This is a genomic window from Acinetobacter sp. YH12233, from assembly GCF_013417725.1.
Classification (GTDB): Bacteria; Pseudomonadota; Gammaproteobacteria; order Pseudomonadales; family Moraxellaceae; genus Acinetobacter.
Window position 1 is genome coordinate 1 of record NZ_VPDK01000024.1, and the last position, 44,709, is coordinate 44,709.

Genomic DNA, 44,709 nt, shown 5'->3' on the forward strand with positions numbered 1-44,709 from the left:
TACTTCATGTACAACCATCATTTTAAAGGCGAAGCTATAATCACGTTGTGTGCGTTTAACTCGTTGTTCTTGTGCATGTTCCATAAAATAAGTCTCTTAAGGTGTAAACTTATTTCAGGACGGGACACTTTGGGGTTTAAAAAAGGCGATCTCAGGTCGCCTTTTTTAATATTCTAAATCTGCTGCTGCCCGCGATAAGACAAGGCTTCCGATAAGTGCCCAGTCTGAATATCTGGACTTTGGTTAAGATCGGCAATGGTTCGGGCAACACGCAAAATCCGATGATAGCCTCGTGCTGACAAATTCAGTTTCTGCTGAGCCAGTTCAATCATTTTCTGAGCTGGTGGATCGAGAGGGGCGTATTGTTCTAGTTGCTTTGGACTAAGACTCATGTTCAAGGCATTTTGCCGTTCGATCTGAATATTATAGGCGGTGATCACGCGCTGTCTGACCGTTTCAGAGTTTTCGACAGGTTTATTGTCCTGTAATTCCTGTGCCTGTAAAGGTGGTACGTCAATATGCAGGTCAATCCGATCCAGTAATGGGCCAGAAATCCGGTTCTGATAACGCTTGATGCTTTCAGGTGAACATTGACAGCGGCTGTCCTGATTAAATGCATAACCGCATGGACAAGGATTCATGGCTGCCACCAGTTGAAAATTGGCTGGAAAAGTAATTTGCCGGGAAGCACGTGAGATTACAATTTCTTTGGACTCAAGCGGCTGACGTAATACTTCTAAAACCTTGCGGTCAAACTCAGGCAGTTCGTCTAGAAATAAAACGCCCAAATGTGCCAGTGTGATCTCTCCAGGTTTAGGATGTGAGCCACCGCCGACCAGTGCAATGGCAGACGCAGTATGATGCGGTGCCCGAAATGGCCGCTGGCCAAAGGGATGATTGGCATTGGCAATTGAATAGATACTAGCAACTTCCAGATTTTCCTGAGTATTTAAGGGAGGTAAAATACTGGCGAGGCGCGATGCTAATAAGGTTTTACCTGTACCAGGTGGGCCGCGGAACAGCAGGGAATGGCCACCTGCAGCTGCAATTTCCAAGGCACGTCGTGGTCGCAATTGTCCTTTCACATCCGCAAGATCAAATTTATAAAAAGAGTGCTGATCTAATGGACTGGTCTTAAACGGGGGCAAGGTTTCTGCTTGAGCCAGATGTGCACAGACTTCCTGTAAATGATTGGCAGCAAATACCTGAAAATCCGGAAGCTGAGAGGCTTCCTGAGCATTCGGACTAGGCAAGATCAGTTGATGCTGTGCCTGCTGGCAGGCGATTGCAATACTCAGGATTCCTGTTACAGGCCGCAATTGACCATCTAGGGCCAGTTCACCAATAAATTCAAGGTCATCTGTGCAATTTTCTGGAAGCTGCCCTGAGGCCACTAAAATTCCTAGCGCAATCGGCAAGTCCAAACGTGAGCCATCTTTAGGTAGATCGGCAGGTGCCAGATTAATGGTCAGGCGTTTGGTCGGAAACTGAAAGCCGCTATTCAGAATAGCTGATCGAACCCGATCCTTACTTTCCCTGACTGCGGCTTCAGGAAGCCCCACAATGGTGAGGGAAGGCATGCCAGAACTGACATGAACTTCGACTTCAATTAAAGGTGCATGCAGGCCTAACAGGCCTCGCGTATAAATTTTGGCAAAAGACATATTGTTGTTCCAATATAGTGCATTATTTTTATTGTTCTCGTGTCTTTTGTGCACTGTAGTTGTGCTTATTTTTTAATCGAGACTTTTTCTTCTAGCTCTTCGACTTGTTTTAGTAAAACATTTAAACGCTGATTGGCATTATTTAGGGCAGTGCGTTGACGTTCGAGCTCTTCTTTAGACACTAAATCCATTTTACTGACGGCTTCATTGAGCAGGGCACGCAGATTGTGCTCCAGGTCCTTTTTAGGCTGTTCAACTTGCTGCAAAATTGCTTGTAACAGGGTTTCAATCATAATCCGATCCATCGCCATATAAATGCGCGGACAGTGTAGCATTGCTGCAAGAGTGACTGACAGTATTTCAGATAAAATATAGGCTGCTTCGATTAGTAATATTGTAAAAATCCACATAAAAAATATCCAATTTATGCAGATTCCAATACGTTATAAGTATAAAATAAAAGAGCAAGAAACATCGTGCCGGGCTTTCTAATTTCCCCCGACCTTAGGAATCTTGGCATGAAATTTGAACATAAAACCTTACTGGTGAAATAAGCCGAAGGAAAACAAACATGAAGCTCGTAACTGCAATTGTAAAACCTTTCAAATTGGATGATGTGCGTGAAGCATTATCTGAAATTGGTGTTCAAGGCATCACTGTGACTGAAGTCAAAGGCTTTGGTCGTCAAAAAGGCCATACTGAACTTTATCGTGGTGCTGAATACGTTGTAGATTTCCTACCGAAAGTCAAAATCGAAATCGCAATCAGCGATGAAATGGTTGATTCGGTAATTGAATCAATTACTCGTGTTGCAAGCACTGGCAAAATCGGTGACGGAAAAATTTTCGTAACTAACTTAGAACAAGTCATCCGTATTCGTACCGGTGAAACAGGTGCAGACGCTGTTTAATTTGGCACGAAGTTTGCTGAGTACCTAATAACTCACAAAAAACATGGTTGGGGGATACGAATGAAAAAAATGCTAATGGCGTTCGGCTTGTCCAGCGCTCTTTTAGGTGGTTCTGTTGCGTGGGCTGAAGAGGCCGTAACAGCACCAACACCTACTGAAGAAGTCGCACTCGTTGCAGAGACTGGTGATACTTCACTTACAACAACAGACACAACTACAGCAGAGATTGCTGAAGTGGCGCCAGCTGAACCAGCAGCGCCTGCAGAAGAAGAAGCTACTCTCGATACTGGCGATACAGCCTGGATTCTCACTTCAACAGCCCTTGTATTACTGATGACCATTCCAGGTTTAGCCCTGTTCTATGGCGGTATGGTCCGTAAGAAAAATGTGCTGGCAACAATGGCACACAGCTTTGTTGCCGCAGCCGTAGTCAGTATTGCCTGGGTCGTGATTGGCTATACATTGGCCTTTGGTGAAGGAAATGCCTTTATCGGCAGTCTGGACAAGCTCATGCTGGCTGGAATAACCACCGATGCGCTTTCAGGCACAATTCCTGAAATCCTGTTCGTGATCTTCCAAATGACGTTTGCCATCATTACGGTTGCCATCATCAGCGGTTCGATTGCTGAGCGTATGAAGTTTGGTGCTTTTGTGGCATTCATTGCACTCTGGGTGATTCTGGTGTATGCACCAATTACTCACTGGGTCTGGGGCGGCGGCTGGTTAGGTAACGACGGTGCGCTTGACTTTGCTGGTGGTACAGTCGTTCACATCAACTCAGGTGTAGCGGGTCTGGTTGCAGCCTACATGCTTGGTAAACGTATGGGTCTTGGCCGTGAATCAATGGCGCCACATAACCTGACTTTAACTGTAGTCGGTGCAAGCTTACTTTGGGTAGGCTGGTTCGGCTTCAACGGTGGTTCAGCATTGGGTGCAAATGGTTCTGCAGGTTATGCGCTGATCGTAACTCAAGTTGCAGCAGCGGCAGCAGCGATCTCTTGGTTAATTACTGAAAAAGTAGTACGTGGTAAAGCATCTGTATTAGGTGGGGCTTCTGGTGCGGTAGCAGGTCTGGTAGTGATTACTCCAGCAGCTGGTTTCGTGACTGTCGGTGGTGCGCTGGCAATGGGTCTGATCGGTGGTGTGGTATGTTTCTGGGGTATTACTGCTCTGAAACGCGCACTAAAAGCCGACGATTCTCTAGATGCCTTTGGTTTGCACGGTGTGGGTGGTATCGTTGGTGCGATTCTGACAGCATTCTTCGCAAGCGAATTCATCATGGGTGATGCTGCTCCAGCAAATGTAATGAGCCAACTTTGGGTTCAAGTTGAAGGTGTACTGGCAACCATCGCTTACTCTGCAGTATTAACTTTCGTGATTCTTAAAGTAATTGATCTGATCATCGGTATCCGTGTTTCTTCTGATGATGAACGCATGGGTCTGGACTTAAGTCAACATGGCGAACGCGTAGAATAATCTGCTAAAACAATAATCAATATATTGTGTAAAACAGCCCATCTGGGCTGTTTTTTTTCTATATGTTGCGTAAAACTCTACAAAGTTTGGAATTTTTGCTACACTCGGAAATCATCAGGATTTGTTCAATTAAACCGCTATGCATTGCCCATTTTGCAATACACCAGACAGTAAAGTGATTGATTCACGCCTGGCCGCTGAAGGTTGCCAGATTCGCCGCCGTCGTGAATGCGTCAGTTGTAATGAACGTTTTACCACCTTCGAAAGTTATGAAGTAGTGATGCCGCGTGTCATCAAATCCGATGGCAAGAATGAACCCTTTGATGAAGCCAAATTACGCCGTTCCCTGATGCATGCCTTGCAGAAACGTCCTGTGACGCAAGAACAGATTGAAACGGTGCTCAGTGATATCCAGTTGCAGATTCGCCGTCTGGGTGAGCGTGATGTCAAATCACGTACCATTGGTGAAATTGTCATGCAATCTCTATTTGCACTTGATCATGTCGCTTATGTCCGTTTTGCTTCGGTCTATCAGGATTTCCAGGATGTCGAAGCCTTTCGTCGTCAGATTGAACAGATGCAGCAACGCGGTGAGTTTCAAGAATAAGCATGACTGAACTCACTCAAGATCAAATCTGGATGCGTCGTGCCATTGAGCTGGCACGTCAGGGACAGTACTCTACTAAACCCAACCCGAATGTCGGCTGTGTCATTGTCAAAGATGGCGTAGTCGTGGGTGAAGGTTTCCATCCTAAAGCCGGTCAGCCTCATGCGGAAGTCTTTGCCATGCGTCAGGCGGGAGAGCAGGCATGCGGTGCAACTGCGTATGTGACGCTGGAACCTTGTGCGCATTATGGTCGTACACCGCCATGTGCCAAAGGATTGGTTGAAGCAGGTGTGGCTAAAGTGATTGTTGCCTGTCCTGATCCAAATCCACTGGTTGCTGGTAAAGGTGTGCAGATTCTGAAAGATGCTGGTATCAACGTTGAAGTGGGTATTTGTGAAGATGAAGCGCATCTGCTGAATGATGGCTTTCTGAAAGCCATGGCAACCGGTATGCCTTATGTGCGTCTCAAAATTGCATCAAGCTTAGATGGCCGTACGGCTATGGCATCCGGTGAATCGAAATGGATTACCGGTCCTGAAGCCCGTCAGGATGTCCAGCACTGGCGTGCCATTTCTGGCGCAGTGATTACCGGGATTGAAACTGTATTGGCTGATGACTGTCAGCTCAATGTCCGTAGCCTGAAAGGTATGAATGACATCAGCACGGTAGTTCAGCCCAAACGGATTATTCTGGATCGCCAGGGGCGTTTACCCCTCACTACCAAGATTTTGGAGACTCCAGAAACGGTGATGGTGATGGGGCCTTATCGTCAGGAGCTGGCTGATCTGGGTGTGATCCAATTCGAAATTCAGCCTTTAAAAGAATTATTACAGCAACTGGTTCAGCAGCATCAGATATATGATGTGCTGGTTGAAGCAGGTGCGACTTTATCTACTGCATTTTTACAGGCAGGGCTGGTGGATGAACTCATCAGTTATGTTGCACCGACTTTATTGGGGCAAACTGCGCGTAGTATGTTCAATGCAGAATTCAGCCGAATGGCAGAACAACTTCGATTCAAGTTGCAGGACGTGACCCGTTTGGGTGATGACGTGCGCTTCAGGTTAATTCCCTCTCAAGAGACACTATGAATTCAGAGTCTACGGTTTACCACAAACGTCGCCATGCGGCACGTACCACAGATGAATATCTTTTCCATCAGCTGGTTCCTTATCTGGGGAACAAACGCCGTTTACTACACTTAATTCTGGAAGCACTTGAGAGCACGGGAACCCTAAAACGTGAAGATGGCCGTGCGCCGATTTTTGCCGATTTTTTTGCAGGTTCCGGGGTGGTTTCACGTCTGGCCCGTCAGAATGGCTATCGGGTGATTGCCAATGACTGGGAACCCTATAGTCATGCACTCAATCATGCAGTTTTAGCTTGTACTGAAGCACCTGCCTTTAAAGAGCTCGGTGGCTATCAGAAAGCGATTGATTATCTGAACCGTTTGCCTGAAGTTAAAGGCTGGGTGACACATAACCTGTGTCCGCGTAATGATGAGATTTATGATCCGACCCGAGACCGTTTGTTCTTCAAACGCCGTAACGGCATGCGTATCGATGCCATCCGTCAGCAGATTGCCACCTGGCAGGCCCAAGGTGCGATTGATGACGTGGAAATGAGTGCTTTGCTGGCACCGCTGCTCTATTCAGCCAGTTTTGTCAGCAATACCTCAGGTGTATTTAAAAGTTTCCATCATGGTTGGGGCGGTAAAACCCAGACTGCACTAGAACGCATTGAATCACTACTTTGGTTAACGCCAAGCCGTTTCTGTGAGGATAACAAGCATAAAGGTCCTGCAGCTGAAATGTGGTGTGTCGATGCCCAGCATCTGGCGAATCAGATGAGTGGTTTTGAAGTCGATGTGGCTTATCTGGATCCACCGTATAACCAGCATGCCTATAGTAGTAACTATCATGTACTCAATGCTTTAACGCTGTGGGATCAGGTGGATTTACCGACTCCAGACACTAAAGGCTTCAAGAGCGGGATTGACCGTGCATGGCGTAAAGAACGTCCAAGTCAGTACAACTCATCCAAGCATGCCAAAGAAGCCTATGAAACTTTGTTGGCGACCATTAATGCGCGTTTTATCCTGACCAGTTATTCAACCGATGGTAATATCAGTGCCACAGATTTGCTGCAGGCCAACCTGAAACGTGGCCGTGTAACCTTGCTCACTCAGGATGTGCCACGTTATCGTGTCAGTAAGCAGCGCCAGTCTGAACGTGCACGCGTATTGGAATTTATTGTAATTACCGACACGCATGCCAAGTCAGGTCCACCAATTCGTCAGTTACTGAGCCAGTTGCATCACTATGCCGAGCTGGGCGGTGTGGATACGACCGGTGTGAGTACCCAATTGGCCTTGTGGTAAGCGCAGAGAAAAAGGAAATAAAGATGTTTACAGGTATTATTGAAAGTCTGGGCAAGGTCGAGAGCTTGCAAAGCGTTGGCGGTGATGTACGCTTACGCATCCAGACGGATCTGGATATGTCCGATGTACATCTGGGTGACTCGATTGCCACCAATGGCATCTGTCTGACCGTAATTGACTGGGGTGAGAACTGGTATGCTGCAGACGTATCACGTGAAAGCCTGGACCGGACTACACTGGCTAACTGGAAAGTCGGCCAACCTGTAAATGTCGAAAAGGCAATGCTGCCAACTACACGCTTTGGCGGACATATTGTCTCTGGTCATGTCGATGCGGTTGGTGAAATTACAGTAGTACGTTCCGATGCCCGTTCCATTTATTTTGAAGTGACTGCACCAAAAGAAATTGCCAAATATTTGGCAGAGAAGGGCTCTATAACAGTAGATGGTATCAGCCTGACCATTAACCACTTGCGTGGTAACATCCTTAGTCTGAATCTGATTCCACATACAGCCGAACGTACCAATATTAGTACCTGGAAGTTAGGCACTAAAGTCAATCTGGAAGTGGATGTACTGGCGCGTTATATCGAGCGTTTATTGCTTGGTGACAAGGCCGCAGAAACTACAGAACAGTCTAAAATCAGCATGGAATTCTTAGCCGAAAATGGCTTTTTGAAATAAATCCGCTGAGCAATTACCAGACAGTCTAATTGAAAAATTAGACTGTTTTTTTATTTTTCGGGATAATACGTAGCTCAACTCGCGATTTTAGCCCCAGTGGACAGGTCGAATGCTCGATTTTTTACTTCATCTTGAACAGTCTTTACCTCTATTGCTGGAGCAGTATGGGGTGTGGATCTATGCAATTTTGTTCCTGGTGATTTTTGCGGAAACAGGTTCGCCATTTTTTTTCTTTTTGCCCGGTGACAGTCTGTTGATTGCCGTCGGTGCGCTGTGTTCCAGCTCCGATCTGATTACCTTACACTCCATGGGTTTATTGCTGCTGATTGCTTCGATTCTGGGTTATACCGTGAATTATTATTCAGGCAGGGTGCTCGGATTAAAATATTTCAATGAGCATTCACGGTTTTTCAAACCTGAATATATGGTCAAAACCAATCATTATTTTATGAAACATGGCGGCAAGACGATCTTAATTGCGCGTTTTATTCCCTTTGTACGTTCCTTCGGTCCTTTTGCGGCAGGTTCTGGCCATATGAGCTTTGCAACTTTCAGTTTTTATAATGTGACTGGGGGAATTCTCTGGATTAGCACTCTGCTAGGGGCGGGCTATCTGCTTGGCAATACCGCATTTTTACTGGCTGACTTGTTTTAATTTTAAAGCAGATTTTATAGTTTGATGGAATAAACTAACCAAGACAGGGGATGGATTAGGCTGAAAAATAAAAAGAATCTTTTCAGCCAACTGACTATCAACTTTACTCAGCCAGATCAGAATTTTTCAGAATATAGTCAATTTCTTCTTTGGCTGCAGCGCGTAATTTCTCACGCAGTGCATTGACGGTTTGTTCAATCACAGTTTCTGCTTCGAGTTCCAGACGTAACCGTAAGCTTTCCAGCTCAGATAAAATCTGGGTATCGTCGATATTTAGGCGACCTTTGGCAAAGTCGAGCACCTGATCCGGATTTTTCTGATAACGTGCGGCATAATCCTGAACCTCAGTATCTAGCATATGACGCATTTCAGCCAGCTTCCGGGTCTGCTCGGCAAATTTTCGCTCTTCATCACGGCGTAGCTGTTCGGCATAGGCTTGCTCTTCAGCACGTTTTTCGGCTAAGGCTTTTTCGAGTGCCCGTTGTCTGCGAATACGTGCTTCTTCAATCAGTTCGGCCTTGCGCTGTGCATACGCTGCTTCAATTTTACGCTCAGACTCTTTCTGTAACTGCTGGTCGCGAACGAGCCATTCTTCTACAGCAGTTTCAGGCTTAAGTACTTCACAGATGCGCGAGAGGTCATCGATAAAGGTCTGACGTACAGCCTCAGGCGTGTTTAACCAGCGCTGTTTAAAATCTGGACCTACATTTAATGCCACTTGCATCTCCTTGTTCACGTGATTACTTAGAGCTTAAAGGTATTTGGCTGAATGCCAAAGCGACGATATTGTCTATATTTCTCACGTCCCAGCTGTTTAGCCGGTTCATTGTTTTCAATAATCTCAATAATGTGACTAAATTTCGCATCAGGTTCAAGTGCTTCCGGATTAAAATTAAAAATAATCCAGCCAGGCTGCTCTGGTAATTGAGCCGATATACAAACGGTCGCATCTGGCTGATCGATTCCATGCGGAATAAAGCTGGCAGGATCAAAGTTCCATAGCTTTTCATCCAGTTCCTGCTGTAAGGCAGGATCGGCACACAGCAGCCAGATACGCTCTGGCTGACGCAAAATTTTACGGCATAAACGACAAGTGCTGTCCACTTGTCGTTCAGGGCTTTTTTCAAATAAATAAAAGCTGACCTTAGGCATGCTTTTGAACGCGATTAGCCAGGAATTGCATTAATAGAGGTACTGGACGGCCAGTTGCGCCTTTATTTGGACCTGAATTCCATGCAGTACCTGCAATATCCAAGTGAGCCCAGCGATATTCACGCGTAAAACGTTGCAGGAAGCATGCAGCTGTTACAGAACCGGCTTTAGGGCCACCAATATTGGCAATATCAGCAAATGGTGAATCCAGTTGTTCCTGATAGTCGTCCAGTACTGGCATGCGCCATACACGGTCAAATGCATTTTGGCCGGCGGTTTCAAGCTCTGCAGCCAGCTCATTGTCTGGCGTAAACATACCGGTCAAGACTGAACCTAAGGCCACTACACAAGCACCGGTTAGAGTTGCAATATCAATCACCAGGGCAGGGTTGAAGCGTTTCACATAAGTTAGCGCATCACAGAGTACCAGACGGCCTTCAGCATCAGTATTTAAAATTTCAACAGTTTGACCACTCATGGTGGTTACGATGTCACCTGGACGGGTGGCTTTGCCCGATGGCATATTTTCCGCTGCAGCAATCGCACCTACCACATGAATTGGTAAACGAGATTCGCATAGTGCACGAAGCGTGCCCAGAACTGAAGCTGCACCGCACATATCGTATTTCATTTCATCCATGCCAGCGCCTGGTTTTAATGAAATACCGCCGGTATCAAAAGTAATGCCTTTACCCAGTAATACCACTGGTGCTTCTTCACGATGAGCCAGATATTCAATTGTAATAATACGGCCTGGACGGTCTGAACCTTTGCTAACTGCAAGGAAGGCACCCATACCAAGGTCAGCCATTTGCTGTTCATTAAGTACAGTTACTTTAAGCAGGTCCGGATATTGAGCCGCCAGCGCTTGCGCCTGTTCTGCCAGATATTCTGGGAAACAAATATTGCCAGGACGATTACCCAGATCACGCGCCAGATTCTGACCAGTCTGAACGGCCTGAATCAATTGCAACTGTTCAGCTGTTAGCGGAGTTTCGGCAGCGATGAAATCAATCTGCTGCAGAATAAATTCGTTCTTTTTTGACTTGTATTCGTCATAGCCGTAGCTGGCTTGAGTTAAAGCCAATGCAAACAGATAGTGCAATTCTTGTGGAAGTTGTGTCAGATCAACAGAAATCTGTTTGAATTTTTTTTGAGAGCCTTTAATAATGGCTTGGGCAATTTTCGCCAGTTTTCCCGCTTGTAATTCGGCAGTCTTGCCGAGGCCGATCAGGGCCGCATGCTGAGACTGGCTGACCTGTCCAATCAGGCTTAAACTTTCTGCCAGACCAGCCTTGAATTGAGATGCTTCAATTAATGTATCTAGGCTGTTGATTTGGTATGTTGATGCAGCGCTCTGAATCTGTTCTGAGTCGACTAAAATCAACAAAGATTGACTTGATCCATTCTCTGGGAATGACGTATTAATTGTAAGGTTCATATCTTGTTTTCACGCCTGTTTAGATTTGCAAATCATTCAAGCATTGAAACATTTATCCGAATAGATTTTCAATGGGCAGAGCCACCTAGGTTTTATATTTTTGCTATTCGGGTAAACTAGCACTCGTTTTATGGAGCTCATTTTGGAAGAACTAATTTGATTATTCGGCGTTATCTGGTCAAGCAAGTGGTATCGACCTCCTTGGTGGTGATTGCCTTACTGACCCTTATCATGATGGGCGGTCGTTTGATCAAGTATTTTGGTGTGGCCGCACAGGGGCGTCTGGATGCTGGAATCCTGTTCAGCATCATTGGTTATCGTCTGCCTGAATTCCTGACCTTGATTCTTCCACTTGGGTTCTTTATTGGCTTAATGCTGGTCTTTGGTCGTCTCTATGTTGATCATGAGATGGCGGTCTTAAATGGTAGCGGAATTAGCCGGCATCAGCTGGCACGTCTTTTGATTCCGATGACTTTGGTCTATCTCCTTGCACAAGGCTTTCTCATGTTGTGGGCTTCACCGTGGGGGATTCGACAGTTCGAAGCCTTGACCAGTGAGCAGGCAGTACGAACCGGCTTTGATCTGGTTCGGCCCAAAGAATTTATCTCTTCCGGACCTTATACCATTTATGCCGGAGATCTATCCGAAGATCGCAAAAACCTGAAAGATATCTTCTTCTATCAGCGTGCGGAAAAAGAAGGCAAGCCAGATGTGATGATTCTGGCGCAGGAAGCGACCCGAATTGAAATGCCGAATGATGCGGCCAATGTGGTCGATCTCGTCAATGGCCGCCGCTATGAAATTTATCCAGGCACGCCGCAATATACCCAGGCTGAATTTGAAAGCTATCGTTTACGGATCGAAAGTGATAAAGAAGCAGAACTGGCCAGTGATGAAGTCGAGGCCTTGCCGACCGGACAGCTTTGGAAAAACCGTCAGGATCCGGTGGTAGCCAGTGAGCTTGGCTGGCGTGTCTTTGTACCATTTGCCATTGTAATTGCCCTGATTTTGTCTGTAGCCCTGTCTGAAGTGAGTCCACGTCAAGGTCGCTATCTCAAATTATTCCCGGCACTGATGATCTTTGCCAGCCTGATCGTCGCCCTGATGGCGATCAAAACCCGGGTCAGCAAGGCGGAAATGGGCATTTGGGCTTATCCATTGGTCCTGATCATATATGCCATAGCCGGTGCATTGTTCTCACGTAAACAGAATTTGGCGCCAAAAATTAAAAAACGGATTCAGCGAGTGAGGTCTTAACAATGTTAGCACGTCGTATAGTTGCCAAACATGTGACCGGAACCACCGCGCTAGCGATGCTTGGGGCAACCGCTGTTCTTTCAGGTCTGCAGGTCTTATTTACGTATTTAGGTGAATTGGGTTCCCTGAAAGAAGGCTATGGTGCCTGGGATGCCTTGAAATATGTACTCTGGGGGGCACCGAATTATCTTTATGAAATCCTGCCAATTTCGGCACTGATTGGCGCGGTACTCGGTTTAGGTACATTGGCTTCCAATAGTGAACTGATCATAATGCGTTCAGTCGGAGTCAGTCTGTGGCGGATTGTCGGCTGGGTGATCCGTTCAGCATTGCTATTGGTCGTATTATCGTTTGCCCTGAGCGAGTGGGTGATTCCATATACCAATGAACAGGCCAAAGCAGTCAAAAGCTATAACAAGCCAGTCAAAATTGGTGAAGTGAAAGGTTACTGGACGCGTGAGGGTAATCGCTTTATCTATATTGATTATGCCAACGCCAAGGGCCAGTTGAAAAATGTACAGATGCTGGACTTTGATGACAATTACCGACTGCGGGGTACTCTGGATGCCAAGCAGGGTGAATTCGTCAAAGATGGGGCTTGGAAACTAGATAGCACAGAACAGTTTGATATTTTACAAAACGGCAATGCGACACTGGTACAGCATGATGAGCAACCACTGGCTTTGGCCTTGCAGCCGAAATATGTGCATATGGTGACGATTGATCCGGAAGATTTATCGCCAAGCCAGCTGGTGAGCTTTATGAGCTATATGCATGAATATAGTCAGGTACCTAAAACCTATCAGCTGGCTTTCTGGCAGAAAGTCGGTTCGCCATTTGCCCTGATTGCGCTGGTAGTGATTGCCTGTTCATTTATCTTTGGGCCATTGCGTCAGCAATCGATGGGCTTCCGTTTGGTGATTGCGTTATTCGCAGGGTTAGGCTTCTTCTATCTGCAGGATTTTCTCGGTTATGCCAGTCTGGTCTATGCGCCGTCACCGGCATGGTTTGTATTTATTCCTATTTTGCTGATGTTTGCTATTGGCAGCTACTTGCTCCATCGGGCTCGCTAAACTACAGGAAAATAGAAGAAATCAATCGCAACAAGAGGCTTAAACCATCGTCTGGTCATGGCCTCTTTTTGCAAAATTCGGTAAACTAGAGCGATTAATTCGTAGACGAAAAGAGTATTTCATTATGACGGATGCAACTGCTGGCAAAATCCCTCACGTTTTGGTGATTATGGATGGTGTGGGTCATCGCGAAGCGGTCGAAGACAATGCGTTTTTAGCGGCTAAACGACCAAATTTAACTGCTATGCAGGAAAAGCATCCGCATGGTTTGATCTCAGGTTCAGGTGAAGATGTCGGCCTGCCTGATGGTCAGATGGGGAACTCTGAAGTCGGTCATATGAATCTTGGTGCTGGCCGTGTGCTGTATCAGGACTTTACCCGTATTACCAAAGATATCCGTACTGGGGCTTTCTTCGAACATGAAGTGCTGGTAGATGCGGTTGAGAAAGCCAAAGCAGCAAATGGCGCAGTCCACATTATGGGTCTGTTGTCTGAAGGCGGTGTGCACTCACACGAAGATCATATCGTGGCGATGGCTGAACTGGCTTTAAAACGCGGTGCTCAGGTTTATCTGCATGCGTTTCTCGATGGCCGTGATACACCACCAAAAAGTGCGCAACCCTCTTTAGAAAAACTGGATGCATTATTTGCTCAATATCCGGGCCAGGGTCGTATTGTCAGCATGATCGGTCGTTATTTTGCCATGGATCGTGACAACCGTTGGGATCGTGTAGAGCAAGCATATCGTCTGCTGACTGAAGGTGAAGCAGTGCGTACTGCAGCTACTGCAGTTGAAGGTCTGGAACAGGCTTATGCTGCAGAGGAATCAGACGAATTCGTAAAAGCGACTCGCATTGGCGATACTGTGAAGATTCAGAATGGCGACAGCGTCGTATTCATGAACTTCCGTGCTGACCGTGCCCGTGAATTGACTCGTGCCTTTGTTGAAAAAGATTTTACCGGTTTTGAACGTAAAGTAGTGCCAAACCTGTCAAAATTCGTGATGCTGACCCGTTATCAGGCAACCATTGATGCGCCAGTAGCCTATATGCCAGAAGCGCTGGTAAATTCTTTAGGTGAGTATCTGTCGAACCTGGGTAAAACTCAGCTACGTATTGCAGAAACTGAGAAATATGCGCATGTAACCTTCTTCTTTAGCGGTGGCCGTGAAGATGAATATCCAGGTGAAAAACGTATCCTGATCCCATCTCCAAATGTTGCGACTTATGACCTGAAACCGGAAATGAGTGCCTATGAAGTAACAGATGAACTGGTGGCAGCGATCAATTCAGGCGAGTTTGACCTACTGGTTGTGAACTATGCCAATGGTGATATGGTCGGCCATACTGGTGTATTTGATGCAGCAGTGAAAGCCGTTGAAGCCGTGGATACTTGCTTAGGCCGAGTTTATGAAGCTGTGATGGCGAAAAAAGGTCATATGATTATTACTGCAGACCATGGTAATGTGGAGCAGATGCAGGATTATCAGAGCGGTCAAGTGCATACCCAGCATACCACTGAACTGGTTCCATTTATCTATGTGGGTCCAAGCTCTGCAACAATCGCAGAAGGTGGCGTACTGGCTGATGTTGCACCAACCCTGCTGAACTTGATGCAAATTCCGGTACCAGCTGAAATGCAGGGTCGCAATCTTATTGAGCTGCATGCTTAATCTTTTATAAAACAGGTCTAAGAATGATAAAAACACATGGCAAGTCTGTAGTCTTATCCTGCTTACTGATGTGTTTGAGTCATTCCGCCTGGAGTGCTGTTTCGACCGAGATGGCACTCGATGAACTGGAAATGGATGAACAGGTCTATAATGAAATTCCTGTTACATCCATCCAGGAATTTGTTCAGATTTATGGCATCGTCAAAGATAATTATATTCAAGACAAAAATGACGATGTGCTTTTCCAGCAAGCCATTCAAGGTCTGGTGAGTGGCCTGGACCGCTATTCCCGCTATTTATCTCCTGAAGACTATAAACAGCTGCGTGAATATACTGAAGGTGATCTGGCCAGTATTGATTTTGATCTGCATTTTAATCCACAGCTAAAACAATGGATGGTACAAGGCTTAAGTCTGGATGCTGATTCTGCCAAACAAGGCCTTCGCAATGGTGTCACAGTTTACAAGATTGATGATCAGGTCTTGAGTGCGCTGAAACGTGAGCAAGTGCGAGATTTATTAACCGGTGCCATTGGCTCTACTTTAACGCTTCAGCTTTCTGCGCAAAGTGTACCGATTACACTGGTCCGCAATACCAAAGTGGATACCGAGATTAAATCGACCTTACACAGCAATCAGGTTCTAGTACTGCAAGTAAAAGTCTTCCAGCAGGATACTGCTAATGAAATCAAGCGAATTATTGAAAGTTATTCAACCAATCGCCTGAAAGCAGTGCTGTTTGACTTACGTAATAATCCGGGTGGTTTATTGTCTGCGGCTGTTGAATCAGCAGATTTGTTCCTGAATCAGGGCATTATTGTTTCGACCAAGAGCCGTTCTGAAGGTAATCAGCAATTTCAGGCACTTCCAGGAATTGAATTTCAAAATCTGAAAGTCGGGATTCTAATCAATAACCGTTCGGCTTCCGCTGCAGAAGTATTTACTGCTGCTCTGAAAGAACATAATCGTGCCTGGGTGGTAGGGGAAAAGAGCTATGGCAAAGGGGTGGTGCAGAAACTGTTTCCTTTGAGCAATGGCTCTGCTTTGCAGATGACTGTATCGCAATACTTTAGCCCGAGCGGCAATATGATTGAAGGACAGGGGATTCAGCCACATTTCACCTATCCTCTCGGTCAGGATGCGCGTGAGGAGAGCTATCTGGATCACGTCACAGACTTGCTGCTCCTGCAGAAATAATTATTCCTCTTCTTCGGTATCCAGTCCGAATTTTTTCAGACGATAACGTAAAGAGCGAAACGACATACCAAGTTTTTTGGCGGCCAATGTACGATTCCAATGCGTCAGATTCAAAGCATTCAGCAGAATTTCTTTTTCGATCTTTTCTAAATACAGTTCCAGACCTTCTTCGGGGAGTTTCTTGGGAATAATGATCTGATCCGTAGATGAGGTCGGCTCTGCCAGATTTGCCGTTTCTGATTGGACGGATACCGTATGACGCAGTGGAGCAGTTTGCAGATGCTGAAGATCAATCTTGTCTTCATCACTCAAAGTAATGGCACGTTCAATGATATTGCGCAGTTCACGCACATTGCCCGGATAATATTGCTCCAGTAAAAATTCTTTACTCCGTTCCGTTAGCTTTTTCGCAGGAATCTCCCATTCCTGACAGATCTTTTGAATAAAATGCTCAGCGAGGAGCAGAATATCCTGACCACGCTCACGCAGTGGTGGTAAGACCAGATCCATCACATGAATACGGAAAAACAAATCCTGACGGAATTTGCCTTGTTGTACCAGCGCATCGAGATCCTGGTGGCTGGCACTAATGACACGGAAATCGACATCAATTTCAGTATCGGAACCGACGGGACGAATGCGTTTTTCCTGGACGGCACGTAACAGTTTAACCTGCATAGATAGCGGTAATTCGGCGATTTCATCTAAGAACAAACTACCTCCATGGGCAGACTGAATTAGTCCTTGTTTGTCCTGAGTCGCGCCAGTAAAGCTGCCTTTCTTGTGGCCAAACAGTTCACTTTCCATTAATTCAGTCGGGATTGCACCGCAGTTAATCGCGATAAAAGGTCCTTCATTGCGGTTACTAAGACGATGGACCAGATTGGCCACCACTTCTTTCCCGGTCCCTGATTCACCAGTAATAAATACCGGAGCTTGAGAACGGGCAATTTTTTTCAAGGTGACCCGCAATTGCTGAATAGGCAGAGATTGTCCAATCAGCAATTTATGTTCTAATGAATCATTGGAATTATTCTGATAATAGTCTACTGGTTTATTCAGTGCTTTTTGCAGCAGTTGTTCCAGATGCTTTTGATTGATCGGTTTGCTAACAAAGTCAAATGCACCTGCCTTGAGTGCAGCAATAGCAATATCCATATTGCCATAAGCCGTTAGAACAGCTACCGGAAGGTGAGGGGAATGCTGGTTAATCCAGTCCAGTAATTGCAGACCATTGCCATCAGGAAGATTTAGATCTGTCAGACAGGCATCATATTGATGATCCCTAAGACATTTTTTTGCATCTTCCAGACGATGAGCAATATGCGTACGGATTCCCATGCGCATCAATGACATTTGCATGAGGGTACACAGATCTTCCTCATCATCCACCAATAAAACCAGTGGTTGTTGTTCCACAATATTTCCCCTTATTCCTTTTATGCTGTCACACGTTGACAGCTAATCCGAAAGCATGCGCCCTGTTCTTGTGAAATGTAGTTGAGTTGTGCCTGATTGGCTTCACAAAAACTGTGTGATAAATATAGTCCGAGTCCCGTTCCATGGATAGACGTGCTGAAAAAAGGTTTAAATAATAATTCCTGATCATGGGTGGCAACACCAGAGCCAAAATCCCGGACATCTATCCATACCTTATGTTCATATGGGTGAATATTCAATTGAATATGGGACGAATCCGGTGAATTATGCCGGATGGCATTACGAATCAGGTTAATTAGAATCTGACGTAACTGGGCTTCATCGAACTGAATTGCCAGTGGTACATCAATATTAAATTGAATCTGGTCCGCCACATCTGCTAAATCTTCCTGAATAAACAGTGGTATAAATTCATTCAGCTGAATTACGACTGGATGGGTTTCTTTATTCTTCACCATATTCAGGGTGTCCTGAATAATCCGGTCAATCCGGGTGGCCTGTCGGCTAATCATCTGATGCAGAACTTGTTGCTGTTCAGGTTCAGAATCGAGATAAAGATCATTGGCCTGTACAATGGCAGCCAGAGGATTGCGAATTTCATGGGCAATACTGGCGGAAAGCTGGCCTAGAGCAGCAAGCTTTAACTGTTGCACCTGCTGATTAAGTTTACGGGCATCTTGCAGCACGAGGAGAGTCAGAGTCTGGTGCGGCACAATCAGCTTTTGTACCTGCACGTGAATATTATAACGACTCTGCTGGGATTCAAATTGAAACCGCTCGCCATTTTCCAGATTTTCAAAACGGATCAGTTCAAACAGGTCATTTTGAGATTGGTATAACGAAAATCTTTCATGGGCATACATTGGCTCAATGCCGAGCAGATGACAGGCAGCCGGATTACTGAGCACCACATGGTAATTCTCATCTAAAACCAGATAGCCGGTTTCAATCTGTTCCAGAATATAGCGGTTAATATTCTGTAAGCGATATAGTTCCAGCGATTGAGAAAAATTCAGGTTTTCCAGAATCTGAAAGCGCCGTACCGCAATTTGTCCTGAGCCATAGACGACAAAAAACAAAAAGGCCAGCAGGGCACTATTCCCGATATTGGTAAGCGAGGAAAAGGCAAAAATACTGCCGATAAAATGCTGGTAGATGATACTAATCACCGCAATCAGGGTGATGATCAGGGCCTTCTTGGCATCGAGCAATAATGAGGCTGAAAAAATGGTAATAACAAAAATCAGTCCGAGATGCACGTTTGGACCCTGACTGGCCAAGGTCAATAAACTGAGAAAAAAGACATCGCTGGCAAAAATCAGAATGAACTGCGGCTGAATCAGGCGCTTTACCCATCTCAGCGTAAACAGCTGCACAGTATTGACGGCGACGCTAATCATTAAGGCATAGTGATAGAGTTTAGGATACTGATAATCTGTAGTCATATCAGGATAAGTCAGCAGAAAAATCAGCAACAGACCCGTGCTGATAATCAGGCGGTAGGCGCTATACCATAGGCCCAGATGATATTGATTCAGTTCAGAATAACTGGATGTTTGCGCCATAGGAACCGCATTAAGCAGAGGGTTAAATTAAGGTTTAATCAGGCCATAGCGCATTGCAAGATGGGTTAGTTTAACATCACTATCGATATTCAGTTTTTCGAAGATCCGGTAACGGTAAGTATTAACTGTTTTAACACTTACAAACAGCTTGTCGGCAATTTCCTGCGCGCTGATACAGTTCACTACCATCATGGCTACCTGCATTTCACGTTCAGACAGTGCGTCAAAAGGAGATTGCTGGGTATCGGACAGGTAAGAACTCGCCAGCTGTTCAGCAATGTCGGCACTGAAATATTTACCGCCCTGCATGACTTTATTGATGGCACGGACCATCTCTGATACAGGTGCACCTTTGGTGATATAACCTTTGGCACCTGCTTTCAATAATAGTGAAGGATAAGGTTCTTCAGCCAGGCCACTGACCGCAAGAACTTTGGTTTCAGGAGCAGTCTGTAGCAAACGGCGTGTGGTTTCTACACCACCGATACCTGGCATGTTGACATCTAACAGAACCACATTGGGATGATGCTGACGGACGAGGGTAATTGCTTCTTCACCAGATTCAGCCTGTCCAATCACCTGAACATCCGCATGGTCTTCCAGCATTCTGCAAATTCCAGTACGAACTAATTCATGGTCGTCGACAACTAAAACTGTGATCACCTAGACTCTCCCTCATTAAAAAATCATTTTTTTGTTACATAAAGCAAAATAAGCTTGCAATGAAACTACAAAATTAGCAATCCTATTCGCAGATTAAATCTGAAACTTATCACATAGTGTCAAGAACAAAAAATGTTCGGCATTGTGTTTAAATGTAAGGCATATTAGAGGTAATACGCAAATCAATCTTACCTCTGTTAGTTGAGTGAAGGAATAGTGAAGAAAATAAACAAGTCTTTAAGGCATCTACTCGGCCTGTCCGTGTTAATCAGCATGAGCACGACAAGTTTTGCTGAAATCATTATGAATTCTGGCACAACAGAGGGCGGATCCAGCATCAGCTGGTCTTCTGATGAAGTCAATCAGCTCATGAATGATAATTTGAGCGTATCTGCTGCAGAACCTTCACCACCAGGTTCAGCAACTGTTACGACGACGATTCGTCAGGGCGGCGCACCAGTACCAGTACCGACAAAACCTGTGCAGATTATTGATAATAGTCATTTTATTAATCAACCTGCTGTAAGTGCGCGTGCAGCTCTGGTGATGGATTCACAGACAGGTGAAGTGTTATTCAGTAAAAATACCAATAATGCTTACCCGATTGCGTCGATTACCAAATTGATGACTGCAGTAGTGATTTCAGATGCGCGTTTGAATATGTCTGAAAAAATTACCCTGCAACAGGCTGATTTTTCCTGTGCAGGCTGTAAGAGCTCAAGTTCTACCTTAAGAGCCGGGGACAGCATGAATCGTGCTGAAGCCTTATTATTTGCTTTGATGAAGTCTGAGAACCCGGCTGCAGCTGCATTGGCGCGTACTTATCCAGGCGGTCGTGCAGCCTTCATTGCGAAGATGAATGCCAAAGCTAAAGAGCTGGGCATGAATTCAACCCACTATATGGAATCTACTGGCCTGCATCCTGGCAATGTGTCTTCTGCACGTGATTTGGGGATTCTGGTCAATACCGCTTCACAGTATGGCCTGATCCGTCAATTCTCTACCACTGCCAGCTATGATTTCAACCTGGGTTACCGTGTATTGAAATCCAACAACACCAATTCACTGGTGCGTAATGGTGGTTGGAATATCAATCTGTCTAAAACCGGTTATATTAATGAAGCAGGACGTTGTGTCGTCATGCACACCACCTTGAATAACCGTCCTGTGGTGGTCGTGGTATTAGGTGCGGATTCAACTGCTGCACGTACCAATGATGCGACTCGTCTGATGACTTGGGTATCTAGCCTGCCTAAACAACGTGTTTAATCTTTTTTAAGCGCATATAAAAAGCCCTGCAATTGCAGGGCCTTTTATTTCAATCTAAATTACATATTAGAAAGAATTGATTCACGAACCTGTTCTAAAGTTGCGTCAATTGAAAGCATTACGGCATCAGAACATTGTTTGATCGCAGTATCCGGATCTTTCAGACCGTTACCAGTTACAGTACACACGATCACAGAACCTTCAGCAATTTTACCTGCTTTAATGTCACGGATTGCGCCACCGATTGAAGCTGCAGATGCAGGTTCTACGAATACGCCTTCATACATAGAAAGAAGACGTTGCGCTTCCAGAATCTCGGCATCAGTCAGTTCATCGAACCAGCCTTTAGAATCACGAACAACCGCTTTCGCATGGTTCCAGCTTTGTGGATTACCGATACGGATTGCAGTTGCAACAGTCTCAGGATTTTCAACAGGTGCACCACGAAGGAAAGGTGCAGCACCAGAAGCCTGGTAACCTACCATTGTTGGCAGACCTTCAGGTTTAGGACCAGTGAAGGCATCAGTAGCAGCGTCGTAAACCACTTGCTCAAACTCGCCAGCAGGCTGATTTGCAACCGCTTCGGTATAACCCATCCAGTGCGCAGTAATGTTACCCGCATTACCTACAGGCAGGCAGTGGTAATCTGGTGCACGGCCCAATTCATCCACGATTTCGTAAGCAATGGTTTTTTGACCTTGCAGACGGTATGGGTTGATTGAGTTCACGATAGTGACAGGTGCTTTGTCAGCGATTTCTTTTACCAGACGCATACCGTCATCGAAGTTACCGCGGATTTGCATGGTGATCGCACCATACATCATCGCTTGCGCCATTTTACCCATCGCAATTTTGCCTTCTGGGATTAAAACAAACGCCTTGATACCTGCACGCGCTGCATAAGCTGCTGCAGCTGCTGACGTATTACCTGTAGAAGCACAGATAATCGCTTTAGAGCCTTCTTCAACCGCTTTTGTTACCGCCATGGTCATACCACGGTCTTTAAATGAACCAGTCGGGTTTAAGCCCTCGTACTTCACATAAATTTCAACATTTTTGCCAATAATGCGCGGAATATTCGCAAGCTTAATCAGTGGCGTGTTACCTTCACCCAGAGAAACGGCTTTAGTAGTTGCAGACACTGGTAAACGGTCGCGATAGCGGTCAACTAAACCAGTATAACGATTGGCATTCGACATGATGATGTTCCAATTGTGTGTAGAGCTTGGCAAGGGGAGAGTGTCCCCTCGACCCGATTAATTATCAAGCGATTCTAAACGAATTCGTACAATTTCGCCATGAATGACAGGAAGAGCTTGAATTTGTTTTAACGCTTCATCCATTTTCGCTTCCTTGACTGGATCAGTCAGGATCACGATAGGAATAAGATCTTTCAGACGTGACTGCTGCAGAATTGCATCAATACTGATGCCTTCGCGGCTTAGAATAGAGGTTACTTCAGCCAGTACTCCGGTTTGATCTTCAGCATTGATCCGGATGTAGTATCCAGTCGTCATTTCTTCACGTGGCAGGATTGGCAGGTCACTTAAGCTTTCAAAAGCCAGTTGCGGAATTGTACCAGCACCATCTTCAGTATAAGAAATATCACGTACGATATCCACGACATCTGCGACTACTGCAGAAGCTGTAGGACCTGCACCCGCACCTGCACCGTAATACAGTGTAGGACCAACCGCATTGGCCTGAACCAGAACTGCATTTTTCACACCATTCACATTAGCGATCAATTGCTCTTCAGGAATCAGGGTAGGGTGTACACGGAGTTCAATACCGGTTTCAGCACGACGCGCAATACCGAGGTGTTTGATACGGAAGCCTAAGTCTTCAGCATATTTCACGTCTTGTGCAGTAATTTTGCTAATGCCTTCAGTAAAGACTTTATCAAACTGCAACGGAATACCAAAAGCAATAGAGGCCAGTAATGTCAGTTTGTGTGCTGCATCGATGCCTTCTACATCGAAGGTTGGATCTGCTTCTGCATAACCCAGTTCTTGCGCTTCTTTCAGTACATCAGCAAAGGCACGGCCTTTATCTCGCATTTCAGTCAGGATAAAATTGCCTGTACCGTTGATGATGCCAGCCAGCCAGTCAATCTTGTTGGCTGCCAGACCTTCACGCATCACTTTAATAATTGGAATGCCGCCAGCTACCGCTGCCTCGTAAGCAATTTGCACAGCGTTGTCATCGGCAAGTTTGAACAGTTCATTTCCATGTTCAGCCAATAGGGCCTTGTTGGCAGTTACGACCTGTTTGCCATGCAGAATGGCTTCTTTAATCACTTCATAAGCAGGGTGAATACCGCCCATGACTTCAACCACCACATCTACATCAGGTTGACGTACGATATCGAGCAGATCTGCACTTTGTTTGACTGATTCAGGTAGATCCAGATCAGGACGCGGACGACGCGTACCAACATAGGTAATTTGAATTTCACGACCGGTGCGACGTTTAATCTCAGCAGCATTTTCTTTTAATAGTTTAAGGGCACCACCACCCACAGTACCAAGACCGAGGATTGCCAGACGAACTGGTTTCACGTCACACTCCAAATATAAACAGTTTTTTACGAGAGCCTAGATCATAGCTAAAAAAGCGGCCTGACTCTAGGGTCATTTCAGAATATCTTCATCTATAAAATAAAGTTAAATAACTAATTAAAATGAGTTATTTAAGTCGATCCAATAATTCTGATGTGCTCATATAGCCACCGAGATAAAGTCCTTCAGAACTGTATACGCCCGGGGTACCATTAACACCAATATTAAGACCCATTTGATATTGATCTTTCACAGGATTTTTACAAGTGGTCGGCGTGATAGATCCACCGGCAATGGCCTGATCGAAGGCTGCACGACGATCGGAATTACACCAGATGGCTTCCATGGCAGGCATATGCTGCTCGCCACGTGGCCAGGCAATATAGCGTACTTCGATGCCTTTGCTGTTCATTTCATCCATCTGTTCATGGAATTTGTGACAATACGGACAGCTGACATCGGTAAAGACATAGATCACATGCTTGGTTTTGCCTTTGGCTGGATAAATCAGCAGGTCTTCCGCTTTAAGGTTTGCAAAGATTTTCTTGTTGACGTCAGATTGCAAAGTTTCACTGACATTGTGCAGCTCTTTATCTCCAAGGCGAATGACATCGCCCTGAATCAGATATTTGCCATCATTTGTCACATAGACGGGTGCCATACCTTCCAGGCTGACCCATGACATGTTGGGTACTTCAGTGGTTTTAATACCCGTGATTTTTGCGTTAATTCCCGCTTTTTTGAAATGACCTTCGAGCGTTGAAATCAGGCGTTGCTGTGCATTACGTTCGCTAAGGTTAGAGGCTTCACCCGTCGCCGGTGCACTTGCTGTAAGCGTATCTTGCTTTTTATCTGAATTATTGGAATTGGAACATGCGCTCAGTCCCAGACCGGTAGCAAGCAGACAAGCGATAAAAATTTTGGTGCGGGCAAATGTCATAATAACCCTTTTTTTTCTTGGACTAAAAACAGAGCATTAGCATAGCAAAAAAAGATAGAGCTACGTCAAACTTCTCAGTTTATTCTATTCAAATCAGCTCTTAAGCCCGTGGATGATGGGTTGCATGCAGTTGCTGCATTCTAACTTGTGCCACATGGGTATAGATCTGTGTGGTGGATAAATCACTATGACCTAGCAACATTTGTACTACCCGTAAGTCAGCGCCATGATTAAGTAAATGCGTGGCGAAGGCATGACGCAAAGTATGTGGAGACAGTTCAGCCTGAATTCCGGCTTGTAGTGCATAGCGTTTAATGGCATACCAGAAATTCTGCCGGCTCATGATGCCGCCATGCTGGGTGAGGAACAGATAATCAGTCGCTGTCTTATACAATTGCGGGCGTGCTTCCTGCAGGTATTTTTCCACCCATTCACAGGCCATCTGTCCCATCGGCACCAGACGTTCTTTATTGCCTTTACCGACAATACGCAAATAGCCCTGTTTTAAATTAATCAGATCCAGACGCAGATTAATCAGTTCTGTCACCCGTAAACCGCACGCATAAAGCACTTCAAACATAGCACGATCACGTAAACCGAGGGCAGTATTAATATCGGGTGCATGAATCAGTGCTTCGACATCAGCTTCAGACAGGTCTTTGGGCAGGGCACGGCCCAGCTTCGGTGTTTTATGAGCAGCAACCGGATTGTCACTCCGCAGTTTTTGTTCCCGCAGGAATTTATAAAAAGAACGTAAGGCGGACAAACATCGTGCAATTGAACGTGGACTTTTTTGCTGTTTGGTCAGTTCAATCAGTACATCGGAAATATCGTCATGGTTCCATTCTGGTAAAGGTTTAACCAGACATTCGGCACACTGGATCAGATCAGACAAATAGGCATTTCGGGTATGAGGGCTCACTGTCTGGGCAATCAGATAATCGCGAAAACCCTGTAAGTAACTGAAAGCTTCAGGAATCTGAACTGGACTAGGAATGCGAGGTTTTTTATTCAGCATGATGTTTAATGAAGATAATTTTAAAAGCGAGAAGCCTGATTGCTCATCTCCACTCTAGTTTAATTTTACGAACATGTCGATGTGCTATACAGCTAAGAAGAAATGTAATTAATACTTATTTGTTAATTATTCTCATTTGTTTGTATACTGTACAAAAGTCTTAGGAATTTTCACGGTGCGTTTGTCTGATTTGAAAGCAAAACAAACTGCCATCATTCGAAAAGTTAATCGAACTACTGATGGTAAAGGCGCTTCCCACGATGTTGTGGCCAGTCGCTTGGAAACTTTAGGTTTTGTACCAGGGACTCAGGTACAAGTCATTACCAAAGGTATTTTTGGTGGGGATCCGATTCTTATTCAGGTGGGGTTTACGCGTTTTGCTTTACGAAAATCGGAAGCGGCCAAGATTGAAATTGAACAGGGAGCGGCGGCATGAGTGATACCTTACGTATTGCCCTTGTCGGTAACCCAAACTGCGGTAAAACTTCTTTATTCAACCATTTAACCGGATCTCGTCAAAAGGTCGGCAACTATGCCGGGGTTACGGTTGAACGTAAAGTCGGGAATTTTACACTTCCTTCAGGCAAACCGGTGCGCGTACTGGATCTGCCAGGAACTTATAGTCTGGATGCGACCAGCCCGGACGAAGAAATTACCCGTAATGTGGTTCAGGGTAAAATTGCAGAAGAAGGCCAGCAGGATACTTTCCTGTGCGTTGTAGATGCAACCAACCTAAAACTGCATCTGGGACTGGTACTGGAAATGATTCAGCTAGGTCGTCCAATGCTGGTGGTGCTAAACATGATGGATGAAGCGCGCCGTCGCGGCATGCAGATTAATACCCAGAAACTGTCTGAACGTCTGGGTGTGCCAGTGGTTGAGACCGTTGCCGTGCGTACTTCAGGCATTGAAAACCTGAAAAATGCACTGGATAAAAACAAATTTTCTGCCCCGCAAACTGAACTCAGCGGTTTGAGTGGCGATCACCATCATCAGATTGCCAGCATTCTGAAAGATGTGGTGAATTATGCCGATCAGGAAGATAAACGTACTGATTTTCTGGACAAGATATTCCTGCATCCGGTATTGGGCCTGCTTAGCTTAGCCATTATGATGTTTGTGGTGTTTCAGGCGGTCTTTGCTTGGGCTGCGCCATTCATGGATGGGATTGAAACTTTCTTCGGCTGGTTGGGCGAGTACATGGGTGGACTGATCGCTCATCCTTTATTAAACAGCTTGGTGGTTGACGGGATTATTGCCGGCGCGGGTGGGGTAGTGGTCTTTCTGCCGCAGATTCTGATTCTGTTCTTCTTTATTCTGGTACTAGAAGAGTCCGGCTATTTACCACGTGCCGCCTTCCTGCTGGATAAATTGATGTTTAAGGCAGGTCTTTCGGGCCGAGCCTTTATTCCATTATTGTCCAGCTTTGCCTGTGCCGTACCGGGAATTATGGCTTCAAGAACGATTAGTGACCCACGTGACCGTCTGACCACGATTTTTGTGGCGCCACTGATGACCTGTTCGGCACGTCTGCCAGTATATGCTTTGCTGATTGCAGCCTTCATTCCTGAGCAAACCGTGTGGGGCTTCATGAATCTGCAAGGTTTGGTGTTATTTGGTCTGTATATGGCCGGTATTCTAAGTGCACTGATTGTTTCCTTTATCCTGAAATTTTTCCATAAAGACAAGTCACAGCATATGCTGTTGATGGAGCTGCCAAGTTACCGTTTCCCGGATGTGAAAAACGTCTGGATTGGTTTGCTTGATCGCGGCAAAATCTTCTTGAAGCGTGTCGGTGGCATCATCTTTGCGCTATCCATTCTGCTTTGGTTCCTGTGTACGTTCCCGCAACCACCAGAAGGTGCAACTTTACCGGATATCGATTATTCCTTTGCCGGGATGCTGGGCCATGTGATGCAACCTATTTTTGCACCATTAGGCTTTAACTGGCAGATCTGTATTGCACTGATTCCGGCGATGGCAGCGCGTGAAGTTGTCGTGGCAGCACTAGGTACGGTTTATGCCTTGTCTGCAGTCGATGAAGATGCCATGTCTGAGGGTCTGGCGGCACTGATTAGTGGCGGCGGTGATTTGGGCTGGTCGATCGCGACCGGCTTGTCTCTACTGGTATGGTTTATTTATGCACCACATTGTCTGGCGACCTTAGCCACTGTGAAGCGTGAAACCGGTTCATGGAAAACGGTCAGCTTTATGACCTTCTACCTGTTTGGTTTGGCATATTTCATGTCATTCCTGACTTATCAAATTGCATCACATTATTTGGGTTAAACTGGCTGAAGGGAAACCTTGGCTCGATCTGAATGATCATGTGAATGGGAGATTGAGATGATTGAAATTCTGATTGTAGCGGTACTGGTTGTCTGGAGTGCGCTCGTGGTATTTAAAAAGGTATTTCCGAATACCTCACGCTCAGTCTTCCAGAAGCTGTCTGATACCTGTGCAGCCAAAGGCTGGCATACGCTGGCGAAATGGTTAAAACCGGCTATGGCCAGTGGCTGTGGTGGTAACTGTGCCTGTCCGGCATCGGAACAAAGCTCAAGTACAAAACCTAAAGCTCAGGCAGTGAAATGGAAGTAAACTTTCATTCTGTTTAAGAATAAAAACTGAGCATGCAAATGAGTAGGGAGCTTAGAAATAAGCTCCCTAATTTTTTATTTTTTAAAAACTTATTAATTTATCTAGGTGAAAAGAATCCACTATTTTTCTATATTATGAATGGAAGCGTTATCTGATTTTCCTTTCAAGTTATGGATAGCATAGTCTTAACTTTTATTCCCATGATGGCTCCAATAAAAATTTATTAATTATTAAACCGATTAAAGATGAAGATTTAACGATATTTTTTTACGCCCTGACACAAAAAATGCCAGAGAAAGTCAAAACAGAAAAAGCATTCAAAACAGCAAAGTGCTACCATTTCGTCAGTTTTAAAATAGACCAGAAAATGGGGCGAAAATGTTAATACAACGTGGTGGATTAAAAGTCGTTGCAGGACTCGGGATTTCAGGTGTTGCAGCGGTCAACTTCTTACATGACCAGGGCTACCGCGTTGCAGTAACGGACTCAAGAGCTACCCCACCAGGACATGACCAGATTCCTGCGGAAGTACAGACTAGTTTTGGCAAGTTTGACCAGAATCTGTTGCTCTCTGCCGAAGAAATTATCATCAGCCCGGGACTCGATCCAAAACTGCCTGAAATCCAGGCAGCACTGGCTCAAGGTATTCCTGTGGTAAGTGAAATCCAGATTTTACGTCGTGCGACTGATAAGCCGATTGTGGCGATTACCGGTTCCAATGCCAAAAGTACCGTAACTACTTTAATCGGTCTGATGGCAGCGAATGCGGGTAAAAAAGTGGCGGTTGGGGGGAATCTTGGTCGTCCAGCACTGGATCTGACCAAAGATGATCCTGAACTGTATATTTTGGAGTTGTCGAGCTTCCAGTTAGAAACCACATCAAACTTGCAGGCTGAAGTGGCTGTTGTTCTGAATATGAGTGAAGACCATCTGGATCGTCATGGCGACATGATGGGTTATCACACCGCCAAACACCGTATTTTCCAAGGCGTGAAAAAAGTGGTGTTTAACCGTGATGATTCACTGACCCGTCCACTGGTTCCAGATGCAACACCGATGCAGAGCTTTGGTTTGAATGCACCGGACATCAACCAGTACGGTATTCTCAAAGATAAGGATGGCACAATCTGGCTGGCACGTGGTCGTGAACGTCTGCTCAAAAGTTCTGACATGTACATTCAAGGTACCCATAATGTGGCGAATGCCTTGGCTTGCTTAGCTTTAGGTGAAGCAATTGGCCTGCCAATGGACGTTATGCTGGATACGTTAAAAACCTTCAAAGGTTTGGAACATCGCTGCGAATTTGTTAAAGAATTCAATGGGGTACGTTATTATAATGACTCCAAAGGAACCAATATCGGAGCAACGCTCGCAGCACTTGATGGTCTAGGCATGGCGATCGAAGCTCAAAGCGGTAAGGTTGCCATTATTCTTGGTGGTCAGGGTAAAGGTCAGGATTTTACTGCTTTACGTGACTCATTATCTAAGTATGCAAAAATCGCCGTATTGATTGGCGTGGACCGCCCAATTATTGAAGAAGCGATTGCAGGTACGACTGAATTGATTCATGCGGAAAGCCTGCAGGAAGCAGTAGAAATTTGTCAGAAGCGCACTCAGGCACATGATGTCGTGTTATTGTCTCCTGCATGTGCAAGTTTTGACATGTTCTCCGGTTATCCGGAACGTGGTCGCAAGTTTGTGGCCTATGTGAATGAACTCAATTAAGAATAACAAGGATTCGTGATATGGCTGAGTTTGCTCAGACTGCGATCAATAAAATTAATCAATTTTATCAGCAGTGGGTACCTAAGTTACCCGCTGAAGTTAATCCGCGTAATGTGCTGATTTTTTGTGTGCTGGCTTTGCTGTGCATCGGTTCGATCATGGTGGCATCGGCTTCGATGCCTTATGCGGAACGGATGCATGAGAATGCTTTCCATTATGTGACCCGACATGCGATCTCGATTCTGGTTGCGGCGGGTGCAGCCTTTTTAGCCTATAAAGTTCCATTAAAAGTCTGGTTCAATAACACTTTCTTTTTATGGATTATTACCATTGTTTTGCTGGTCGCCGTACTCTTTGTCGGGACTGAAGTAAACGGCTCCAAGCGCTGGATTCGGGTAGCCGGTTTTACCTTGCAGGCTTCCGAAGTCGCTAAGGTCATGATGGCGATTTTTACCGCTGACTATGTAGTCCGTCGTGCTGAAGAGGTTCGTAATAATATCAAAGGCTTGGTACGATTAAGTGCCATCATGGGTGCAACCGTTGGCCTGATTATTCTTGAGCCTGACTTAGGGGCAACAGTGGTAATCACCCTGACCATGCTCGGTGTATTCTTCCTGGCTGGTGCACCCTGGATTCAGTTCGGTGTCGCTTTTATTACTTTATTGGGTGCATTTGCTGCTGCGATTGCTCTGGAACCTTATCGTTTACAACGTTTATTGTCTTTCTCGAATCCTTGGGAAGATCCGCTCGGTACCGGTTATCAGCTTTCTAATGCCTTGATGGCGTTTGGTCGTGGTGAATGGACCGGAGTAGGGCTAGGCCATAGTATCCAGAAAATGTCATATCTGCCGGAAGCGCATACTGACTTTATGTTGGCGATCTTAGGGGAAGAATTTGGTTTCTTGGGTATTTCTACCATTCTGATTCTGTCCTTTACCGTGATGGTCTGCTGTATCCGGATTGGACATCGTGCCTTGCAGCATCAATACTTGCGCGCAGGTTATCTGGCTTATGGGATCAGTATCATTTTCCTGTTACAGATTCTGGTAAACGCCGGGATGAATATGGGTCTATTGCCAACCAAAGGTTTGACCCTGCCATTTATTAGTTATGGTGGTTCATCACTCATTGTCTGTGCAGTGATGATCAGTTTGATTCTGAAAATTGACTCAACGACTCAACAAGTTAATCCAAGTCGGGAAGAATCAAGCTTCTAGATTAGACGGACGCTGTGGATCAGGCTGAGCATGGTTAAGCACTGTGCTCGGCATGACAGTTCCACAGTTCAGGCAACGCACAAAAGTACTTTTCGCCTTGGAAAGTGGAATCAGCGGAATAAAAAATAAAGAAAAATAATTACGCTGCTGTTTGAGTTCATACCCAGAACGGGTTCGGCAGACTGGACAAAGAAACTGACTTTTCTCAATGACTTTGGTTTTCGGTCCTACACCAAAAATAAAAAACATTTTTATGACCCTCACTCGCCTGTGTTATTGCTTTTAGCTTAAGTGAAAACCTGTTTTTATAAATAGTGACCTTGTAGCTCAGTTGTATGCGGGATTCGGGAGATATCCCATTGTGCGACGGCTTGTTCGAGCATACGAGCAGGGCGATCCAGTTCTACGGGCGCCTGACAGAGGGCTTGAAGTGCTTTTTGCAAGAGCAGGGGAGCTTGATCAAGATCCAGTGCTTGCGCCAGATTTTGCTTGGACAGTTTTTGGCCCTGATCATTCATTGCCAGTGGTAAATGCATATAGCTTAAACGCGGATAACCTAGTAATTGACCTAGGTAAATCTGACGTTCAGTGTTGTCCAAAAGGTCTGCACCACGGACTACATGGGTCATGCCTTGCAGATAGTCATCGACCACAACTGCCAACTGATAATTGATGATGCCATCACGGCGTTTTAAGACAAAATCGCCCAAGTCCTTTTTCAGTTGTGAGCAGTGTCGGCCTTGCAGACGGTCTTCAAAACAGATTTCAACATCTTCAACCTTGACCCGAATTGCCTGATGTTCAAAAGACAAACCTAAGTCACGACAGGTGTCCTGATAAATATGATTGGAACCCAGCATTTTGCGGGTACATTGGCAGGCATAGACCAGACCCTGCTGACGCAGTTGTTGGATCACATTTTCGTAAATATCCAGACGGTCTTTCTGGTAAATGATTTCTCCATCTGGCTCGAATTCAAAAGCATCCAAGGCACGCAAAATATGTTCTTCGCTGCCGGGATAAATTCGCGGGATGTCGGTATCTTCAATGCGGACTAGCCAGCGCCCCTGATGGGCTTTGGCATCACAGTAGCTAGCGACTGCGGTAATGAGTGAACCAAAATGCAAAGGGCCGGTTGGCGATGGCGCGAACCGGCCCACGTAATTCTCTTCAGCTTTCCCTTCCTTTGATAAAGGGAGGGTCAGGGAGGGATTACTTAAAGACATGCTTAACCGTTATTTTGCTTCTCTTTGATCTCTGCCAAAGTCTTGCAGTCGATACATAACGTTGCAGTTGGACGTGCTTCTAGACGGCGCAGACCAATTTCGATACCACAAGTTTCACAGAAACCGTAGTCATCGTTTTTAATCGCTTCGATAGATTGCTCGATTTTGCGGATCAATTTACGTTCACGGTCACGAGTACGAAGTTCGATGGCAAATTCTTCTTCCTGAGTCGCACGGTCGTTTACATCAGGGAGTGCAGTGTTTTCGTCTTGCATCGTATTTAAAGTACGATCAACTTCTGACATCAGTTCAGCTTTCCATGCCATCAAGATTTGGCGGAAGTGTTCAAGCTGCCCTTCAGACATGTATTCTTCATTTTTTTTAGGTTGATAAGGTTCAATACCAAATAAGCTAGCAGTAGAACCACCCTCAGTCGTTTTCGGCTTAGATTTGCGCACACGTTTTGTAGGTTTTTCCTCTACAACATCAGTTTGTTCGTCTAAGACTTGATTTTGGTTGTCATTCGCCATTTAGGGCATTCCTCATCATATGCGTATGTTAATACGCAAAAAATATGGTGATATGCAATTTTTATCCACCCTGTAGAAAGATTATCCTCCTACGGGGGTCGTCATCATATAGACTTTTTATGCTTTTTGATAGTCTTTGATGTCTGGATTATAGATATCACATTTCCTTTGGTTGCAATAAAGTAATTCAAAAAAAATAAAATGCAAAGTTAATAACCTGAAATTTCGGTATTAATATTTTGCTGGCTTAAGGTCACACGTTCGATATGTGTATCGAACTCCCCATTTTGTTTCAAATGTAATACACGATAGCCAGGTGCCGCCTGGTCTAGCGCGAATTCATCACTCTTGGGTTTGAACTGTACGCTGGTCGATGGCGTCGATAAAAACTGGATACCGTGCCATTCATTGCAGGAATCCTGATGCACATGACCAAACAGAACCAGCTTCACATTCTGGTGCCGGGCCAGTACATCTTTTAGATCTTCGGCATTCTTTAGCCGGTGCTGGTCAATCCAGTGCGACTTCATCGCAAAAGGATGATGATGGCAAGCCACAACCACATGCTGATTACGATATTCAAGCAATAATTGGTCTAGCTGTTCCAGTTGAGCCTGCTCTACCCAACCATCTATCCGATCCTGGACTGCACTATTTAGTAAAATCAGGGTCCAGTTGCCAAAATGAATCGCATGAGCCTGATCTCGATCCTGATAAAAAGGAAAGACCTTGATGTCATCATGATTGCCCGGAATCTGGTAATAGGGCACTTGACAGGACTGGATATATTTTAAATAACGCGTATAGGTTTCTGCGATCGGCACCTGTGCCAGATCACCGGTATGTACGAGTGCATCCATTTCTGGAAAATTGTGCTGAATATGCTGCATGACTTCATGGAAGCTCTGCTCGGGATTCATATTCGCGAATTCCAGATTGGGCTGATCCATCAAATGGGTGTCAGAAATCTGGATAATGGTCCATTCTTGTGTCGATGCAGGATTGAATTTTTCCGATGTCATGTCTGCCCCCTTAAACCTGACGGGACAGCCTGTTGATGCTGTTGTAGCCATTGTAAGGCCATAATCACAGGTGCATTTCTAAGGCGACCATTACTCAGCAAGGTCGGAATATCGGCATAATCCAGAATGTGCAGCTGGATATTTTCCCCTTCATCCGGCATACCAAAAATACCGCCTTTTTCAGGCAGTTCAGTCTGGGCGACATAAAGATGAAACAGTTCCGAGCAGGCACCGGCAGAAGGGTAGAAACTGAAAAGATGCTGTAAGGAATCAACAGTGCAGCCTGACTCTTCGAAAGCTTCGCGGCGAATACAGGTCTCAGGCGTTTCATCGCCATCCAGTACACCGGCAATGACTTCTAGTTGCCATGGCGTATCCTGATCATCCAGCCCGCCAATACGGAACTGTTCAATCAAGCCGAATTTTTGCTGTTGATCGTTATACAGCAGTACCCCAGCGGCTTCAGGACGATGGATGAGCTCACGCTGCAATGCAGGTGTATAAGATTCCTGATGGAAGACACGATGACGTAACGTGACTTTTTCCACCTGAATAAATCCCCGATATAAAAACTCACGGGCCTCTATCCTAAAATCTTTTTTATTATAAGAGGCTTGTTTAATAATATTCATAACTCAGAAAAGGATGAAATAACTTATTTTTTTCATCCTATCTGAGATTTTTATGAAAACAACTGTTTTTTTTACGGTTTTACACCTTGTGGTACAATTTTTGACCAGAGCTGTGGAAATCGTTTTTCATCTGCTTAAGGCCGGCTTCAATCTCTGCCTGCGTTACAGCCGGGGTTTCATCAGCAGATAACTGGCTGGCATAATCCCGCACATTTTGCGTGATTTTCATTGAACAGAACTTTGGTCCGCACATTGAGCAGAAGTGAGCCGATTTATGCGCCGCTTTTGGCATGGTTTCATCATGCATACTGCGTGCTGTGTCCGGATCCAGGCTCAGGTTAAACTGGTCTTCCCAACGGAACTCAAAACGGGCTTTAGACAGAGCATTATCACGTGCTTGAGCCCCTGGATGGCCTTTGGCCAGATCAGCAGCATGTGCAGCAATCTTGTAGGTAATGATGCCATCTTTGACATCTTTCTTGTTCGGCAAGCCTAAATGTTCTTTCGGTGTCACGTAGCAAAGCATTGCCGTACCGTACCAGCCAATCATCGCGGCACCTATCGCCGAAGTAATGTGGTCATAACCCGGTGCGATATCTGTGGTTAACGGCCCAAGAGTATAAAAAGGCGCTTCCTTACAGACTTCCAGCTGCAGATCCATATTTTCCTTAATCATATGCATCGGTACATGGCCAGGACCTTCGATCATCACCTGTACATCATGTTCCCAGGCACGATGCGTTAGTTCACCTAAAGTCCGTAGCTCGGCAAATTGCGCTTCGTCATTGGCATCCTGAATACAGCCCGGACGTAAGCCATCCCCAAGGCTGAAAGACACATCATAGGCTTTCATGATTTCACAAATTTCATCGAAATGAGTATAGAGGAAGTTTTCCTGATGATGTGCCAGACACCACTGTGCCATGATCGAACCACCACGTGACACAATACCAGTCAGACGATTCGCGGTCAGTGGTACATAACGCAATAACACACCGGCATGAATCGTGAAGTAATCCACGCCCTGTTCAGCCTGTTCAATCAAGGTATCTTTAAAGATTTCCCAGGTCAGGTCTTCAGCTACACCGTTGACTTTTTCTAGTGCCTGATAAATTGGTACGGTACCGATTGGCACTGGAGAGTTACGGATAATCCATTCACGGGTTTCATGAATATTCTGACCAGTCGACAGATCCATAATAGTGTCGGCACCCCAGCGGGTGGCCCAGGTCATTTTTGACACTTCTTCTTCAATACTTGAACCTAGTGCGGAGTTCCCGATATTGGCATTGATTTTCACCAGGAAATTGCGCCCGATGATCATTGGTTCCAGTTCAGGGTGATTGATATTGGCAGGAATAATGGCACGGCCTGCAGCGACTTCCTGACGGACAAATTCAGGGGTGATTTCCTGTAAATTTTTGGCACCAAAATTCTGTCCCGGATGCTGGCGCATATCGGTACCTTCCAGCTGACGCAGGTTTTCCCGAATCGCAATATATTCCATTTCCGGCGTAATAATGCCCTGTTTGGCATAGTGCATCTGGGTCACATTCTGGCCAAGTTTAGCCCGGCGTGGTTTCTGGATATGGGCAAAGCGGATATTGGCAGTACGGATATCGCGCAGACGTTGGCGACCAAACTCAGAACTTAAATCATCTAGCATTTCTGTGTCATTACGCTGTTCAATCCAGCCTTCACGCAGATTTGGCAGGCCTTTATTCAGATCAATTTCAACGTTTGGATCGGTATAAACCCCTGAAGTGTCATAGACCATCAACGGTGCATTATATTCACCGCCCAGACCAGTCGGGGTTTCGCTGAGAGAAATTTCTCGCATCGGCACCTGAATATCAGGACGTGAGCCTTGTAGATAGACTTTACGCGAAGCAGGCAGAATGCGGGTCAGATCACGCGCTTCCTGTTCGTGTGGAGTAAGGGGAGTTTCAGAAGAAAGATTCGTTAACTGGCTCATTGCAATGATCCTTATGAATGACATCAACGAATCAAGCACGACCAAAAACGTGGACAGAATTATCTGGGAGTAGATAAAACAAGGGTAGTCGTTTTTAGATGGCTTGATTCCTACGCAGGTATTAACCTGATCAGGTTCAACGGTACTCACTATCAAATGGCCGAAAAGGCTGATTTAAGTGATCTCAGCGAGTTATTACTCGCGCTCCGTCAAGCGAGGCTAAATCTTAGCTTAGTTGGTATTTAAAAAGTAGCTTTAAATTGGGAGGAGTTGCTGATTTTCGGCTATCTCATCGATTTTTAAGAAAAGATTGTTTTAAAGACAGATGGCATCTTTAAAGCAGTCTTTACCATAGTTCTGTGAGGGTGGGGTGACTTGAGCATAATATAAAATCTGTTCAGTGCTGGAACGGTCACGATATTCCGCAGCTAAGGCACGCTGACGCTGTTCAGGATTCATGTCCAGAAACTCTAAAAATAATTGCGCCTGTGTCGATAACTTGGATTTCTGACCACGCGCTAGACCAATAATAGTTTCCAGATGGCTGGTTTCTACTGAATAACGGTCACGATAATCCTCAGAGATTGGCGATTGCTCGCTGCCTCTGAACAGGAAATAAGTATATTGTTTCAGCAGATATTCGGCATCGCGCTGATAGCTACTTTTCGGATAAGTTTGCAGATAATCTTCCCAGAATAAAGCGCGAGCGGCAATATTGGCAGCTTCAAGCTGTAAGCGTTTTTCGACCAAGACCGGTTCCATATTCTGCTCAGCCAGATTTTCAATAAATACCTTTTCGGCAGCTGGTAAATACGGCGCAAAGATACGTACCAGATATTCCGGACTACGACGATATTGTAGCGTGCCATTGCCCTGATCTAAGAGTTCTACATAGGCCTGACCTTTATGCTTCAATAAATACTGGTCGCGTGTGGTCAACTGTTCAAAGTGGCTTTGCTGAATAGTAGGATGCTGAGCCATATCCAGAGCATATTGCTCGAAAGCACGTTGTTGGAATTCGGTACGTTCCACATGCAGGAAGCGTTGATACATTTCTGTGGAACGCTGCATCAGGTGTTTCTGCTCGGCCAGTTCCATGAGCGGCAGACACACTTTAAGGTCCTGATTAATCTGTTCCAGGGCAAAAGTGGTGCGCTGTTCATTAATCTGGGACATGTTTTTTTCAATATTTTCACACATGAGAGTGAAATCGTTCGCGGGAGATTGAACGGTTTTAACCTCGGCCTGTTCCATTTCAACTTGCGGTTCTGAGGATTGCTGGCATCCGCCTACGAACAGCAAACTGCTGAAAACAAAACAAACTTTGAATATCGAATGAATTCGCGTTAACACTATGCTTCAGGACTCTATATAGATGAAATCAGAAATAACTGCCTTACTGGGAGCTATATTGTATAGATCTAATTCAAATTCTATGTGTAGTATTGTGAATGGCTTTGTTAAGCTAGGATGCAGGAAGAGGAAAATAGGAGGAATATTGAATAAAATCGTGGATCTATAAGAGAAAATTAATAAAAGTCATACGTAAAAAATCAAAAGAAATCTTTAGTATTGCTGGGTTTAAAGCGCCTTAATCTGATGATTGAAATGGCTGTAGGGGTGAAAACTATAAAATGAAATTAAAACTCATCGTCAGTGCCTGTTTATTGGGTGTCAGTCCGACACTGTTTGCGCTGGATCTGCTTGAAGCTTATCAGCGTGCCCAGCAGAATGATCCGAACTGGCAGGCGAATCTGTTGCAATACCAGTCGGACCAGCTCAATCTGGGCATTGCCAGCGGAAATTTATTGCCGACTGTGACTTTATCTGGAAATGTGACCCGTAAAAACCAGTCTGCTGATAATTCATCGATAGAAGGTTTGCCTGCCGAATTTGGGGAACTACAAGGTTCGAGTACGACCACACGGCAGATTGCAGTCACTGCACGTCAGCCTTTATTCCGCTGGGATGCCTGGCAGGGTTATAAGCAGGTTAAAACCTCGGTAGAACTCAGCGAAGTTAATCTGCGCCTGCAAAAGCAGCAGCATATTTTGCAGGTGGCAGAAGCCTATTTTAATGTTTTACGTCAGCAGTCTTTAACTACGGCTTATTTACAGGAAGAGCAGGCTTTATCAGAACAGTTAAGGATGATGAATGCCAAACTTCGAGAAGGGCTCGTGGCGAGAAGTGATGTCAGTGAAGCCAATGCCCAATACCAAAGTGCACAAGCTAACCGGATTTCTACACAGGTACAACTGGTGCTGGCACAGGAACAATTGGCTCAGTTGATTGGACCCTATCAGGAAAATCTGGCGGTTCTGCGTGAGGATTTCCAGTTTCAGAAACCTGTTCCGAGTAATATCGGTTCCTGGACCGAACTGGCACAAAACCAGAATCTGGAAATTCTACAGGCCCGTTTGCAGAAACGCTATTCGGAAGATGCCAAGCGGGTAGAGCAGGCGGCTCTCTATCCTCAGGTTGAAGCCGTCGGAACCTATGGCTATTTAAAGCAGACTCCTGAAACAGTGTTATCAACCAATGGGGATTTTGACCAGATTGGTGTCGAAGTTAACTGGAACCTGTTTACCGGGGGCCGAACCCAAAAAAGTATTCGTCAGGCCGGCGTAAATGTGCAGCGAAGTGAAGCCCAACTGGATGCCGCAATCCGCAAAGCCAACACTGATGTCAAACAGTCTTATCTGCAGGTAGAAACGGATGAGGCCAAGCTGAATGCACGTAAAGCAGCGATGCAGTCTTCAGATATCGTTTCTCAAGCCTCCAGAGCTCAATATCAGGAAGGTTTAAAAACCATGGTGGATGTATTACTGGCGCAGCGTAATGCCTTCTCTGCCAAGACCGATTATCTGAATGCCAAATATGATTATTTGCTGCATGTACTACAATTACAGGCTTCGGTAGGACAATTGACAGAAAAGGAACTGGCAGAGATGAATGCCTGGCTCATTGAATATGACCGCTCTTAAAAAAGGCTAACAAGTTGTCATCAAACTTTCATGATGGTCATGCTTTAATGATATTTCATGATGTGTTCTTGCCTTTTCCTGTTCAGGAGTAGATTTCCTTGAGTCCCAATAATCCTGTACTTAGTCATCACATTTCTTCGCAATTTAATGAAGAATTGCAGGACGTAAATACCAAGTTCATGACCATGGGCGGCATGGTAGAACAGCAGGTCGCCAATGCCATTCATGCGCTGCTGGATACAGATGCTGCAATGGCGGTTGAGGTGCAGTTTCAGGACAATACTGTGAACCGCCTGGAAAGTGAAATTGATGAAGCACTCACCCTGATTTTGGCTCGCCGTCATCCCGCTGCTATTGATCTGCGCATGGTGCTTGCCATGTCCAAGGCCAATACCGATCTGGAACGGATTGGAGATGAAGCATCGAAAATTGCCCGTATTGCCCAGACTTTGTGTGAAGAGGGTGGTTCACCACGCGGTTATATGGAAACCCGACATATTGGTAACCAAGTTCGAGTGATGATTCATGATGCACTGGATGCTTTTGCGCGTCTGGATGTAGACCAAGCGCTGCGCGTGATGCAGGCCGATGCCGACATTGACCGGGAATATCAGTCCGCTACCCGTACTTTAATGACCTATATGATTGAAGATCCACGGCATATTAGTCGGGTGATTAATGTACTTTGGGTACTACGTTCGCTGGAACGCATTGGAGATCATGCACGTAATATTTCGGAACAGGTCATTTATATGGTCAAGGGCCTGGATGTACGGCATAGCAGTGTCGAAGAAATTGAACAGAGAGTGCAGCGTTAAATCGCCCCAATTCAAATAAAAAAAACCTCCGTACTGGAGGTTTTTTGATGAGGATAGAAAAGCTAGCTATGGGTTTCTTCTTCTGCATCATCTTCAAAAGTCTTGGCAATTTTTTCAATATTCAGACTTTTGGCCATCGCATCAAAAATTTCCTTATACACGCCATCCTGATGATAAAGTGCATCATGTTCACCATGTTCACCATGTTCACCATGTTCACCATGTTCACCATGTTCACCATGTTCAGCAATACAACCTTCTTTCATGACGTAGGTATAGTCCGCATCAATAATTTGCGACAGGCTATGTGAAATGATGATTACGGTACGACCTTGCTTGATCTGGTCCAGACTCTGTTTGATCTGTTCTGTCGCAATGGCATCCAGACTCGCCGTCGGCTCGTCCAGAAAAATAATCGGCGGGTTTTTCAGGAACATCCGTGCGATGGCAATTCGCTGTTGCTGACCGCCGGACAGTTGCAGGGCATCGGAATCATAACCATCCGGTAGCTGTAAAATCTGTTCATGAATTGAGGCTTTTTGAGCAGCTGCAATCACCTCATCCATACTGGCATTGGTTTTGCCATAACGGATATTGTCAAAAATTGTGCCCTGGAAAATATGATTTTTCTGTAATACTAATCCGATATGATCACGCAGATATTGAGTGTCATAATCTTTTAAGTCGATCCCATCCAGCTTGATCTGGCCTTCCTGTGGTTCATAAAATTTATCGAGCAGACTGATCAAGGTTGATTTACCAGCACCAGATAACCCTACCAGTGCGGTAATGGTATTGGGACGAATCTCCATATTGATATCTTTTAAAGCATGATGCCCATTTGGATAATAAAAATTCACGCCACTTAGCTCAAATCGGCCTTTAACTGGCGGTTTTTGCTGTCCGCTTTGCTCAATTTCAGCATCCGCTTCCAGAATATTAAAGAAGCTTTCTGAATAGATCATGGCATCATTCACTTCATCATAAATCCGGTGCAGCGAGCGAATCGGGGCAGAGACGTTATTAAAGAGCAGCACATGGTACATGATCATGCCGATACTCATCTGGCCATCGAGTACAAAATAGGAGGTCAGAATAATAATCAGGACTATACCGATCTGTTCAATAAAGGTTTTCAGACCATCAAATAGGAAGCTGGTCTGCCGGGTTTTCATCTGGTTATCGGTCAGTTCACGCTGCAAGCTCAGCTGCTTGTCTGATTCAATCGATTCCCGGTTAAAGGATTTGATGACCGTAATTGAATTGATGATGCTGAGAATGCCTTGACTCTTTTTTTCCCGGCCATCTCTCAGACTACGGCGCCATCCACCAAGTTTTTGTGCCTGTTTATAGGTGAGCCAGAAGTAGATCGGTACAATCGCTGTGGCGACCAGCCCGACATAAAAATTGGCATAGTACATCAATCCGAGCGCGACAATTGCACTGGTAAATAGAGGAAAAATATCAATGAAAAAGATCTGGACCAGTCGGGTGAGGGAGCCAATTCCGCGGTCGATCCGGGTCTGCAATTTTCCGGCCTGATTATTATCCTGATTAAAAAATGCCAGCCGATACTTTAAAAACTTTTCAATAATGCCTTGAGCCAGATCTTGGGAAATAAAAATCCGCAGCTTTTCTCCATAAAACTTCTGTCCAAACTGTACCAGTGCATTCACCACTTCCTTACCGAGTAAAATGGCAGAGATAGTGATCAGGATATGCCAGCCTTCATCTAGCCCTTGTCCTTGTTCCAGCAAAGCATTGATACTGTCGACTGCATATTGCAGGGCCAGTGCATTGACCTGAGCAGTAAAGGAACCGATCAGGGTCAGAATGAGGGTCGCAATCACCAGGAGCCGATAAGGGCTGACAAAGGGACGAAGTTTTAAAAACAGCTGCCATAAATTCATAAGCAATTATTTTTATTGTCAAAGTTGAATTTAGTCTAGGCAGGAATAGAGGTACTCACAAGAGTAAATGTTGTATTTATTTGTGAAATTGGATTGTAATTTTTCCAGTCAAGTCTCAATCTTTTCAGCAAGATATCGTAAATTTTAGACTAATTTTAAATGACTTTGGACCTGTTTGCCCCAGAACCCCAAGTGAATTTATTACCTTTTGATGGGGTGGTAGAGGATTATGGGCAGATTTTAAATGAGCAGCAGAGCCAGCAATATTTACAGGATTTTTTAGCTCATCTGGCCTGGCAAGCGGATGAAGTCACTTTATTTGGCAAGCATTATATTACGGGACGAAAAGTGGTGTGGTATGGCGATGAACATTATCAGTATCACTACTCTGGAAGTTTCAAGCAGGCTCAGATCTGGACACCGGGTCTGTTCCGGTTAAAACAGCATATTGAAAAGCTGGTCGGTCATTCGTTTAATTCCTGTCTGGCCAATTTATATGAAGATGGTTCGCAAGGTCTGGGCTGGCATAGTGATGATGAAGCGGCTTTATATCAGGGAACGTCACAGGAAAATGTGATTGCATCCCTCAGTTTGGGGGCAACCCGCAAGATGAGCTTTAAACACAAAACAGAGAATGAAACAGTAGATCTGCTTTTACAAAGTGGTCAGTTGATTGTGATGCGAGGACAGACCCAACACTACTGGAAACATTGTATCCGGAAAACGACTCGGGTTTTAGAACCTAGAATTAACCTAACCTTTCGTTATTTTTTTCCTTAGTTAAATCTCTTCATAAAATAAAAAATATTAGTCCATTCGTATTTAAAGTTCTTTCTCTCAGGGAGAAATTAGGATAAGGGAGTTTCTTTGCTCATTGTTGAATAATTAAAAAATGATTGATGAAGGCACTCTATTGTTTTTAGATTAAAAGTATCCCAATGAACTAAAAAAGAGATTCTTCAATTCAAAAAAAATAGCATCTCGAAAGATGCTATTGCTTATATTTAAAAGAAATTTAGGGTTGCAGTCCAGCCGGATGCCTATACCAGCTTTCAATCAAGAGGGCAGCAGCAATACTGTCCGCAGACAATTTTTTGCCGCGACCTTGTGCCTGATAATGATCCAGTTCATCCCGTGCTTCACGAGTGGTCAGGCGTTCATCCACCATCAAGGTTTCAATATTGGTCTGATGACGTAAACGGCGGGCAAATTTACGTGCCCGTGTCGACAGTTCAGATTCACTATCATCCATATTCAGTGGAAGTCCCACTAAAAATAGGCTTGGCTGATGGTTTTTTACAATTTTCAGTAATTCGTCCCAGTTCGGAATCCCGTCTTTCATGGGAAATAAAGGGAGGGGATTGGCACTTTCAATCAGGGATTGGCCGACTGCCATTCCCATTTTCTGTGTACCAAAATCAAACGCCATAATGGTGTTTGGCGCGTTTACATCAGGCATGTCCAATCTCGGAAGATAACCAGGTTCGGTCTACGCCCATTTTTTTATAGGCAGCATCCCAGCGGTCGTTATAAGGTAAGTTAAAAATCAGGTCCATATCGGATTCACAGATCAGCCAGTCACCCCGGGCAATCTCTTCTTCAAGCTGATGTTTGCCCCAGCTCGCATAACCCAAGGCGATCTGATAGCGGCCTACGCCTTCATTATGCGCAATCGCATCCAGAATATCTTTAGATGTGGTAATACAAACATTTTCACCCACAGCAATAGAAGAATGCCAGGTCGGCTGACCGGTATGCAGGACAAAACCGGCCTCAGGTCGCAAAGGTCCACCTTGCAACACTTCATGGGGATTGACATTATCCGCCTCAATATCCAGATCATTCAGCAATTCTTTAATTTGAATACCAGCAGGGCGGTTAATAATGATCCCTTGAGCACCATCTTCATCATGACGGGCCAAATAAATGACCGTATGCGCAAAAAAATCGTCACTTGCATGGGGTGGCGCAATCAGACAACGATGAGTCAGATATTGTTTAGTCACCTGAGCGGCTCTCCAAAAGTCTATATCGTTTGTGATCGTGGTAGATGATTTATCAGGGCAAAAGACTGGATTTTCAATTTGCAAATTGTCTATTCCTTTATTTACTTATCCCACAAAAATGTATCACTGACAACTTAGCTTTGTAGATACTGGGTATAAAAAAACTACAAATAGGTATTTTTTTTATTTTTTCAATAAATCAATAAAATTAGTTTTATTTTATTGAATGGTAAATTCTCGGGCTTATTTATTATCGACTAAGAATATAAAATAAATTTAAGAAGGAATAAGTTTATATATTTTTAATTGTTTAATAAGGCGGATTCAAGCGGCAAGTGCAACAGTATAAAAACCAGCCATAACTTCACTCGGTGTATACCAACCTAGTGTTTTTCTAGGACGATGGTTGAGTGCAAATTCTATCTGCTCTATTTGTTCGTTTGA

At 45.0% G+C, this 44,709-nt stretch carries 42 protein-coding genes, 1 pseudogene and 1 riboswitch; of the genes and pseudogenes, 20 read left to right on the forward strand and 23 right to left on the reverse strand.

Annotation, left to right across the window (positions count from 1 at the left end; all coding sequences use genetic code 11):
* Nucleotides 1-173: 173 nt before the first annotated feature.
* Nucleotides 174-1,664, reverse strand: a complete 1,491-nt coding sequence (locus FTV12_RS11095) for a YifB family Mg chelatase-like AAA ATPase (RefSeq protein ID WP_180034050.1) — start codon at nucleotides 1,662-1,664, stop codon at nucleotides 174-176.
* A 65-nt stretch (nucleotides 1,665-1,729) separates the two neighbouring features.
* Nucleotides 1,730-1,957: an accessory factor UbiK family protein gene (locus FTV12_RS11100; RefSeq protein WP_180025476.1), complete on the reverse strand. Its 228-nt coding sequence runs from the start codon at nucleotides 1,955-1,957 to the stop codon at nucleotides 1,730-1,732.
* A gap of 278 nt (nucleotides 1,958-2,235) precedes the next feature.
* Here FTV12_RS11100 and glnK point away from each other — a divergent pair, with 278 nt between their 5' ends.
* From glnK to FTV12_RS11135, 7 genes are all read left to right on the forward strand, one after another.
* Nucleotides 2,236-2,574, forward strand: a complete 339-nt coding sequence (gene glnK / locus FTV12_RS11105; protein ID WP_004650081.1) for a P-II family nitrogen regulator — start codon at nucleotides 2,236-2,238, stop codon at nucleotides 2,572-2,574.
* A gap of 60 nt (nucleotides 2,575-2,634) precedes the next feature.
* Complete coding sequence (locus FTV12_RS11110) at nucleotides 2,635-4,050, forward strand: ammonium transporter (protein ID WP_166136495.1); 1,416 nt, start codon at nucleotides 2,635-2,637, stop codon at nucleotides 4,048-4,050.
* A 139-nt stretch (nucleotides 4,051-4,189) separates the two neighbouring features.
* Nucleotides 4,190-4,657: a transcriptional regulator NrdR gene (nrdR, locus tag FTV12_RS11115; RefSeq protein WP_004787309.1), complete on the forward strand. Its 468-nt coding sequence runs from the start codon at nucleotides 4,190-4,192 to the stop codon at nucleotides 4,655-4,657.
* Nucleotides 4,658-4,659: 2 nt separating this feature from the next.
* Complete coding sequence (gene ribD / locus FTV12_RS11120) at nucleotides 4,660-5,748, forward strand: bifunctional diaminohydroxyphosphoribosylaminopyrimidine deaminase/5-amino-6-(5-phosphoribosylamino)uracil reductase RibD (RefSeq protein ID WP_180034051.1); 1,089 nt, start codon at nucleotides 4,660-4,662, stop codon at nucleotides 5,746-5,748.
* Complete coding sequence (locus tag FTV12_RS11125; RefSeq protein ID WP_180034052.1) at nucleotides 5,745-7,037, forward strand: DNA adenine methylase; 1,293 nt, start codon at nucleotides 5,745-5,747, stop codon at nucleotides 7,035-7,037. Before ribD ends, FTV12_RS11125 begins: the two co-directional genes overlap by 4 nt.
* Nucleotides 7,038-7,060: 23 nt before the next feature.
* Nucleotides 7,061-7,720, forward strand: a complete 660-nt coding sequence (locus FTV12_RS11130; RefSeq protein WP_166136489.1) for a riboflavin synthase — start codon at nucleotides 7,061-7,063, stop codon at nucleotides 7,718-7,720.
* A 109-nt stretch (nucleotides 7,721-7,829) separates the two neighbouring features.
* Nucleotides 7,830-8,375: a VTT domain-containing protein gene (locus FTV12_RS11135; RefSeq protein ID WP_004787301.1), complete on the forward strand. Its 546-nt coding sequence runs from the start codon at nucleotides 7,830-7,832 to the stop codon at nucleotides 8,373-8,375.
* A gap of 103 nt (nucleotides 8,376-8,478) precedes the next feature.
* On the opposite strand, the gene FTV12_RS11140 is transcribed toward FTV12_RS11135, so the two are convergent.
* From FTV12_RS11140 to FTV12_RS11150, 3 genes are read right to left on the reverse strand one after another with little or no spacing between them, the layout of a single operon-like run.
* Nucleotides 8,479-9,093 (reverse strand): hypothetical protein, encoded by a 615-nt coding sequence (locus FTV12_RS11140; RefSeq protein WP_159123955.1) that lies wholly within the window; start codon nucleotides 9,091-9,093, stop codon nucleotides 8,479-8,481.
* A 26-nt stretch (nucleotides 9,094-9,119) separates the two neighbouring features.
* The gene (locus tag FTV12_RS11145; RefSeq protein WP_180034053.1) at nucleotides 9,120-9,527 is read right to left on the reverse strand and encodes a DNA polymerase III subunit chi; all 408 of its coding nucleotides are present in this window, start codon (nucleotides 9,525-9,527) and stop codon (nucleotides 9,120-9,122) included.
* Nucleotides 9,520-10,968 carry a leucyl aminopeptidase gene (locus FTV12_RS11150; protein ID WP_180034054.1) on the reverse strand — a complete coding sequence of 483 codons (1,449 nt, stop codon included), beginning with the start codon at nucleotides 10,966-10,968 and terminating at the stop codon, nucleotides 9,520-9,522. The genes FTV12_RS11145 and FTV12_RS11150 overlap by 8 nt, the downstream gene beginning before the upstream one ends.
* Before the next feature lie 156 nt (nucleotides 10,969-11,124).
* Here FTV12_RS11150 and lptF point away from each other — a divergent pair, with 156 nt between their 5' ends.
* The 4 genes from lptF to FTV12_RS11170 all read left to right on the forward strand — a co-directional run bounded on the left by lptF (nucleotide 11,125) and on the right by FTV12_RS11170 (nucleotide 16,166).
* Nucleotides 11,125-12,225 (forward strand): LPS export ABC transporter permease LptF, encoded by a 1,101-nt coding sequence (lptF, locus tag FTV12_RS11155; RefSeq protein ID WP_034703425.1) that lies wholly within the window; start codon nucleotides 11,125-11,127, stop codon nucleotides 12,223-12,225.
* Between the two features lie 2 nt (nucleotides 12,226-12,227).
* Nucleotides 12,228-13,298 (forward strand): LPS export ABC transporter permease LptG, encoded by a 1,071-nt coding sequence (gene lptG, locus FTV12_RS11160; protein WP_180034055.1) that lies wholly within the window; start codon nucleotides 12,228-12,230, stop codon nucleotides 13,296-13,298.
* A 124-nt stretch (nucleotides 13,299-13,422) separates the two neighbouring features.
* Nucleotides 13,423-14,970, forward strand: coding sequence for a 2,3-bisphosphoglycerate-independent phosphoglycerate mutase (gpmI, locus tag FTV12_RS11165; RefSeq protein ID WP_180034056.1), 1,548 nt, complete (start codon nucleotides 13,423-13,425; stop codon nucleotides 14,968-14,970).
* A gap of 23 nt (nucleotides 14,971-14,993) precedes the next feature.
* Complete coding sequence (locus FTV12_RS11170; RefSeq protein WP_179992208.1) at nucleotides 14,994-16,166, forward strand: S41 family peptidase; 1,173 nt, start codon at nucleotides 14,994-14,996, stop codon at nucleotides 16,164-16,166.
* Here the strand turns inward: FTV12_RS11170 and FTV12_RS11175 are convergent, their stop codons facing one another.
* Genes FTV12_RS11175 through FTV12_RS11185 form a run of 3 tightly spaced genes read right to left on the reverse strand, consistent with a single transcriptional unit; the run spans nucleotide 16,167 to nucleotide 19,834 of the window.
* Complete coding sequence (locus FTV12_RS11175; RefSeq protein ID WP_180025475.1) at nucleotides 16,167-17,588, reverse strand: sigma-54 dependent transcriptional regulator; 1,422 nt, start codon at nucleotides 17,586-17,588, stop codon at nucleotides 16,167-16,169. It lies immediately after the preceding gene.
* A gap of 17 nt (nucleotides 17,589-17,605) precedes the next feature.
* Complete coding sequence (locus FTV12_RS11180; RefSeq protein WP_180011332.1) at nucleotides 17,606-19,171, reverse strand: PAS domain-containing sensor histidine kinase; 1,566 nt, start codon at nucleotides 19,169-19,171, stop codon at nucleotides 17,606-17,608.
* A gap of 27 nt (nucleotides 19,172-19,198) precedes the next feature.
* Nucleotides 19,199-19,834 carry a response regulator gene (locus tag FTV12_RS11185; protein ID WP_005233474.1) on the reverse strand — a complete coding sequence of 212 codons (636 nt, stop codon included), beginning with the start codon at nucleotides 19,832-19,834 and terminating at the stop codon, nucleotides 19,199-19,201.
* A gap of 216 nt (nucleotides 19,835-20,050) precedes the next feature.
* Here FTV12_RS11185 and FTV12_RS11190 point away from each other — a divergent pair, with 216 nt between their 5' ends.
* A complete protein-coding gene (locus FTV12_RS11190; protein WP_180034057.1) occupies nucleotides 20,051-21,103 on the forward strand; it encodes a serine hydrolase in 1,053 nt (350 codons plus the stop codon).
* A 59-nt stretch (nucleotides 21,104-21,162) separates the two neighbouring features.
* On the opposite strand, the gene thrC is transcribed toward FTV12_RS11190, so the two are convergent.
* The 4 genes from thrC to xerD all read right to left on the reverse strand — a co-directional run bounded on the left by thrC (nucleotide 21,163) and on the right by xerD (nucleotide 25,622).
* Nucleotides 21,163-22,302, reverse strand: coding sequence for a threonine synthase (thrC, locus tag FTV12_RS11195; protein WP_104426956.1), 1,140 nt, complete (start codon nucleotides 22,300-22,302; stop codon nucleotides 21,163-21,165).
* Between the two features lie 57 nt (nucleotides 22,303-22,359).
* Complete coding sequence (locus FTV12_RS11200; RefSeq protein WP_180034058.1) at nucleotides 22,360-23,664, reverse strand: homoserine dehydrogenase; 1,305 nt, start codon at nucleotides 23,662-23,664, stop codon at nucleotides 22,360-22,362.
* 127 nt (nucleotides 23,665-23,791) lie between these two features.
* Nucleotides 23,792-24,604, reverse strand: coding sequence for a DsbC family protein (locus FTV12_RS11205; protein WP_034703409.1), 813 nt, complete (start codon nucleotides 24,602-24,604; stop codon nucleotides 23,792-23,794).
* Between the two features lie 100 nt (nucleotides 24,605-24,704).
* Entirely contained in the window at nucleotides 24,705-25,622 is a 918-nt protein-coding gene (gene xerD / locus FTV12_RS11210) for a site-specific tyrosine recombinase XerD (protein ID WP_159124366.1), read from the reverse strand.
* 175 nt (nucleotides 25,623-25,797) lie between these two features.
* Here xerD and FTV12_RS11215 point away from each other — a divergent pair, with 175 nt between their 5' ends.
* The 5 genes from FTV12_RS11215 to ftsW all read left to right on the forward strand — a co-directional run bounded on the left by FTV12_RS11215 (nucleotide 25,798) and on the right by ftsW (nucleotide 31,162).
* Entirely contained in the window at nucleotides 25,798-26,058 is a 261-nt protein-coding gene (locus tag FTV12_RS11215; protein WP_004787267.1) for a FeoA family protein, read from the forward strand.
* Nucleotides 26,055-27,911, forward strand: coding sequence for a ferrous iron transporter B (locus tag FTV12_RS11220; RefSeq protein ID WP_004787264.1), 1,857 nt, complete (start codon nucleotides 26,055-26,057; stop codon nucleotides 27,909-27,911). Before FTV12_RS11215 ends, FTV12_RS11220 begins: the two co-directional genes overlap by 4 nt.
* Nucleotides 27,912-27,968: 57 nt before the next feature.
* A complete protein-coding gene (locus FTV12_RS11225; RefSeq protein WP_034703404.1) occupies nucleotides 27,969-28,220 on the forward strand; it encodes a DUF6587 family protein in 252 nt (83 codons plus the stop codon).
* Nucleotides 28,221-28,598: 378 nt separating this feature from the next.
* Complete coding sequence (murD, locus tag FTV12_RS11230; RefSeq protein WP_180034059.1) at nucleotides 28,599-29,945, forward strand: UDP-N-acetylmuramoyl-L-alanine--D-glutamate ligase; 1,347 nt, start codon at nucleotides 28,599-28,601, stop codon at nucleotides 29,943-29,945.
* Nucleotides 29,946-29,965: 20 nt separating this feature from the next.
* On the forward strand, nucleotides 29,966-31,162 hold the full coding sequence (gene ftsW, locus FTV12_RS11235; RefSeq protein ID WP_004787257.1) for a putative lipid II flippase FtsW: 1,197 nt from the start codon (nucleotides 29,966-29,968) through the stop codon (nucleotides 31,160-31,162).
* Here ftsW and FTV12_RS11240 read toward each other — a convergent pair.
* The 7 genes from FTV12_RS11240 to FTV12_RS11270 all read right to left on the reverse strand — a co-directional run bounded on the left by FTV12_RS11240 (nucleotide 31,151) and on the right by FTV12_RS11270 (nucleotide 37,900).
* Entirely contained in the window at nucleotides 31,151-31,411 is a 261-nt protein-coding gene (locus FTV12_RS11240; protein WP_179992204.1) for a zinc ribbon domain-containing protein, read from the reverse strand. The two genes, ftsW and FTV12_RS11240, sit on opposite strands and share 12 nt — an antisense overlap.
* 56 nt (nucleotides 31,412-31,467) lie before the next feature.
* A complete protein-coding gene (gluQRS, locus tag FTV12_RS11245; protein ID WP_179992203.1) occupies nucleotides 31,468-32,388 on the reverse strand; it encodes a tRNA glutamyl-Q(34) synthetase GluQRS in 921 nt (306 codons plus the stop codon).
* 2 nt (nucleotides 32,389-32,390) lie between these two features.
* Entirely contained in the window at nucleotides 32,391-32,918 is a 528-nt protein-coding gene (gene dksA, locus FTV12_RS11250) for an RNA polymerase-binding protein DksA (RefSeq protein ID WP_004787252.1), read from the reverse strand.
* A 209-nt stretch (nucleotides 32,919-33,127) separates the two neighbouring features.
* Nucleotides 33,128-33,940: a 3',5'-cyclic-AMP phosphodiesterase gene (gene cpdA, locus FTV12_RS11255; RefSeq protein WP_159124361.1), complete on the reverse strand. Its 813-nt coding sequence runs from the start codon at nucleotides 33,938-33,940 to the stop codon at nucleotides 33,128-33,130.
* On the reverse strand, nucleotides 33,937-34,572 hold the full coding sequence (locus tag FTV12_RS11260) for an NUDIX domain-containing protein (RefSeq protein ID WP_034169767.1): 636 nt from the start codon (nucleotides 34,570-34,572) through the stop codon (nucleotides 33,937-33,939). Before FTV12_RS11260 ends, cpdA begins: the two co-directional genes overlap by 4 nt.
* A gap of 79 nt (nucleotides 34,573-34,651) precedes the next feature.
* Nucleotides 34,652-36,547: a phosphomethylpyrimidine synthase ThiC gene (gene thiC / locus FTV12_RS11265; protein WP_159124360.1), complete on the reverse strand. Its 1,896-nt coding sequence runs from the start codon at nucleotides 36,545-36,547 to the stop codon at nucleotides 34,652-34,654.
* Nucleotides 36,548-36,637: 90 nt separating this feature from the next.
* A riboswitch (TPP riboswitch) is annotated at nucleotides 36,638-36,766 on the reverse strand.
* 96 nt (nucleotides 36,767-36,862) lie between these two features.
* Nucleotides 36,863-37,900 carry a hypothetical protein gene (locus FTV12_RS11270; RefSeq protein WP_179992200.1) on the reverse strand — a complete coding sequence of 346 codons (1,038 nt, stop codon included), beginning with the start codon at nucleotides 37,898-37,900 and terminating at the stop codon, nucleotides 36,863-36,865.
* 281 nt (nucleotides 37,901-38,181) lie between these two features.
* On the opposite strand from FTV12_RS11270, the gene FTV12_RS11275 reads away from it, so the two are divergent.
* Together FTV12_RS11275 and phoU are read left to right on the forward strand one after the other, a co-directional pair.
* Nucleotides 38,182-39,531 carry a TolC family outer membrane protein gene (locus FTV12_RS11275; protein WP_034705354.1) on the forward strand — a complete coding sequence of 450 codons (1,350 nt, stop codon included), beginning with the start codon at nucleotides 38,182-38,184 and terminating at the stop codon, nucleotides 39,529-39,531.
* A 98-nt stretch (nucleotides 39,532-39,629) separates the two neighbouring features.
* Entirely contained in the window at nucleotides 39,630-40,349 is a 720-nt protein-coding gene (gene phoU, locus FTV12_RS11280) for a phosphate signaling complex protein PhoU (RefSeq protein WP_180034060.1), read from the forward strand.
* Nucleotides 40,350-40,411: 62 nt separating this feature from the next.
* On the opposite strand, the gene FTV12_RS11285 is transcribed toward phoU, so the two are convergent.
* Complete coding sequence (locus FTV12_RS11285) at nucleotides 40,412-42,259, reverse strand: ABC transporter ATP-binding protein (protein ID WP_180034061.1); 1,848 nt, start codon at nucleotides 42,257-42,259, stop codon at nucleotides 40,412-40,414.
* A gap of 159 nt (nucleotides 42,260-42,418) precedes the next feature.
* Between FTV12_RS11285 and FTV12_RS11290 the strand changes: the two genes are divergently transcribed.
* Nucleotides 42,419-43,039 carry an alpha-ketoglutarate-dependent dioxygenase AlkB gene (locus tag FTV12_RS11290; RefSeq protein WP_180034062.1) on the forward strand — a complete coding sequence of 207 codons (621 nt, stop codon included), beginning with the start codon at nucleotides 42,419-42,421 and terminating at the stop codon, nucleotides 43,037-43,039.
* Between the two features lie 235 nt (nucleotides 43,040-43,274).
* On the opposite strand, the gene ruvX is transcribed toward FTV12_RS11290, so the two are convergent.
* The 3 genes and pseudogenes from ruvX to FTV12_RS11305 form a co-directional block, all read right to left on the reverse strand.
* Complete coding sequence (ruvX, locus tag FTV12_RS11295) at nucleotides 43,275-43,718, reverse strand: Holliday junction resolvase RuvX (RefSeq protein WP_180034063.1); 444 nt, start codon at nucleotides 43,716-43,718, stop codon at nucleotides 43,275-43,277.
* Nucleotides 43,711-44,265 (reverse strand): YqgE/AlgH family protein, encoded by a 555-nt coding sequence (locus FTV12_RS11300; protein ID WP_004787233.1) that lies wholly within the window; start codon nucleotides 44,263-44,265, stop codon nucleotides 43,711-43,713. Before FTV12_RS11300 ends, ruvX begins: the two co-directional genes overlap by 8 nt.
* A 324-nt stretch (nucleotides 44,266-44,589) precedes the next feature.
* Nucleotides 44,590-44,709, reverse strand: a pseudogene (locus tag FTV12_RS11305) (IS30 family transposase); the annotation flags it as partial.

What these genes read in the sequence shown, in the direction of transcription:
- FTV12_RS11095 (WP_180034050.1), bottom strand. Translation starts at nt 1,664, where the DNA reads ATGTCTTTTGCCAAAATTTATACGCGAGGCCTGTTAGGCCTGCATGCA.
- FTV12_RS11100 (WP_180025476.1), bottom strand. Translation starts at nt 1,957, where the DNA reads ATGATTGAAACCCTGTTACAAGCAATTTTGCAGCAAGTTGAACAGCCT.
- glnK (WP_004650081.1), top strand. Translation starts at nt 2,236, where the DNA reads ATGAAGCTCGTAACTGCAATTGTAAAACCTTTCAAATTGGATGATGTG.
- FTV12_RS11110 (WP_166136495.1), top strand. Translation starts at nt 2,635, where the DNA reads ATGAAAAAAATGCTAATGGCGTTCGGCTTGTCCAGCGCTCTTTTAGGT.
- nrdR (WP_004787309.1), top strand. Translation starts at nt 4,190, where the DNA reads ATGCATTGCCCATTTTGCAATACACCAGACAGTAAAGTGATTGATTCA.
- ribD (WP_180034051.1), top strand. Translation starts at nt 4,660, where the DNA reads ATGACTGAACTCACTCAAGATCAAATCTGGATGCGTCGTGCCATTGAG.
- FTV12_RS11125 (WP_180034052.1), top strand. Translation starts at nt 5,745, where the DNA reads ATGAATTCAGAGTCTACGGTTTACCACAAACGTCGCCATGCGGCACGT.
- FTV12_RS11130 (WP_166136489.1), top strand. Translation starts at nt 7,061, where the DNA reads ATGTTTACAGGTATTATTGAAAGTCTGGGCAAGGTCGAGAGCTTGCAA.
- FTV12_RS11135 (WP_004787301.1), top strand. Translation starts at nt 7,830, where the DNA reads ATGCTCGATTTTTTACTTCATCTTGAACAGTCTTTACCTCTATTGCTG.
- FTV12_RS11145 (WP_180034053.1), bottom strand. Translation starts at nt 9,527, where the DNA reads ATGCCTAAGGTCAGCTTTTATTTATTTGAAAAAAGCCCTGAACGACAA.
- FTV12_RS11150 (WP_180034054.1), bottom strand. Translation starts at nt 10,968, where the DNA reads ATGAACCTTACAATTAATACGTCATTCCCAGAGAATGGATCAAGTCAA.
- lptG (WP_180034055.1), top strand. Translation starts at nt 12,228, where the DNA reads ATGTTAGCACGTCGTATAGTTGCCAAACATGTGACCGGAACCACCGCG.
- gpmI (WP_180034056.1), top strand. Translation starts at nt 13,423, where the DNA reads ATGACGGATGCAACTGCTGGCAAAATCCCTCACGTTTTGGTGATTATG.
- FTV12_RS11170 (WP_179992208.1), top strand. Translation starts at nt 14,994, where the DNA reads ATGATAAAAACACATGGCAAGTCTGTAGTCTTATCCTGCTTACTGATG.
- FTV12_RS11180 (WP_180011332.1), bottom strand. Translation starts at nt 19,171, where the DNA reads ATGGCGCAAACATCCAGTTATTCTGAACTGAATCAATATCATCTGGGC.
- thrC (WP_104426956.1), bottom strand. Translation starts at nt 22,302, where the DNA reads ATGTCGAATGCCAATCGTTATACTGGTTTAGTTGACCGCTATCGCGAC.
- FTV12_RS11205 (WP_034703409.1), bottom strand. Translation starts at nt 24,604, where the DNA reads ATGACATTTGCCCGCACCAAAATTTTTATCGCTTGTCTGCTTGCTACC.
- xerD (WP_159124366.1), bottom strand. Translation starts at nt 25,622, where the DNA reads ATGCTGAATAAAAAACCTCGCATTCCTAGTCCAGTTCAGATTCCTGAA.
- FTV12_RS11220 (WP_004787264.1), top strand. Translation starts at nt 26,055, where the DNA reads ATGAGTGATACCTTACGTATTGCCCTTGTCGGTAACCCAAACTGCGGT.
- FTV12_RS11225 (WP_034703404.1), top strand. Translation starts at nt 27,969, where the DNA reads ATGATTGAAATTCTGATTGTAGCGGTACTGGTTGTCTGGAGTGCGCTC.
- murD (WP_180034059.1), top strand. Translation starts at nt 28,599, where the DNA reads ATGTTAATACAACGTGGTGGATTAAAAGTCGTTGCAGGACTCGGGATT.
- ftsW (WP_004787257.1), top strand. Translation starts at nt 29,966, where the DNA reads ATGGCTGAGTTTGCTCAGACTGCGATCAATAAAATTAATCAATTTTAT.
- FTV12_RS11240 (WP_179992204.1), bottom strand. Translation starts at nt 31,411, where the DNA reads ATGTTTTTTATTTTTGGTGTAGGACCGAAAACCAAAGTCATTGAGAAA.
- gluQRS (WP_179992203.1), bottom strand. Translation starts at nt 32,388, where the DNA reads ATGTCTTTAAGTAATCCCTCCCTGACCCTCCCTTTATCAAAGGAAGGG.
- dksA (WP_004787252.1), bottom strand. Translation starts at nt 32,918, where the DNA reads ATGGCGAATGACAACCAAAATCAAGTCTTAGACGAACAAACTGATGTT.
- cpdA (WP_159124361.1), bottom strand. Translation starts at nt 33,940, where the DNA reads ATGACATCGGAAAAATTCAATCCTGCATCGACACAAGAATGGACCATT.
- FTV12_RS11260 (WP_034169767.1), bottom strand. Translation starts at nt 34,572, where the DNA reads ATGAATATTATTAAACAAGCCTCTTATAATAAAAAAGATTTTAGGATA.
- thiC (WP_159124360.1), bottom strand. Translation starts at nt 36,547, where the DNA reads ATGAGCCAGTTAACGAATCTTTCTTCTGAAACTCCCCTTACTCCACAC.
- FTV12_RS11275 (WP_034705354.1), top strand. Translation starts at nt 38,182, where the DNA reads ATGAAATTAAAACTCATCGTCAGTGCCTGTTTATTGGGTGTCAGTCCG.
- FTV12_RS11285 (WP_180034061.1), bottom strand. Translation starts at nt 42,259, where the DNA reads ATGAATTTATGGCAGCTGTTTTTAAAACTTCGTCCCTTTGTCAGCCCT.
- FTV12_RS11290 (WP_180034062.1), top strand. Translation starts at nt 42,419, where the DNA reads ATGACTTTGGACCTGTTTGCCCCAGAACCCCAAGTGAATTTATTACCT.
- ruvX (WP_180034063.1), bottom strand. Translation starts at nt 43,718, where the DNA reads ATGCCTGATGTAAACGCGCCAAACACCATTATGGCGTTTGATTTTGGT.